A 53817-nucleotide genomic window follows, 5' to 3' on the forward strand; every position below is an offset into this window, starting at 1 on the left:
GGCGGCGATGAACTGGGTGCTTCAGCCCGTCGGCCGTCCGCGCGGGTGATGCGACGGGTCATCAATGTCTCCATCAAACCCGGTGCGGAACACTCGAAGCCGCTCACTACGTCGAAGTGAGCAAGGGAAAAGTCGGCCGCCAGGCCCGAACCTGGCTACACCTCACCCGCGCTGGACGCGATGCCTACGATCGGCACCTGCAAGCGCTACGGAGCATCGCCGCACTGTCTCCGCAGGTAGATCACTAAGCCGCCCGCTCAATATACTCAAGATCATCCCTAGCGTTACTCTTCGTTCCGATGTTCCTCAAGAGCCGGGCCTGATGCGACATACGCGCGACACGGGCGTGCCACCAGCAGGCACGGCACATTACGGTGTGCCCCATGAATCGATCTTGGGTGTTGTCGCCGCTGGCGGGCCTGGCCGTCCTGGCCGGCTGCTCCGGCGGTGAGCAGCCGCGTCCCATGGCGGTGGCGCCGTCCGCTTCGCAACCGGCGGCGGTGGCACCGGTCTACACCGGGATCCGTGGCGAGTGCCCTGAACTGAGCTCGCCGGAATCCGTCCGCTACACCGGTTCGCAGCCGCCCCGCTCGTATCCGCTGCCGCGGCTGCACGACTCCCGGATCTGGATTCACTGCGGCTGGCTTTCGCCGTCGTCGGGCAAGTTGCGGATGGAGGTGCGCATCCAGATCTTCCGGGACGGGTTCAAACCCGCCTTCACCGGCCACGGCAACGCGGCCGCCAGTCACCGCCTGATGGCGGACATGACCGCCTCCGAGGTGCGCGGCAAGCCGGCCGGCTCGCTTCGGGTGAGCACCGTGACGACGGCGTACGGCGAGGCTCTCGTCCGGGCCGACGGCACGCATCACACGCTGACGCAGACGACGCTCACCGGCAACGCGGTCCTCACCGTCATAGTGAAGGAGCCGGAGGACTCCGCCACGGACGTGGCCACGCGTACCGGGAAGATGCTCGGGAACCCGGCTGCCGCCGCCGACGCGATCACCGCCGAGGTCGCGAAGCAGCTACTGCGCCAGAGGTAGATGAGGGTCGGCCGGTACCACGTCGAGGTCAGGGACGGCGATCAGGGCCGACTGTTGCGGTCGGTGACGCGCTCGGAGACACGGACGGAGTTGTGGTGGCAGCCGAGTTGGTCGGCGCCGGCACAATGACGACCTTCACGACCACCATCGTCACACCTGCCCATTCCACTTCCAGAAACTGGACCGTTCCGCTTCCAAGGATCCGGACCGGCCGGGCGCCGGCCTTGCTGGCTCGATGTCCGTGGAGCAGGCGCTCAGGCTCTCTGTTCCGCAAGCGGTCGTTCCGCCATCGGCGACCGGGGCGAGTTCTGGTACGGCTTTCGTGCTCGGTCGCCGGCTCGTCGACAAACTCGGGCGATAGCTGCCCTGGACGGCGAGTCGGGACCGGAGCCCGTCAGCCCGCGATCAGCTCCACGCGCAGGTAGGCCTCCCGGTAGTAATCAGCGAAAAACCAACGGCGACGCTGGTCAGAGTCGGTCGCGCCGGGCGGTAGTGCCGCTAATGCCATCCCACGGTTGACCAGCGTTGCGTTGGTTTCAGGCCGAAAACTACCCGAAGGCCTGCCAGGGCAAGGGAAGGTGATCTTGATCACGCACAAGTACCGGTCGGACATGCAAAGGTTTCGCGGCTCATGACGTCTGGCTTGACGGAGGTGACCTGTGGAGCAGTCGCTGGAGGCGGAGTTCACCGCGTTCGTGGCGGGACGTGGGCAGGCTTTACTCCGCATCGCCTATGCCCTGAGCGGGGACAGGCGGACCGCGGAGGACCTGGTACAAGGTGCGCTGGCCAAGGCGTACACGAAGTGGCCGCGCATCCACAGTGACGCCGAGGCGTACGTGCGACGGATCATTTACAACGACCAAGCGTCGCGATGGCGGCGGCTCGGCCGTGGCCGCGAGGTGCCGGTCGCTGAGGTACCAGATCTGCCGCACACCGGCGGCTCGGGACTGGAGACTGCCGATCGTCTGGCGGTGCGGCAGGCATTGCTGTCGCTGCCGGCCCGGCAGCGCGCCGTGCTGGTCCTGCGCTATCTGGAGGATCGCACTGTGCAGGAGACCGCCGAAGTGTTGGGCTGCCGTCCTGGCACGGTGGCCAGCCAGGCGTCCCGGGCCCTGGCGACGCTGCGCGACCGGTTTGTTGACGTCGACGAGTGGACAGGAGTTGCCCGATGAGTCGCCTGGAGAACGCTGTGCGCACGGCCGTGGCGGATCTTGCAGCAGAAGCGCCGTACGTCACCGATCTGGCCACCGCGGCTCGGCGGCGCGGTCACCGTATCCAGCGCCGACGCCGCATGGTGCTCGGCGTCGCCGTCGCTGCGTTGGCGGGAACAATGCTCATTCCGTATACCGTTCTGGGCGGGAACGCCGGGCCGACGCCGGTACCGGCGGCATCAGCCCTGGCTTCGTCGGCCCCTACCGCTAGCAAGCTGCCGCCCGCGCCGGTGATCCGTAAGGACTGGTGGGAGTCCCCGGTCGGGCTACCCGGCGGCTTCGTTGTCACCGGCTTGAGCCCGCAACGTGATCCCGGGTCCGACCCGCAGTGCCCTGAGGGCACGACCGTTCGCGACGCCGGCGTGGTCTTGGATCGCTCAACCGGCCGGTACCGGATCTCGCGCGACAAGTCCTGTGCGCTTCTAGCGGCGCCGGTAGGGAAGTACGCGGCGCTCTTCGACGCAGATAGCCGCATCGGCATCATGGACGCCACCACCGGCCACGTGCGCCGGTACGACTACGGAACCAGGTCCGGCGGGAATGGTTTCGCTTCCGACGCGCAATGGTCCCCGGACGGTACAAAGCTGCTGCTGACTCGACCTACAGGCATCCGGATTCTCCATGCCGGCACGGGCGATCACCAGGACTGGGACATTCCTGAGCTCGTCAATCTGCGTTCCTTCACCTGGCTGCCCGGCGGCACCGAAATCGCCGTAGCGGCCCCTGATACGACGGGCACGCTGAAAATTAGTGTCTACTCGTTCAGCACCCGTGAGCTCCTTCGTACTCTTGCGGTCCAAGGCGCGCCGGTGAGCCAAAACGCGTGGTCACCCGACGGTCGCTACGTGTTGCTCCTGCCGGAGGACCGCGCCAAGCGGCTGGTGCAGGTCGCGGAGGTGGCGACGGGCCGGACCGTCGCCACCCTCCCGTCCGCCGGCTCTGCGTACTTCGTAAGCACCCACCAGATACTGGTCATATACAACGGCATCGCGAGCCTCTACGACCTCACCGGCAAGCTCCTGCAGAAAACCACGCTGCCGTCCGATTACGCGAGACGCCAGATCAGCGTTGGACGGCCCTGATCGGGGTGCCGGTATCTCCGGCCAGACACCCGACGCGACTGACTAACGCAGAAAGACTTTGAGGTCGGAGTCGGTGTGCCTCCGGGACTGGCCACGGTACCGGCCGAAGTAGGCAGCCACCGCTGCCGTCAGCAGCCGTGAGTCGCAGGAGACCGGGTGGGAGCGGCGCTGGCGATCCGCGCTCACCGCCTCCCCGGTCGTTTTCGGCCTGAAACCAACGCAACGCTGGTCAACCGTGGGATGGCACTTGCGGCACTACCGCCCGGCGCTACCGACTCTGACCAGCGGTGCCGTTGGTTTTTCGCTGATTACTACCGGGAGGCCAGGTAACTGTAAACCGTCTCGCGGCTGATGCCGTACTCCTTGGCCAGCGCGGACTTCTTCTCGCCGGCGGCGATGCGCTCGCGCAGCAGCTGCGCCTGCTCGGCGGTGAGGGCGGGCTTGCGGCCGGTGTAGACGCCGCGCTGCTTGGCGGCGGCGATGCCTTCGCGCTGGCGTTCCAGGATCAGGGCGCGCTCGAACTCGGCGAAGGCGCCCATCACCGACAGCAGCAGGTTGGCCATCGGCGAGTCCTCGCCGGTGAACGTGAGGCCCTCCTTGACGAACTCCACCCGCACGCCCTTGCCGGTCAGCGTCCGGACCAAGCGCCGGAGGTCGTCGAGGTTGCGGGCGAGCCGGTCCATGGAGTGCACGAGCACGGTGTCGCCGTCGCGGACGAACGCGATCATCTCGTCGAGCTTGGGGCGGGTGGTGTCCTTGCCGGAGGCCTTGTCGGTGAAGACGCGCTCCACGTCGATGCCGTCGAGCTGCCGGACGGTGTTCTGGTCGACGGTGCTGACCCTGACGTAGCCGACGCGCATCTTTCTCGCCTTCCTGACCGCCCTTTGTCAGGTTGGACTCTATGGAGCCATCAGACAGTCGTCTAGAAACGCCACACTGGACCCTATTCTGACGCTCTTTGGTGCTGGTGGTGAGTGTGGTGTTGGGGTGTACGTCAACTTGACGCGGGGGAGCGATCGGGCGGAGATGTCCGCGGACCCCAACAGGAGCCCCAGCGATCAGCGCGGCGCGGGACGGATGGCGCGCAGCGCGGCCGTAGCCGACTGTCGGCAACGCTGGTCCCAGTCGATCGGGTTGTCCCAGCCCCATTGCTCGATCCGGCGATCGCTTTCGAGGAAGGCGGTCAACGCCGGCACTGCGGCCGCTGCTGCCGGGCCGATCCGGGCGAGGTGGTCAACGACGGTGGTGTCAGCGGAGCCGAACGGATTCCACTCCCAGGACTCATCGAGGAGGGCAGTGAGGACAGGCACCGTGTCGGCGGTGTTGCCGGTGGTGCTCCACAGCGCGATCGCCGCCTCCACTCTGGTCCTCCAGTGATTGTCGGCGCTCAGCCGGGTGCGGATTACCGGCGCGTGTGCCGCAGCGACGGGGCCCAGGTCGGCGAGCAGGCGCAGGGGTTGGGATCCGGTGTCCGCCATCGTGGCGAGCCAGGCCAGCGCGGCGGCGGTGTCTTCGGCGCGTTCCCCGGTGATGCGCCAGCGTGCCCAGACCAGGCTGGCCAGCAGGCTGGGTTCGGCGTCGGCGGCCAGTCGGTCGAGAATGGGCACCGCGGCGGCGGCTGGCGGGCCGATCCGGGCGAGGCAGGATACGGCTGCGGGGCGGTCGGTATTCGGCGCGGACAGCAGCTCGGTCAGCAGTCCGACAGCGCCGGCTCCGTGTTCGCCCCAGTGGCTGATCCCCTGGAGGAGATCACACCGGAGGCGCTGCCAGCCGTTGCTCATGTCGGCCAGACGGGCGATGACGACCGGTGCGAGCCGCTCGGCGTACGGGCTCATCGCCGGTAACAGGTTGCCCGGATCGGGGTTGCCATCCGGATGCCAGCGGGGCTCGGGCCAGGGATAGGCCGGTCGGCTCAGTAGGTCCGCCAGTGGCTCGACCGCGCGGGCGTCGCCCAGACGAGCCAGCATCACGACCGTCCAGGCCCACACCTCGGGGTCCGGATCGTCGAGTGCGGAAGCGATCCGATCGCCGGTGGACGCGACGGCGGCTCCGGCCCGGACCAGGTGCCGGGCGGCGGTTCGCCGTACAGCCGGATCGGCGTCGTGCAGACGATCCGCCAGCAAGCCGATCATCGCGTCGGTCCGCGACCGCCACTCGCTGGCGAGAGCGTACGCCGCACGCTGGGCCGATGAGCGCAGAGCCGGATGGGGCGATACCGCCAGGCGTGCCACTAGATCCGTCTGGACATCTGGCATGTCGCCCAGAAAGGCGACGAGCCACGCGGCCAGCCCGCCACGGCGAAGGTTGTGGTTAGGCCACGGCACATCGTCCATCGCTTCAGCCAGGCGAGCGTCGAATACCTCGGTGAATAAGCCCAGCATTCGATCCGGCACCGGCTCGGTCGTCGCGCACAACCAGCTCAACGCGGCAGCGAACCGCACCTCAGGCGGGCTACCCGGATCGGCCCATAGCGCAGCCGTCCACGCCACCACGTCCGAGTTCCCGTGCTCCACCGCCAACTGCGCGAGAGCCAGCACCAGACTGATCCGTACGGCCGGGGACGTCTCGACCGCGAGGCGCGCCCGCAGCGCGGCCGTCACCTCGGGCGGTGGCATCAGCGCGCCCGCCAGGGCGTATGCCGCGTTCGCCCGGACCGGTGCAGTCGAATCGTCGAGCAGGCCGATAAGCAGCGGGGCGTCGGCTGTGACCGCTTCCCGCGCCGCCTGGCAAGTCCAAGCGACGGTGCGCCCGTACCCGTCGATCGTCTCGCGGTCCTGTTCATCGACCATCTGAAACAAGGACGCGCGCATGTCCGTACCGAAGTGTTCTCGGTGTCCCACCTCGGCGGCAAGGTTCAGCAGCTCGCCGCGCTGGGACGCCGCGGGGTCAGCGGCGATTCGCAGCAGGAACGGCACCGCCAGTGCCCCGGTGACGTCGCTGGTGCCTTCGTTGCGCACGATGGTCCACAGTTCGCTAAGGCTGCGGGAAGCGTGGTCGGGGTCGGACAGCGCTCGCAGCAGGCCGGGAACGACGTCGGGTGCCCAGCACTCGTCGGTGAAACGCGCCCAGGGAACGGCGTCCAACTCCGGCTCGCCGGCCCCGCGCAGTGCCGCCATCACCCACCGGACGTCCTGCTCTCCGCCGGGCTCACAGATCTCAATCACGCCGCGATCCTGCCGTACCGATACGACGTTTCTGAGAGCTCCTCAACGTTCGAACGCTCTGATCTTCACCCCGTGCAGAGGACCTCGGCCATCCGTGCACGGCACCTCAGAAATCGACAGCTGGCGCTGTTCGCCGAGATGGAGCGCACCTTCACCGCCGAGCGGGCCGCGCACGCCCGGGGAGATGGCCCCTGAGCCGTGGAAAGATCCCGTACGGTGGCGGCGCAAGGTCATCGCTGGGAGGGGCGCGAAATGGCCTGGTTGAGGCCGAAGTGAACCCGGGCGGACACGCCCGCGGCCGCCGCCTACCGTGCGGCCCTCGCCGCCGGGGGTGAGGAGCTGCCGTCGCGCCGACGCAAGCACTGGGAAGACGCGCCCGGCGCGGGGCAGCCGGCCCGGCCGGGCCGTCCAGAAGGTCCCGGCTCAACCGTCGCCGTCGCCGTCGCCGTGGGCGGGTGGCACGAGGGCGAAGGGCCCGGGGACGTGCCCGCCCCGCGTTCAGTCGTTCCCCGCCGGCGCACCGATCGCCAAGCTCGGCGACGGCTGGGGCCACCGCTACTGCGCCACCGAGGAGAAGCGGCGCCAGAAGATCCTGAGCGGGACGACGTTCCGGCCACCAGCCCTCGCGGTGGCGGCTGGGATCCGGGTCCGGTTCGGCACGCAACGCGTGAGCCCGCGCCGGGCAACCCGGCGGGTGCCGTTCCACTCCCTCGGAACCGGAACGTTCCAGCCCTGGGAAGTGGAACGGCCGTCGCCGTCAGGGGTTGCAGTCGATCATGGTTTCGGTGTTGGTGCAGGTGTCGGTGCCGGGTCCGCCGTTGGCGTTGTCGGTGCCGGGGCCGCCGTCGATGGTGTCGTTGCCGTTGCCGCCTTGGATGGTGTCGGTGCCGTGACCGGCGTGGATGGTGTCGGTGCCGTCGTCGCCGTTGATGTTGTCGTCGCCGGAGCCGCCGTAGACGCGGTCGTTGCCGGGGAGGCTGTTGATGGCGTCGTTGCCGCCGAGGCCGCAGATGACGTCGGGGCCGGCGGTGCCGAGGAGCAGGTTGTTGCCGCTGGTGCCGGTGATGGTGCATCCGTTGGCGTTGTTGATGAGGGTGGTTTCGGTGTCGGTGTTGTTGCCGGCGACCGGGTCGGCGGGGCTGGTGCTGGTGACCGCTGCGGTGGCGGTGACGGTGCCGGTGGCCTGTGGTTCGACGGTGATGGTGATGGTGGCGTCGGCGTTGGGGGTGAGGTTGCCGTGGGTGCAGGTGACGGTGGCCGCGGTGGTGGTGCAGGTGCCTTGGCTGGTGGCGGCGGTGAGGATGGTGCGGGCGCTGCCGGAGAGGGTGACGGTGGTGCTGACGCCGGTGGCGGCGTCGGGGCCGTTGTTGGTGACGGTGGTGGTGTAGGTGTAGGTGTTGCCGAGTGCGGCCGGGTCAGCGGAATCGGCGACGGTGACCTCGACGTCCGCGGCCGGGCCGTAGCCGGACTGCCCTCGCGGGGGCGGGTCGGCGCTGGCAGGGGCGGTGGGGGCGCCGAGAGTGAGCGCCAGGGCGCCTACCGTTGCGACCATGCCGTGAGTCTTCTTCACCGAAGATCCTTTCGTTGCGGAAGCTGAACAGCGCAGGAGCGCTGAACCGATTCCAGCACCGGCTTGTCGGATCAAACCGCCCTTTAGACGTAAAACATCCTTTTCAGTACGAAAGCCTTTCGTCGACCCGGGTCAGACGCCTTACCCAGGCTCCCTGGTGGGAGAGCGGCGCCTCCTGTTTGATCCCGCCGGAACGGCTCACCCCGGCCCGGATGCGGCGGGGGTTTCGGAATCTCCGCGCGACCGGCGCCTCACCAGCGCGTGCACCTGAACCCGGCCGCCCCGATCCCGGACGTCCGCCAGGTTCCCGCAACCGACAGGCCGCTGTCCGCCACGACGTGGGACTCATTCTGGTCACCGGCCAGGCCCACCAACGACCGGCCCACCACAAGAAAGGCACCAAGCCCCGCCGCACTGGTTGAACGACAAGGTGAGCCGGTACGCGTGGATCGTACGCATCAGTCGAGCTCCTTGACGAACACCAGACAGGGCTCGCTGACGTGGACGTGCTGGCCGTCGTCGGTGATGTCGAGGCGGAACGTGTCGATCGGCTCGGTACGCCAGGCGGTGAACCGTTCGCTCAGGTAGAGGCTGATCGCCACCTCGTTGTCCGGGTGCACGCCGAGAGCGACGCGCCGGTGGTTCCGAGCGCGCAGCCGCTGCTCGGCCTCGCGCAGCAGGCGGCGGGCGATCCCGGTGCGCTGGTACGACGTCATCACCCGCAGATGCTGCAGCAGCGGGACGTCGGGCAGGCCCTCGAGCAGTTCGGGTTCCTCGGGCGGGCCCAGACGCAGGAAGACGTGGCCGACGAGGGCCTCGCCGAGCAGCGCGAACAGGACGATGCCCCGGCCGGTGCGCAGATGCTCCAGGAGATGGTGCCGGTCGTGCCGGTCCTCGACGAGCTTCTGGACGTCCTCGTCTGAGGCGGTCCGTATCGACACGTCGTCGCCCACCGATGGCCTCCCGCTGGTCCGCCTTCGGTGATCGTGCCGCTGCGCGGCGCTGCTGTCGATGGGCGACAGCAGCGCGGACGTCCTGGGCGGTTCCCTCAGCGATGCAGGAGACCGATCACCACCACGGCGGCGAGCAGCGCCCCGGTGATGCAGTCGGCCACGATCGGGGACAGCCGGAGCGCGTCGATGAACAGCCGGACGATCTTGAAAGTGGCGAAGACGAAGAGCCAGGCGATGAGGAGTACGGGAACGAGCCCCGCCGCCGAGGTGATGGCCGCCGTCATCTCGTGCACATAGGCGCCGTCAGCGGACGAGGGGATTGCGTACGTGGACGTCGGGACTATGGTTCTCATGACGGGTGGACCTCCTGAGTCTGGAGTCAGCGCGGCCGCCCTGCATCAGATGCGCTTCCGGCCGGGGCAACGGCTGGAGGCGCTCTGGTTTTCGGGAGGGGCGCGGGACGCCCGCCCGCTCAGTCGATGCAGGTCCATCAATTACCTCCTCAGTCGACTTCAGTCTCTCGACTGTAAATTGCTGAAGTTCTAGGTCGCAATCCAGAAGCCGGTTCTCGACGGGATCCTCGTCGTCGGTCCATGCCGGGAGGTAAGAGCTGCTAGGGTGCTATGCGCCTGGAGTAAAGTAGAGTTTTCTGGAGGTGCGGGAGTGCCTGTCAGCGATGATCTTCCCGGGCCGGCCCTGGCCGTGCGACTGCGCGAACTGCGCACGTCGTGGTGGCCGGGCGTCCTCGTCACCCAGGAGGAGCTCGCCGAGGCCCTCAGCGAGCGGAAACCCGCCAGCGCCCAGCTCATCTCCTCCTGGGAGAGCACCACCAGGGTCACGCTCCCGCCGGTGAGCCGCCTCAACGCGATCGTCACCTTCTACAGCACCCGCCGGTCCATCGAGTCCCGGCCGTACCGTCTGGTCGGCGAGCACGAGCTCACCCCCGAGGAGGCCGCGACCCGGGCCCGGCTCAAGGAGGAGCTGCTGGGCCTGCGCACGGCGGCCCTGCCCGGCGCCGCGCCGGCGCTGCTCACCCCGGCACGGCTCAGCATCGTCGGCCGCGGCCCCTGGCACTACAAGGAGGGCCCGGTCCTCATCGTCTGTGCCGAGCCCGGCGGCGAGACCCCACCCGCGGTGCCCGACCCGGACGCGTCCCAACTGGCCCGGCTGGCCGACCTCGACTCACTGTTCGAGTTGCACGGCCACCTCCGCGCGGTCAACCCCGACCTGGACGTGCGCTACTGCAGCGCCCGCGACATGACGCAGGACGACTGGACCGCGCACCTGATCCTGCTCGGCGGCATCGACTGGAACGAGGCCACCCACGACGCCATGCGGCTGACACCCGTTCCGGTGATACAGCGCTCCGACGACGACGACCCGAGCCGCGGCGGCTTCGAGGTCGTTGACGACGGGGAGACCCTGTCCTTCTCACCCGAGTTCGACACCCGCGGAGGTACCCGGATCTTGGTCCAGGACGTCGGCCACTTCTTCCGGGCGCCGAACCCGCTCAACCCCGACCGCACGATCACCGTGTGCAACGGCATGTTCGGCAAGGGCGTGTACGGCGCGGTCCGTACCCTCACGCACGACGTCTTCCGCGAGAAGAACGCCGACTTCCTGGCACAGCAGTTCTCCGGTGACACGTTCAGCCTGCTCTTCCGGGTCCAGGTGCTCAACGGCGTCGCCGTCACCCCGGCCTGGTACGCGCCGGACACCATCCTGCACGCCTGGCCGGAGGACTGACCGATGCCGCCGCGTCCTCCCGCCGGCTCCCTCGCCTCCGCCGGCTCGCCGCTCCCGTCCGCCGGCTCATCGCTCGCCTCCGCCGGTGAACTGCACCACGGCTCCCACGCCGTCCTGCTGCAGGACGAGGACGTCCCCGACGACGCATCCGTCTCATCCCGGCTCGACGCCGTCATCGTGCCCACCGCCTGGCCCGCCGACGCGCTGCGGCACGTCATGCAGGTGGGCAAAGAGATCGACTGTACGGTCGTCGCGCTCTGTAGCCGCGCCGCCACCTCCTCCGACGCGCTCGCCATCGCCGACCACGAGGGCACCCGCGCTCTCGCCGTCGACGTCACCCCGGCGCTCGCCGACCGGCTGCCGTCGTTCGCCACCGACCGCCTGCTGCACGACAGCGGTTTCGGCGCCACCAGCGACCTGAGCCTGAAACGCAACCTCGGCCTGCTGCTGGCCCGCGGCTCCGGCTGGCGGCGCGTCCTGTTCCTCGACGACGACATCCTCATCGACGACCCCGCCCACCTGCACCGCGTCGCCGGCCTGGTCGACCGTTACCGCGCCGTCGGCCTTCGCAACCACGGCTACGAGGACAACTCGGTCATCTGCCACGCCTACCGTGCCGTCGGCGGCCGCCAGGACACTTTCATCGGCGGCGGCGCCATGATCGTCGACGCCCTCCGCAGCGAGTCGTTCTTCCCCAACATCTACAACGAGGACTGGTTCTACCTCCTCGGCGGCGGCGTCCCCTTCCGCGCCGCCCGGGCCGGCGCCATGAGCCAGCGCGACTACGATCCGTTCGCCAACCCGTCCCGCGCCCTGGCCGAGGAGCTGGGCGACACCTTGGCCGAGGGCCTGTTCTGGCTCCTCGACAGCGGCCCCACCCCGACCGCCGGCGCCACCCCCACCCTGAACGCGGTCAAGAACGAGGACTACTGGGGCGCGGCCCTGCACCGGCGCCGCGCTTTCATCGACCTGGTCATCACCTTGACGGACGATCCCCGTATCCGCCGTTCCCTGGAAGCCGCCCGCGGCCGCAGCGCCGACATCACCTACGGGCTGTGCCACCGCTTCGTCGACCTGTGGCAACACGACCTGCACCGCTGGCGTCACTACCTGACCAGGGTCCCCATCTGCCCCGGCCCGGAGAAGTTCCTCCACCAGGTCGCCATGTCCGGCTACGTCCACTACTCCGCGTCCTACTTGAACTCCCAGCGCTGAAACTTTTGGTAGCGTTGCCCGCCGTGGGACTCCGGTGGCGTGACGCGGCGCAGACGCTGGAGGGCATGCTCCGCCGGTCCGGCGTCGATCCCGGCCATGTGCACGACGTCGCGGCGGCATGGCAGGCGTTCACCGAGTTCCTGGCCCTCCCGGTCGACGGTCTGGAACCGTTGGAGAACGACGCCGACGGTTTCATGGTGCAGTGGGGCCGGTACAGCTGGAACGACCGACTGCCCAGTCTCGCCTTCACCCGGCAGTTCGCCGTCGACGTGCGGGACGCGTGGGACGCGCCCCACGACTGGTACCAGCCGGAGATCTGGCAGGTCGACCTGGAGATGGTCTTCGCCGACACGCCGGAACTGGCCGATCTCGGCCGCTCCGTCCCAGCGGACACCGGCCTGGACTTCAGCGCGCCCGGCCCGGAACGCGACCGGGCCATCCACGCCGTCGAGCAGCGGCTCGCGCAGCATCCGGCGCTGCGAGCGGCGTGGGCGAACAGGCCGGCACGCAGTAGCGTCACGCTCGACGACGCCGGCTGAACAGCCGAAGCCTTCGACCCGGCGTTGTGACGACCTCGGCCACAACGACGAGCTCACACCGGGACGACAGCCGTTCCGGAGTAGACCTTGGCAGTGGAGGAACAGGAACCGAGGTTCTTCCCGGTGATGTCGATGGACAGCCACCGCGTCCAGTAGTCGTTGTCGGTGAGATCGGGATCCCCGTCATGACCGGCGAAGGTTCCGGACGCGGCGGCTTCCCCGGAGACCACGGCGATCTCGATACTGGGGGACTTGCTGTGGTCGAGCCAGTAGAGCATCCAGTTGTCCGGCACCGTGTTCGAGCAGGCGTACGACCAGACGACCGTGTAATCCCGGCCAGGCGCCGGATAGGTGTAGGGATAGCCGAACGTCTCGCTCCCCAGATGAACGTAGGGCTCGATGCCGTCGTCGATGACCACCCCCTTGCCCGACACGCCGCCCAGCAGCCGCGGCCGCAGCGCCGTGACGGTGATCGTCTTGGACGCGGCCGCTGCCCGGTAGGCAGACGACCCGCGGTACGACACCTTCCACACCCCGGTGGTCTTGGCCGTTGACGCCCAGGTGAACCGGCCCGCGGCGTTGGTCTTCACCGTTGCCGCGGTGACGAACGCGGTCGTCCCCTTCCGCCGGAAGGAGATGGTCACCGCGGCGGCTTTCACACCCTTGGTCCCCGATTTCAGGAGACCACCGAAGGCAAGCTTGGCGCCTTGCCGGATGGTCGCCGCCGGGCTCGTCAAGCTGATGGCCGTCGACTTCGGGGCGGCTTGCGCGGGCACAACCGCTCCGGCGGCGAGAACCGCAGCCGCGCAAGCCGAGACGATGACCCGCAGAGTCCTCATGCCCACCGAGTCTGGCCAATCCCGCGACGGCCTGCGGTCGATTCCGCCGAGACGTTCTTCGTGGGACGAGAGTTGCCGCGAGTCATGTTCCCGGTGCTGTCATCGGGACGGAATGACACACTGCCGCGATGGAGAGCCTTCGGTGTGCGAAGTGCGGAAGCACGCTGAGTGCCGGGCCCGCGCATGGTGACGACCGATACACGGTTGCTTGGACGAACGTCCGCGCTTCTACCGCCGTCCGTGCACGCCGGCCGTCACAGGGCACGTCACGGGCTCGGTAGGTGGCCGGAGAAATCCGCCAGGTCTCAGCCGCCGGGCTCGATCTCGGGGGCGCCCTTCGGCCAGTCGTCATCTGTTTCAGTCGGACCATGCACGACGAGCAGGGACCATCGCTGAGCGCCATCGGGCTCGACGGTGACGGTTACGGTTCCGGCGGGCACCCCGGTCCGCCGCTGACCAGACGAAGTCACCGCCGCGACGGTCAGTCGCGCGCTACGTTGCAGCAGTGAGCCCGGGAAGTGTGGTTCTGTACGGCGATCTGGCCGCGCATCGGCACAGAGCGGGCGTGGCATCGATGATCCGCCACTCGACGAATATCTGCTCCAGGTTTGGCCGGCCCCCTACGAACCGCCGGCCTTTCCCCAGCTCACCAGCCGGGTGGCGCATGCCAAGCGAGGCATGTGGCAGCGGTAGCGATTCCGGTGCGGTGCCTGACGGCCATGGGGAGGTCAGGGGGTGGTGGGCGTACCGGGGAAGTGGTTCTGCAGGAAGTCGGACCAGTGTGGGCCGGGAGATCGGTGGGGGGTCAGGTGGGCGCCGCGCCGGAAGGCGCCGAAGGTGGCGCCGGGAAGGCGGATCGGGAGTACCGGGCGGTGGCTGCCGGCGGCGGTCAGGTAGGAGCGGAACACGTCGGGGGTGTGCAGGACCTCGGGGCCACCCAGGTCGGGGGCGCGGCCGGGGCGCGGGTCGTCGAGGAGATCGGCGATGCGGGCGGCCACGGTGGTGGTGGAGATCGGCTGGACGTCGACGTCGGGGGCGAGGGCGATCGGGAGGCGGGCGGCGAGGCGGGCGCCGCCGAGGACGAAGTCGTGGAACTGGGTGGCGCGCAGGATGCCGCCGCCGTAGGCCTCGATCAGGGCTTCGGCCCGCAGCTTCACCCTGTAGTACGGGTAGGGGATCCGGTCGACGCCGACGATGGAGATGAACAGGATGTACGGGTGGCCGGCGCGCCCGGCGGCGTCCAGCAGGTTGCGGGTGGCCTGGAGGTCGGTGCGTCCCATCCGGCGGGTGTCGCTCGCACAGTGGACCACCGCCTCCATGCCGGCGAGCGCCTGTTCCAGGCCCTCGCCGGTCGCCAGGTCACCGCGGAACGTCCTCGGCCCGGCCGCCGGAAGCGGGCCGTCAGCCGGGAGGGCCGGGCTGTCGGCAGGGGAGGAGTGGGAAGGGTGACGGCTCAGGCCGCGGACGTCGGCGCCGAGGCGGTGGAGGAGCGCGATCACCGGGCGGCCCAGGGTTCCGGTGGAGCCGGTCACGAGGATGCGGTTCATGCCGGTACGACGATGCGGGCCGCCGTTGTGTGACGGTTCTAGGATCGCCCCGTGGAGGCAACGGTTCTGGCGGGACTCGCGCACAATCCTTCGGTCCCCTGGGACGTGCTGACGGCCCTGTGGCGGGACCATCCGGACGAGACGGCCGCGGGACTTCAGGCGCGCGACGACACTCCGCAGGCCCTGCTGGAGGAGATGGCCGTCCACTCGTCCGCCCGGGTGCGGCGGGCTGTCGCCGGCAACGGGCGGCTCAGCCGGGAGTCGCGACTGCGGCTGCTCGACGACCCGGACTGGCGGGTGTGGTTCAGGGTGTGGAGCGGCCGGGGCCGGGACTTGTCCGATGAGGTGCTGTCGCGCCTGGTGACGACCATGCTCGATCCGCCGCCGGACTTCCCGTTCACCAGCATCGAGCTGTTCGGGGAGCTGTTCGAGGCGGATTGGAGCCGGCAGATCTTCGTCGCGCGCCATCCTGACCCTCGCGTGCGCCGGCAGGTGGCTTCCTCCACCCGCCGCGGCCACCTGGACTTCCTGCTCGACGACCCGGATCCGGAGGTGCGGGCGCTCGCCGCCGCCGCCGTCGCCGACCGGGAGCGGATTCTGCAGCCAGGTGACCTGCCGGTGCAGCACTGCCACGCCCTATGGTGGCTGCTGCTCAACTGGCGGCTCTCCCGGGAGCTGATCGAGCAGGTGCTCGGTGGCGGTGATGTCGAGCAGGTGCGCGCCATGGTGCGTAACGAGTGGATCCCGCCGGACATCGTCGACAGGCTCTCCCGGTGGCCGGACGTGGAGGTCCGGGAACGGGTGGCGAGCCACGCCGACCTGACACCGGAGCAGGTCGAACGGCTCGCCGGCGATCCGGCGCCGGGCGTCCGCGCCTCGATCGCCACCCGCCGTCACCTTCCCGCCGACCTGGTCGCGGCCCTCGCCGCCGACCCCGTCGAGGAGGTCCGCGAGGCGGTCGCGCTGCACGCGTACGTCTCCGACGAGGACCGGGCGATCCTGAGCGGGGACGCGGACCTGAGCCCCGGCGAGGTCGCGCGCTGGGCGCGCTCGGAGAATCCGCGGCTGCGCCGCCTGGCGGCCCGGCGCGCCGACGTCCCGCTCGCGCTGGTCCCGGCACTGGCCTCCGACCCCGATCCGAGGGTACGGGCGGAACTGGCCCGCCGCCATCCCGCCGCTCCGGGAGACCTGCTGCTCGACGAGTACCTGGAGTCGCCACGCAACGTGGCCCTGCTGTCGTCGCCGGCGTTCCCGCGGGAGGGCCTGGCACGGTTCGCCGGCCACGCCGACCCCCGCGCCCGGCTCCTGGCCGCCCGCGATCCGGACGCCGACCCAGCGGTCGTCGACCGGCTGACGGCCGATCCGGATCAGCAGGTGCGGGAGGCGATGGCGGGGTGTCCCCGTCTTCCCGCCGACCGGATCGTCGCCCTGCTCGACGACCCGGACCTGGCGTTCCACGCCGCGGCCAACCCGGCCTTGCCGTGGCGGTCGGTGCTGGGGAGGCGGTGACATGGAGTGGTCGGTGGAGGAGGCCGCGGGATGGGCGTCGCTACGGTCGTGGACCGAAGCCGACGGTGTCCACGTGTACCTCACCGACGGTCATGTCCTGCCGGAGTACCGGCGGCGCGGCATCGGCGGCCGACTGCTCGACGCGACCGAGGCGGCCGCGGCCCGGCTGGTCGCCGAACGCGGGCCGACCGGGCCGGTGATGCTCGGCGGCAACGCCACCGAGGGTGACGCGGGTCGGGAGGCGTTGTTGCGCAGCCGCGGCTACCGCAGGGCGTTCACCATGGTGTGGATGGTCCGGGAGCCGTCACCCATACCACGAAGGCTTCTGCCGGAAGGTCTCCGCATGCGGACCGTGACCGTGGCGGACGCCGTCGATCTGCGGCGGCTCGCCGAGCGGTCCTGGGCCGGTCGCCCGTTCGTCGCCCTGCCGTCGGGGGAGCGCTGGCGAGACTGGCTGCGACGTTCGGACCTGGCCGGTTTCCACGTGGCGACGGCGGGGGAGCGGATCGCCGGGTTCATCGCGGTGACCGGCGACGAGATCGACGACCTGCAGGTGGACCCGGACTTCCAGCGGCGCGGCGTCGCCTCCGCCCTGCTGGCGCGGGGCCTGGCGGGCATCGATGGCCCGGCCCGGCTGCGCACCGAGGCCCACGATCCGTCCGGCGCCCGCACTCTTTACGAACGGTTCGGTTTCCGGGTCACGGAGAGTCTGCACCGTTACCGGAAACCGCTGCGTCGAGATCAGTGACGAGGGGCAGGATCATCGGCGGTGGCGCGCGTGCTCGATCGCCCACTCGCCGAGGGCGACGATCAGCGGCAGCAGGGACTGACCGGAATCGGTCAGGGCGTATTCCATCCGGTCCGCGGCCGGTGTGCGGCTGATCAGGCCGTCGCTCTCCAGACCCCGCAGCGTACGGGTGAGGATGCGCCGGCTGAGTCCCTCCACCGTCCGGTCGAGTTCGTTGAACCCCATCGGGCCCTCGCCCAGGATCACCAGGATCAGCACGCTCCATTTCTCCCCGACGCGCCGCAGCACGTACGTCGCCTCGCAGCTCTCACGGTCCGCCGAGGTGACCGGCAGCGGCAGGAGTGACATGGATGTGCCTTCTTTCCGACCCGGTCCGGTGCAGCCGACGATGCCAGTATGCGCACTGTGGTGATCGCGGGCGGTACCCGCGGAATCGGTGAGGCCCTCGCCTCCTCCCTGACCGGCTGGAACGTCATCGCCCTCGGCAGCGCCGACGCCGACCTGACGTCGATGGCCGAGACCCGCAAGCTGATCGCCCGGCTGCCGGACCGGATCGACGCCCTGGTGCTGTCCGCCGGGCAGTTCTCCAGCCGGCGGATCGTCACCGCCGAGGGCCTGGAACGCAGCTTCGCCATCGTGGTAGCCGCCCGTTACCTGCTCACCGAGGGGCTGCGGCCGGCGCTGGAACGCGCGCCGAACCCGGTCATCGTCAACCTGTGCGGGGTCGGCGGGATCAAGGCCGGCCGCATCCACTGGGACGATCTCCAGCTGGCCACGGGATATTCGCTGTTCACCGCGACGATGCAGGGGGCGCGGGCGCTGGATCTGCTCGGCGCCGGGTTCGCCGCCCGCTTCCCGGACAGCCCGATCCGGTACGTGTTGTACAACCCGCTGTTCGTCGACAGTGGCATGCACCGCAACTTCGGCCGGCCGATGCGCTCGATCGTCGGTGCCGCGGCCCGCCTGTTCGGCGCCCGGCCGGCCGCTGCCGCCGTACCCCTGCGTGGTCTTCTGGAAAGCCCGCCCGCAGCCGCGCTGACCACCTTGCGCCGGGGTGATCCGGTGTCGCTGACCGCGGATCCGCGGGACGCCGCACGCCTCTACGCCCGGCTGGCGGAACTCACGAGCTGAGCCCGCCGGCTCCGCGGCGCCGGACTCCGGTCAGAGCCGGGCCAGCAGTTCGGCGAGCTCGGCCGGCCGGGTCAGCATCGGCCAGTGTCCGGAGTCGATGTCGACGAGCTCGACGTGCTTGGCCTTCGCGACGTCGCCGGCGTCGCCGCCCGCGATCCACTCGCGGGCCTGGGCCGGGCTGAACTCGGGGCAGACCACCACGACCGGCACGTCGAACCGGCGCTCGTCGGTCAGCCGGACGATCCCCTTCGCCACGCCCTCCGGCACCGGGATCGCGTTCGCCGCGAACGCCGCCCGGGTCGCCTCGTCGATGTCGGCCGCGTCCGGGCCCTCGAACGGCTCCCAGCCGGGGAACGGCATGACCCCGTCCTCGATCGGGAAGAACGAGGCGAACTCGTCGCCGTCGCCGACCGCGAAGCCGCCGACCAGCACCACTTTCCCGACCTTCTCCGGCCGGGCGTCGGCGGCCAGCCAGGCCAGCGTGCACGCCGCCGAATGCCCGACCACGATCGGCCTGCCGGGTGCGGCGTCCACGGCCGCGAGCACCGCCGCGACCTGGTCGTCGAGCGTCGCCGACCGCTCGGCCGGCAGGCTCACCGCCACCGCGTCATCCGATCTCGCCACGACGCCGTCCCACACCGACGCGTCCGTCCACAGTCCACCGACGAGAATCAATCGTTGCGCAGTCACCGGGCCAACCTAGACCCTATTCCGGACGATTCACGTCCGGTTCGTGCCACCAGAACCGCATCAGGTACTCCTCTTTGATCGTGAGCTCGGCCAGCTCCTTGTCGTAGGCCGGCGTCAGCGCGTGATCGTGCCGCTGGAGCACGCCGTGGTGGTCGTGACGGCGTTGATCAAGCGGCTCACCAGCTTCCTCTCAGAAGTCGTACACCGTGGTCGGGATGTCCCGATCGCAGAGAGCGGCAACGATCATAGGCTCGATCCGCTCCCAGCGTCCGCCCGCGAGACCGCAACCGATACGCGGCATGTGTACCGACGCGTGCAGTGCGAGGGCGTGACCGGCGAGCGCGTGCAGGCACTTCTCGATCGCCTCGTACCGGACCGGTGCGGCGTTGTTGCGGGACCGGGCGGTCCGGATGCCCCGCTGGCCGATCATGTTGACCACCCAGATGTCCGCCTGCACCTGCACGATCTGTGTCGCGCCGAGACCGAAGTCGTTGCCGGCCCGCTCCCGGTGCCACCGGCGGAACGCCCGTTCCGGTTCGGGCCAGCGCCGCGACACCGCCTCCACGAAACCCTTGCCCCAGGCCCCGATGTCATTGCAGACATGGGCGATCACTTTCGGTCCCTTGGCCTGAGGGCTGGTCGCGTCACCCTTGATGATCTTCAAATCCGACATCAGGCGATCCTGCCGTACGGGATCCGCAACCGTCGACCGATCGTCGCGGCGCGGAGCCGGCGTCCGCGGCCGTGCAGGAACACCCGGGTCCGGCCGGGGGGAGCGCCTCCGGCACCAGACCGACGAAGGAGGCCGGGACCACCGGAACCGCCGCCACGGCGAACCCGCCGAGCATCACGCCGCATCTTCACGGGTCGATGCCTTGGCCGTAGCCTCGGATGATGATCACGCTGACGCCGGTGCTGGACCTCTGGTCGATCGAGTGCCCCTTCTGGCCGGTCGGCGAATCACGCCCGATCGTCCGGCGACCGACGGCGGAGCAGGTGGGGACGGCGATATGGGCGCTGATCGGGCGCAGCGTCACCTCCATCGACCTCCACGTCACCGCGGGGAGCCCGGCCGACGCGATCGAGGCGTACCTGATCCTGCACCGGGACGGCGACGACGACGATCATGCGCCGGGTGGGCTGCGGCTCACCCGTGGCGGTGTCGTCATCGAACCGGGTTGTTGCGCCGGTCTCGACGAGTGGCGTGACTGGCTCCGTGTGCCCGGCGGGGCGATCATCGACCTCGGTCATGATCCGGACGTGCTGATCGAGCACCGCGGCCCGGTGGTGCGAGTGTGGCAGGACCGGGACCGGCTGCTGCCCGGCGACGAGCCGGGGCCGGGTGAGCCGTACGCCGACGTCCCGCGCACTGCTCTGCCGGGCCTGCTGCACGGCGTACAGCAGGATCTGATCGGATTTCTGGACGCGGTCCGGCCGTGGGCGCGCCGCATCGCCCCGGACCTGGCCGGTCCGCTAGCCGAAGCCGTGGACCGGCGCCTGCGCATCACCGCGCCTCTGGAGATCGCGCCAGGGCTTCCCTGATCAGCCGGCCCGCAGAGCGGCAACGGTACCCGCCGATCCCGGGTGCTGAGGCACTGTGGACAATTCGTGGTCCGTCTATTTAGGGTAGCCTTACTTCATCCACGTACAAACCTGGAGCAACCGTGACTTTCCCCCGCTTTGCCGGTCCGGTATGGTCCCTTTTCCGCATCGTCCTCGGGCTGCTCTTCGCCTGCCACGGACTCGCGACCCTGTTCGGCCTCTTCGGTGGCAGCCCCAGCACCGGCGGAGCCGTCCCGGTCGGCACCTGGCCCGGCTGGTACGCCGGCGTGATCCAGCTCGTCTGCGGCGGCCTCGTCCTGCTCGGCCTGTTCGCCCGCCCGGCAGCGATCCTCGCCTCCGGCTCGATGGCGTACGCATACTTCGTCGTCCACCAGAAGTCCGGTCTTCTGCCGATCGAGAACGGCGGCGTCAGCTCCGCGCTGTACGCCTGGTCGTTCCTGGCCGTCGCCGCTCTCGGCGCCGGTCCCTGGTCGCTGGACGCGCTGCTGTCGCGCCGTAAGAAGGATGCCGCCCCGGCCGCCTCGCAGCCGGCCACCGTCTAAGGGTTTCCCCTGAGTGTCACAGTGAGGGGCCGAGCCACTGGATCGGAGTTCACTGTGTCGCAGAAGAGTGCAACGCGCGGGCCATTCCTGCCGCCCCGCTGGGTCATCCGCACCGCCTGGGCGGTGCACCGCGCGATCTACAAGGTCAGCGGGGGCCGGTCCGGGCTGCGCCGCCAGGACCCCACCCAGTGGGGCATGATGCGCCTGACCGCGCGGGGCCGCCGCAGCGGCCGGCCCCGCAGCGTGATCCTGGCCTACGTCGAGGACGGCCCGAACCTGTTCACCCTCGCCATGAACGGCTGGGGCGAGGCTGAACCGGCCTGGTGGCTCAACCTCCAGGCCGATCCGGACGCCGAGGTGGTCCTGCCGGGCGGCACACGCCAGGTCCGGGCCCGGGCCGCCGAGGGCGCCGAACGCGAACGGCTCTGGCAGAAGTACCGCGGCTTCCAGGATCACCTGGACGAGTACGCGGCCCGGCGCCCCACCCCGACCGCGGTGGTCGTGCTGGAGCCCCGGGCCGCCGCCTGATCAGCGCCGCTTCAGGGCGAACACACCCCAGCCCAGGTACGTCCGCTGATAACGGACGTACCGCAGCGGGGCGGTGTCCAGCTCGGCGCGGAACTCGGCGGCCATCTCGTCGCCGGGATTCGCGTCGAGCCACTCGCGGACGGTGAACCACTGGGCCGCGACGTAACGATCCCAGCCGCCCTCGTCGGCGAGCACCATCTCCACCAGATCCCAGCCGAGCCGCCCGAACGACTCCACCAGGCCCGGCAGGTCGGTGAATTCGTCACGGGAACCGGCGCCGCTGCCCTCGACCGCCTCCTGATCGGGTGGGTCCTGCCGCCAGAACGGCTCCCCGACCAGGGCGAGACCGCCCGGCCGCAGGCTGCGTTCCAGCAGCGCGAGAGTGCCCGGGACACCGCCGCCGATCCAGGTGGCACCGACACACGCGGCGACGTCCACCGGCGTCTCGGCGACGAATCCGGAGGCGTCGCCGTGCACGAACGACACCGACCCGTCGACGCCGAGCTCCGCGGCACGGGCGCGCGCCGCGGCCAGGAACACGGTGCTGATGTCGACGCCGGTGCCGGTGACGCCGTGATCACGGCTCCACGTGCACAGCATCTCCCCGCTGCCGCAGGCCAGATCCAGCACTGATCGGCCCGGACGAAGCCGGATGGCCTCACCCAGGGTGACCAGCTGCCGCGGGGTGAACGGGTCGTGGATGCGGTGATCCCGTTCCCGGATGGCGAAACTACGAGGCAGATCCACTTCTACTGTTCCTCACGCCGGACGTACGGATGGACAGGACGGCACCGGCGTGGACAGGCATAATAGTCAACTCCTCAGGCGGGAACGAGGCCCGCAATCTAACGGCGGCGAGACGATCGTGCGATCGATTTTCGTCGGCGGAGGGCCCTATGATCGGCGCCGTGGCGAGTTGGCAGATGGGTGTGGTGGCGGCCTTCGTCCGGCTGGTCTACCGGCGGCGGTTCCTCAGCGAGGCGGCCGGCCTGCGGACGCTGCGGCGTTCCAAGGGCGCTTCCGCGCCACCGAAGAGCCTGACCCGGGCGTACGCGGTGAGCACCACCCGGGAGCACGGATTCGACCTGCACCGGGTCCGCCCGAGTGGGGCCGGCACCGGCGTCACCGTGCTCTACCTGCACGGCGGGGCGTACACGAGCGAGATCGTCCGGCAGCACTGGTCGCTGATCGGGTGGCTCGCCGGGCGGACCGGGCATGAGGTCGTCGTGCCCATCTACGGCCTCGCGCCCGCCCACCAGGGCCTTCAGGCCCTCGACTTCGTCACCGCGGTGATCGCCGCCGAGACCGCCCGCGGCCGCCGGGTCTACCTGGCCGGCGACTCGGCGGGCGGCGGCCTCGCCCTGCTGGCCGCCCAGGCCGTCGGTGGTCCGGCCGGCGGAGTCGCCGGGGTGACCGCGATCGCGCCCTGGCTGGACCTGTCGATCAGCAACCCCGAGGTGGACCTGATCGAGCCGCACGACCCGTGGCTGAAACGGCCGGGGCTGCGGCCGATCGCCGCCGCCTGGGCCGGTGACGTGCCGTTGCGGGATCCCCGGCTCAGCCCGCTCTTCGGCGACCTGAGCGCGCTGCCACCGCTGCAGATCCTGGTCGGCACCTGCGACATCACCCTGGCCGACTGCCGCCTGCTGCGCGACCGGCTGCCGGCGGGCGTGCCCCTGACCTACCACGAGGAGCCGGGCGCGATCCACGACTATCCCCTGCTGCCGGTCCCGGAGGCCCGTGCCGGCCGGTCGGCCATCGCCGACCACATCCGCCGCACCACTCAGCCCGCGGTCTGAGCCACCGCCAACAGGCGCGCCAGCTTCCGGTGCGGGAACTTCTTCGGCCCCTGCCGGCGGGTGTAGAGGTCTTTGTCGTTGTGGCCGGTCTGCACCGCCCAGCGGCGCCCGGCGTCGTCGGTGTGCCACGTGACGTTCTGTCCGCGCAGGTCGTTCCGGGCCAGCCAGTCCGCGGCGGTCGGCCAGTAACCGGTCCACCCCGCCGGCCGCAGTGACTCGTGAGCGGCGTCGACCTGCGCGGCGGCCGCCTCCACATCGTCGTCGTCGAAGACCGCGGCGAACCGGCACAGCAGCGCCAGCGCCGGCCCCGGATGCCGTTCCCCGTCGACGGCCCGGCAGATCGTCTCCAGCTCGGACCAGCGGAACACGTGCGGATGCCAGTGGGCGATGTCGTCCCAGCCCAGCGAGGCGGTCTCGGGTTCACCGGGGACGAGGACACCGAGTTCGTGCAAATCCAGTTCCAGGCAGACGTCGAGCACCAGGCGGTAGCCCTCGCCGACATCGAAGAACACCTCGACGCCTTCGACGTCCTCGTCGTCCTCGCCCAGGTCGAGAGGCTCGATGGAATCGGCCAGGTCACCGAGCCGCTCGAATCCGGGCCCCTCGTCGTAGGCGAAGGTGTACCGGGCCCAGAAGGCCGGGTCGTGCAGGGGGAGGTCCATCCAACGATCATGCCCTTACGGGTTCCGGGCCCCGCGTACCTCCGCAGAGGGATGCGTGAATACCCCTGTGGAAGGTTCCGGAAGAGCGGCGCCGGTTTCTACGGTTTCGGGCATGAGTCGATACCGCAGAATCACTGCTCTGGCCGCCACCGTCGCCCTCGCCGTCGTCGGGCTCGGCGCCACCGCCGGATCCGCATCGGCCGGTTCCGGACGGGACCGGGACCTCGCCGCGCTGCGGGATCTGCGGCAACGGCAGGACGCGGCCTGGGCGGCAGCCGACGCGAAGGCGTATGCCGCGGTCTACACCACCGACGCCGATCTGGTCACCTTCAACGGCGACCACATGAGCGGCCGGGCCGAGATCGAGGAGGGGATGGGCTACTACTTCGAGAACTACATGCGGGGTACGCGTCTTCTGCAGCAGGACGAGCGGATCCGGTTCCCGGAGCCCGACCTGGCGTTCATCGTCCGCACCGGATGTGTTCTGTGGCCGGGCGAGACGGCGTGCACCGACGAGGCTCTCTCCGTCAACACCAACGTCGCCGTGAAACGGGACGGCCGCTGGCTCTACACGTCCTTCCAGAACACCCGGATCCGGCCGCTGCGCCCCTGAGGCGTCGTCACTGACGCTCGATCCGGTGGCGCAGCTCCGCCACCCCGTCGCCGGACAGGTCGGCCACGGCGACCCGGCGGCCGGTCAGCGCCAGCATCACCGCCTCCGCGCCCCCGCTGACCAGCGGGCCGCTGCCGGCGGACCAGCCCAGGTCGGTCGCCTCGAAACGCAGGCCGAGCGGCCGCCGCCTCGGCACGAAACCCACCGCGCGGCCACCGACCAGGAAGTCCAGCGTGACCCGCAGCCGCTCCGGTTCGAGCCGGTGCGGCAGACCCAGCGGCCGGCGGATGTCCTGGCCGTGCACCTGAAGATCGGTGAGCTGCCCGGGATAGCCGACGATCGGCGGCTGGAGAGGATTGTCAGCATGCTCGCGCAGGAGCCCGGCCAGTTCGCCGGCGGGTCGTCCGGCCATCTGCCCGGCGAGCCGGGCGTTGGCCTTGTGGATGTTGAAACCGCTGCGGACCAGCAGTTTCAGCAGCGCCGAGTTCGGTGCGGCGATCGCGGCGACCAGGTGCCCGATCACCTCCTTGACGGTCCACGCGTCACAGAGGCTGCGGGTCGCCAGCTGCTCGGCGTCGAGGGTGTCGACCAGATCGGCCATCCGGCGCCGCTCGTCACTGATCATCGTGAGAACGTCCACATCGGAACGCTATCGCACCCCGTCAGCGCCGGGCACCACGATCCGGACCGGCACCCGCGCTCGAACCGCCGGGGACATCGATCTCATCGTCACATCACTCTGCTGTGCCGGGGTCCGTGCCGACCATCGACCCATCGGTGATCATCTAGGCTTCGTGGGTGGAATACTCGGGATCCATCGTGGTGGCGCGGGCCCACCGTCCGCTCAGCATGCAGGACGGTGTGGAGGGTGTCGGACCGCAGCACCGCTACCTGAGGGAACTCGGTGACGGCTGGCAGATGCTGGAGAGCGTCTCGCTCACGCCGTCGCCTGACCTGGCCGGGGTGTCGGCGGCGGTCGCGGCGTCCACAGGATGGCCCGTGCTGTCATTCGACGTCATCGACGGGGACTGCGCGGCGATGTGCGCGGCGACGCCCGGACGGACCGGGGCGTTGACCCATCTGTGGGACGTCCGCGAGCCGTGCCCGTCCTATCACCACCAGCCCGCCGGCGAACCGCCGCCGCGCCTCCGCGAACCTGACGAGGTGGTGGCGGAGCTGGTCGCGTGGGCGGCGACGGCAGGGCTCCGGCCGGACCCGGAACGGCTGCTGGAGATCATCTCCCTGCCGGGCGGAGGTGCCGACCGTGACCGGCTCTTCGCCCTGGTCACCGCGGTCGGCGCGGAACGGGTCGGACCGACCCGGCCGTGGTCGGTGCCGTTGGGGGCGTGGCCGTTCAGCCAGGTGGTCTACGGCCCGGTGAGCCTGAGCGCCGTGGCACGCTCCTATGCACGCCATCGCGTGGCGGATCCGGCGGGCTGGGCCACCGAGCCTGAGGCTTCGTGGGAGGCGCCGGCCATCGCGCTCGAGGCCGAGGTGTGGGCGTCCCTGTTCCGCGACGGCGTGGACGTGATCGCTCTCGCGCGCCGGGCCTTCGCCGTGCATCAGGACTATGTGGTCCATACCTTCCCGGGGAAGGACCTCACCATGTATCAGGAGTGGCTCGACGAGTTCGAGGCCACGATCGCCGCCGGTGGCGCCCGGGCCGCGATGATGTTCGACCCGGAGTATTAGCCGTCGGCTGCGGCCGGCCGACGGCGTACCGGTGGAGTCACCTTCCCGCCCTTCCACCCCCGGCGCGACAGGGCCGTGCCGGGCGCCTTCTTCTCATCTGACCGGTATCGGGAGCGTAGAAGGAGAACCCCGACGCTGAACCGGTCCGTGTAGCCGCCATCCGTCGAGACGGAGGCGTGTGTGCCCACAACGGTTCGGATACCACCCTCATTGCGGTCGGACTCGAGTCCGCGCCCCGGAGCCTCGATGCCGGCCCGGCGGGCCGGGCCGGCATCGAGAGGGTCACGTCCTGGTGCAGGCCGGCATCGAGAGGGTCACGCCCTGGTGCAGGCCGCGCCGTTGAGGGTGAAGGCGGACGGGCTCGCGAAGCTGCCGCTGTAGGAGCCCTGGAACCCGAACGACGTGCTGCCGCCCGCCGGGATGCTCGTGTTGTGCCCGGCGTTGCGGGCGACGATCGCGCCCGAGGCGCCGGTCAGCGCGGCGTTCCAGGAGTTCGCGACGCTCTGGCCGGCGGGCAGCGTGAAACCGAGCGCCCATCCGTTGATCGCGCTGCCGCCGGTGTTCGCGATGGTCACGGTCGCGGTGTAGCCGGTGTTCCAGACGTTGGTGGCGTAACCGACCCGGCAGGCCGCGGTGCCCGGCGGGGGATCGGACGGCGGGGTGGACGACCCGCCACCGTTGACCGCCGCCGAGAAGTTCGTGACGGCCAGGCCGGCGCCACCGATCCACGGTTCGAAACCGGCCTGGATGCTGGTCAGGTACCAGGAGTTGGTGATCAGGCCGCGGTCGCGCGTGTCGTTGATGAAGTCCAGGACGCTGAAGCTCCACCCGGTGATCGGGGACGGCGCGACGTAGGAGATGACCGCGTTGGAGCCGTTGCTGCCCTGCCACACCTCCCAGGTGCGGCCGCCGACGGTGGTGGTGCCGACCCGCGAGCCGATGGGCTGGATGGACCCCTGCCGGTTGAACCAGATCATGATCTCCTGGGCGTTGACCCCGTTGGTGCGCGGTGTGGGATCGAGCCAGATGTCGAACGAGGCGTTGTAGGTCGCCCCGGACACGTAGTTGTAGCTGACGCTGCTGGTCGCACTGGAGATCGAGCCGACCTGGATCGGCAGGTTGGTGCCGGGGGAGCAGTTGGTGTAGTGGCAGCCGTAGTAGACGGCCGGGTAGGAGACCGGCGCGCCGCTGGTGTTGCCGACACCCTGCTGGCTGGTGATGCTGAAGCCGGTGCTGGTCACGTTGATGCACTGTTCGGCGGTGGTGCCCCAGCGGTTGTTCATCACCACGTAGCGGCCGCCGATGGTGGTGGAGCCGTACTGATCGCAGATCCGGGTGTCGGCCTGGGCCGGCCCGGCGACCGTCAGGCCGGTGAGCCCGGCGGCGGCGAGGACGATCGCCGCCGCGAGGGCGCGTAGGGGATGTCTCATGGAAGCTCCTTGTCCGAAGGCCCGAGGGGGATGCCTGGGAGCGCTCCCGGCGGACGTTACAACACATCGACGAGCATGAGAAGTTTCGTCCGGCAGGCGACGGCGGCCTATTCCCTCTCTTGATCGACGGTCGCATCGACTGCGGCCCGCGCGGCGGCGTGCCGGGCCCAACGGCATCCGGGTGAGCCACAGCGAAACGCGCTCCTGTGGACCGACGGCGCCGGCTACCGGCTTCACGAGCCGTAAGACGCCTGGAACCCCGAAACCCGAGCCCAGCGGGTCTCGATGTGACCGCGGGTTCAGTCGCTGTTCTAGTCTTGCTTTTTAACCTTCAGGTGGCTGGGCTGCCGTTTCGGCATTCCGCCAAGCCATGCGGTCCCGTGGCGATACGGGGTACGGGACGGCGCGATCGATCGGCACCTGGTCGAGGTGCACCGGCTGGGCGGTCTGTGCGTGGCGGCTCACCCGCACGCTCCGTACCCGTCCGGTCAGTTCATGTACCCGTACGACGGCATCGATGTCGTCGAGGTGGGGAACGGGCCTTGGACGTCCGACCGGCCATGGCAGGCGGACAACGAGGTCGCGTTGGCCGAGTGGGGCGGGCGCTGGGCGCCGACATCCACAGCGGGCGGTGGCGGCCGGCGATGGGAACAGTGACACGCACCAGGAAGGCCGGCTCGGCATGCCGCACACGGTGGTGTTCGCCGAGTCGCTGACGGCCGGGGCGGTCCTGGCCGGGATCCGGGCCGGGCGGAGCTGGATCGCCGCGTCGACGTACGTGACACTGACGGTCACCGCCTCAACCGGCGGGCGGGTGGCCGGCATCGGCGAGCGGCTGCCCGTCCCGCCCGCCACGCCCGTCCTGGTGCGTGTCGAGGTGCGCGGCGTGCCGTCCGGCACCGTCAGCCTGCATACCGAGCGGGGACGGGTACACCAGGAGACACCGGCGTTCGACCCGGCCGCGCAGTGGAGTGGTCGACGACCCCGGCGGACTCCGGCTTCGTCCGCATCGAGGTCCGCCGCGATGACGGTTCCATGGCAGCGCTCAGCAACCCCATCGTGCTGGGCTGATCCGGACGGCGCTGTTCGGTTCACCCCCGGCCGGTCCTCACTGCTGTCCCCACCCGCGTCGAGCCAGCCATCCATGTCCTTGCGACGCCCGTGCCGTGCGAAAGTCGGCCGCTGGGCGCGGTTGACATAACGCTTTCGATCAAGGCGTGAGCTGCGGTGATGGCCGACTTTCGAGTCAGCAGTGAGGACCAGCCGGGGTCTGCTTCGTGTCCCGGGGGCGACGGTCAGGCTGCCGGCGCACGCATGGCATGTCGAGCACCAGGAGAGGCTGATGCGCCACTCGTGGCTGCCGTCCTGGGGTGGGTGGCGACGGTGGGGGTGGTGGCCGATCCGTCCGGGGCAGGCGGGCGAAGCGCCCCGTCGGCGGCGTCGGGCACCCTTGTTCAGCGCCCCTGCTGCCGCGGAGTGGCGGCGAAGAGCCGGTCGAAGACGAGCTGGTCGACGGGGGAGACGCGGGGGCGGTCGGCGTAGGTGAGCCAGACGAGCTCGGCGATCTCGTTGCACGGGCGGAGGACACCGGTGTACGGGGCGGTGTAGCAGGTCATCCGGACCAGCGTGCCGTCCGGATGACCGTGGGCCGGGGCCTCGAACACGCCGAACAGGGTGGCGTCCGCGGCGGCCACGGCGACGTCGAGCTCCTCGCCGATCTCGCGGGCCAGGGTGTCCAGGTCGGATTCGCCGGGTTCGCGTTTGCCGCCGGGCAGGTAGTAGACGTCCTTGCCGTGGCTGCGGGTGCTCAGGACGGCGCCGTCCCTCAGGTGGATCCAGGCGATCTTGTCGATCAGGGGGCGGCGGAGGTCCATGACGAGAGGATAGACAGGGGCATGGCGGCGATGCGGCAGGTGCTGTTCGTTCAGGGCGGCGGGGCGGGGACGTACGACGAGTGGGACGGCAGGCTGGTCGACAGTCTGCGGCGGGAGCTCGGGGACGGCTGGGAGGTCCGGTACCCGCGGATGCCCGGCGAGGACGATCCGGACCCGGCGGCCTGGAGCGCGGCGATCCGGGGCGAGATGACGCTCATGGACGACGGGGTGGTCGTGGTCGGGCACTCGGTGGGCGGCACGATCCTCGCCGGGATGATCGGTGACGGGACGATGGGCGGAAGCGGGCCGATCGGTGACGCGACGATGGGCGGAAGCGGGCCGATCGGTGACGCGACGATGGGCGGAAGCCGGCCGGTCGGTGATGGCGGGACCGTCGGTGTGGGGGTGCCGGAGCGGCGGCTGGGCGGGATCGTGCTGATCGCCGCGCCGTTCGTCGAGGGGCCGGAGTTGCCGCCGGACGTGCCGGTGCACGTGTTCCACGGGCTGGCGGACGAGACGATCCCGCCGGGACATGCGGAGGCGTACGGCAAGGCGATCCCGCACGCCGGGGTGTCGCTGCTACCCGACCGCGACCACCAGCTCGGTGACGACCTGTCGGAGGTGGCCCGGGTGATCAGTGGATGGTGAGGTACAGGACGCGGGCGCCCTCGGCCCAGGCGCGGTGCAGGTCCTCGGGGCGCGGGTTGCCGGACTCGTCGAAACCGATCTCGTTGAAGCCGGCGAAGTTCTTGTTGTGGCGGGCGATCACGTCGTAGGCGGCTGTCACCGTCGGCTCGTCGGTCGCGACCCGGACGTCCGCCGAACGGGGGCGCCCCAGGTAACGAACCTGGATCACGTCGCCGGTGCGGAGATTGCGGGCCCAGGCGAACGGCGTACCGATGAGAAGCTCGTCATCCTGGTGGGTGTAGGCCAGGGGCAGGACGTAACGTCTGCCGGTCTTGCGGCCCACCACGTACAGCGTGATCAATTGGCGCCCGATGACGCGGGACAGGCCCGGGACCCACAGCAGCACCCGGACGATCCGGTTCACCAGGCCCTGCATCTTCAGCTTCTCGGCCATGACGTCAACGTATAACACCCGACAGAGGCATCCCCGGGGCGCGGGCGGGCGGCGCACACTGGCCGGCATGGGCATCGACCTGGGAAGTGTCGAGTTCTATGCCGGACCGCCGGTGCTCGGCGGGCCCGACGATCTCGACGGTGTGATCCGTGACTTCATCGCCGGGGCGGCCGAGACGCTGCTGGTCGCCGTGCAGGAGCTCGACTCCCGTACCATCGCTGAATCCATCGTGGCGGCCCGGGGCCGCAAGCTGCGGGTGCAGACGATCCTGGAAGGTGATTATCTGCGGGAGAGTCCCGCCCTCGCCGACCCGTGGGCCACCACCGGCGAGAACGAGACGAACCGGATCATCCATGCCGCGCTGCTGCGGGCCGGGATCGACCTGGTCACCGACCTGAACCCGAAGATCTTCCACCAGAAGTTCATCGTCCGCGATCCGGGCCGGGACACCGCCGCGGTGCTCACCGGTTCGACGAACTTCACCCGCACCGACACCGGGGTCAACCCGCCGGACAATCCGGAGCAGGTCGGCAACAACCTCAATCACCTGGTGATCCTTCGCGGACAGACGGCGGCGAACCTGTACCTGGCCGAGTTCCAGCGGATGCGCAGCGGCACGTTCGGCGCCCTCAACGAGCGGGTCACGTCCCGGCCGGCCGAGTTCCGGCTCGGGAGGATCCGGGTCAAGCCGATCTTCGCGCCCTATCACGGGCCGGAGATGGAGATCATGAAGCAGATGCTGAAGGCGCGCGAACGCGTCGACTTCGCGATGTTCACGTTCGCCCGGTCGTCGGGCATCGACGACACGATGGCGTGGCTGCTCAAGGCCGGGATCCCGATCCGGGGCGTGCTCGACCGGGGTCAGGGCTCGCAGGAGTGGGCGGCGACCAAGCAGCTGTTGCAGGCGGGGGCGCAACTGTACGAGAACACGTTCGGCAACGGGGTCCGCAAGGTCCACCACAAGCTGATGATCATCGACCGGCGGCTGGTGGTCGCGGGCAGTTTCAACTTCACCGCCCCGGCCAACACGCTCAACGACGAGAACATCGTCGTGCTCGGCGACCTGGAGGAGACCGATCCGGCGGCCGAGACCGCCCAGCGCAAACTCGCCGCCTACGCGCTGACCGAGATCGACCGGATCGTCGCCGAACTCTCCCACCCGATCACCTGACATTCGTTCAAGACGAGAGGGCGGCGATCCGGAATGGTCATCGGCATGCATGTCGTTCACGACGGTCCGGCGGGAGCGCCGCCGCTACTGCTCGTTCACGGGACCGGTGCCACCGGCGGCACCTGGGCACCCCTCGTCGCCGGGCTCGCCACCGGCCATCACGTCATCCGGGTCGACCTGCCGGGCTGCGGGCGGTCGCCGGCCGCGGTGACCTACGACGTTCCCGCGCAGGCGGGGCGGGTCGCGGCCGTACTCGATGAACTCGGGCTGCGGGACGTCGCCGTGGCCGGCCACTCCAGCGGCGGGTATGTCGCCACCGCCCTCGCCGAACATCGGCCGGATCTGGTCGCGTCGCTGACGCTGATCAGCACCGGTCCGGCGCTCGACGCGCTGTTCCCGCAGCCGGTGGTGTTGCGGGTCCTGCTGAGACCGCCGTTCGGGCCGCTGTTGTGGCGGTGGCGCACCGACACCGTCACCCGGCGGGCGCTCGCGGCCACCGCCGCCGGTCCGGTGGACCTGCCGGACGAGGTGGTCGCCGATCTGCGCGGGCAGGACTACCGCACGTTCCGGGCGATCGAGGCCGGCTACACCGCGTACCTCGCCGAACGGAGCATCCCGGAACGGCTCGGCGCGCTCGGCGTACCCCTGCTGGTGTTGTTCGGCGACGCCGACCCGCGGTGGGACCCGGCGTCGGCGCAGCGCTACCGGACCGTGCCCGGCGCCCGGATCGAGATGCTGGCCGGTGTGGGGCATCTGCCGATGTTCGAGGCGCCCGGGAAGCTGCTCGCCGGCCTGTGCGCGGCATGACGTGGTGACCATGGGCGGCTGGGCGTGGTCCGAGGTGGACGTCGTGGTGCCGCGTTCACCGTGCCGGTTGCCGGGCGTCAGCATGGCCGGACTCCGGCGCGGTGCGGGCCGTCGCGTCCTGGGAGGAGCGGTTCGCCGTCATGACCGCCCTGCTCGGACGGCGGTGGGAGGCCCGGCGGCCGCGAGCGGCTACGCCGACCAGCCGCACCTGCACCGCGAGATCGGAGCCTTCACCGGTTCGACCCCGGCCGCCGTCGCCGGCGCCCCCTGGCTCGCGATCGACGAGACCGCCTGGCCCGCTTCCTCAGGCGCGGCCGCCGGCGGACGGGTTCAGTAGAGCTGGGTCACGTTGACGATCAGGTTGGTGGTGACGGTGACGGCGAAGACGGCCCAGCCGATCAGGTTGCGGGAACCGACGCGGAGGTGGGCGACGAGCGCGCCGGTGAAGTACAGGACCAGGCCGATCGCGGCGGCGGTGCCGAGGGCGGGTACGGCGAGACCGGTCAGCAGCCCGGTGGTGCCGGCCGCCAGCAGACCGCCGAGCACGGGGACGTACCGGCGGGGGATGCGTTTCATGTCGGCCTGGGATTTCGGGTATTCGTGGCCGATCAGGTAGAAGACGGCGGCGCTGCCGGTGAAGAAGGCGGTGACGAGTGTGACGGTGACGTACGCGGCTGACATGGGTCCTCCCCTGTGGATGTTCACCAGGGGGACGACGGAGCCGGCCGGATCGTGACGGCTACCCGCTGATCAGTGTGTGGACCACCGGGCGGCCGGCGTCGGCGACCCGCCGGGCCAGGATCGTGCCGAAGGCGTCGTGCCGGGTGCCGTCGGGCCGGCTCACCAGCAGCGGGGCCACCCGCATCACCGCCTGGCCGGAGGGGCGCAGCAGGTAGGCGGAGTTCTGCCCGGCCTCCCGGAGGACGTGGATCTCCAGCCGTTCCATCTCCATCCACAGCGCGGCCCGGGCCCGGCCGTTGCGCACGTGCACCAGGCCGCGTTCGTAGGCGTAGGCGGAGTGGCTGCCGCGCAGCGCGATGAACACCGTCCAGCCGACCAGGGCCAGGCTGAGCAGCAGCGCCACCCCGGCCAGCCAGATCGTCGCGGGCAGCACGGTCCGGGCGAGGTGGAACAGGCCGGCGGAGGCGGCCAGGCAGACGAGGGTGCAGGCGAGCGCGTACAGCACGGCCCGCAGCACGCCGTCGTCGCCGCGGCGCCCGACCAGGTCGCCGAGATCGTGTGCGGTGGCGAGCGCGGCCACGTTCGCCGGTACGGGCGCCGTCTCGTCGTCCTCGAATGCCATGTCCGCCCCCGTCACATCGGAATCGACGGGCATCGTCGATCACCCGTTCTCGCAGAGAATCTGGCAACAGTTCGGCGATTTCGACATCGGCTGATGAGTCAGATTCCGCTGTCATGCCGCGCGCTGCGGGAATGGCGATTCAACAACTTGTTAACAGCTCGCCGCGTGGCCGATCAGCATGTGGATCGTTGCTGTCTGTGGGCGCATCGTTGCTGGTGGCGGGCTTGCATGCACAGCATGCTCTGACGGCGCGTTAACTTGATGAACCCCTGGACTTCACCGTAGGTTCACCCATCGTGTTGATCATTTAACACCCATTGAACAGGGTCCACCAGGAGGCGGCATGCCGCGGCGAGTGTTCGTGCACATCGGGGCACCCAAGACCGGAAGCACTTTCGTGCAGAACATGCTGTTCGACAACGCCGGCCGGCTGGAGCGGATCGGGATCCACCTGCCGGTCTCGTTCGCGGCGCAGGACCAGGCGATGACCGACCTGCGCGAGGTCCCCTGGCGTGACCCGCAGCTCTACTGGACCTGGGAGCGGATGCTCGAGAAGGTCCGCCGGTGCCCCGGCGACGTGATCCTCACCAGCGAGGGCTTCGGCGGCGCCACCACCGAGCAGGCCCGGCGCGCCGTGGAGAGCCTGCTTCCCGCCGAGGTGCACGTCGTGGTGGCGGCCCGGGACCTGTGGCGGACCCTCCCGTCGATGTGGCAGCAGAGCATCCGGGCCCGCAGCACCTGGAGTTTCGAGGAGTTCCTGGGGCGGGTCGAGACCGGCAGGTACGAGGGGTTCTGGGAGCACTACACCGCCAATCGGATGTTCTTCCGCTGGGGTGATCTGGTGCCGGCCGCCCAGCGGCACCTGATCACGGTCCCGCCGCCGGGCGCACCGCACGACCTGCTGTGGCGGCGGTTCGCCGGGGTGGTCGGCATCCCGGACGGCGTCTGCGAGGAGACCGCGCCGGTCGCCAACCCGTCGCTGGGCGCGCCCGAGATCGAGGTGCTGCGCCGGGTCAACGGGGCACTCGGCGAGCTCTATCCGCACCGGATGCCGTACCAGCGGGTCGTGCAGCACCACCTGATCAAGGCGGTGCTGCAGAAGCGGGACAACCACGTGCGCTTCGGCGTCGGCCTGAACCGTGCCGAGTGGGTCACCGAGCTCGCCGAACAGCAGATCAAGGAGTTGCGGGACTACCCCTGTCACATCGTCGGGGAGCTCGATGAGCTGCGGCCGACGGCGATGACGGACTCCCGCAGCCCGGACGAGCTCCCCGAGCGGGAGATCCTCGGCGCGGCGATCGAGACCATCGTCGGGATGATCCGCCACGCGGACCACCTCCAGCAGCAGTTGCCGGAGGAGGTCCCGGGGGTGCTGACCAAGCTGCAGAACCGGGCCGGCCGGGTCAAGCGCGGCCTCAAGCGCAGGGTCATGGGCTGACGAGACCTTCTGGCGTGTGGACCCCGGCCGCTCCGCGCGCCCGAGATCCACACGCTCAGTTGCGCAGCCGGCGGTAGGCGCGGGCCGACAGCGGCACGAAGACCGCGGTGAGCAGCAGCGGCCAGCCCACCGCCAGCCAGACGGCGTGCTCGGCGAGGACCCCGCCGGTGATCCCGGTCGGGTTGCCGAACAGCTCACGGGCCGCGGTCGCGGTCGCCGACAGCGGATTCCCGGCGGCGAGCGTGCCGAGCCAGGCCGGCATGGTCTCCGCCGACACGATCGCGGTCGACAGGAACCCGATCGGCCACACCAGCACCTGCACGGCCGTGGTCGCGCCGTCGCCGCGGAAGGTCAGGCCCACGAAGATCCCGATCCACAACACCGAGAACCTCAGGAGCAGCAGCAGGAGTACGGCCAACGCCGCCGCCGCCGGGTCCGAGGTGATCCGCCAGCCGATCGCGAGCCCGCCGGCGATCAGCACGAGCAGCTCGGCCGCCGAGTTCGCCAGATCCGCGCCGACCCGCCCGAACGCCACCGACGTGCTGCCGATCGGCATCGACCGGAACCGGTCGGTGATGCCCCTGCGCGCGTCGTTCGCCATCGCCAGGGCGGTCGACTCGACGCCGAACATCATGGTGAGCGCGAGCATCCCGGGCAGCAGATAGTCCAGGTAGGCGCCGCCGCCCGGCACGGTGATCGCCCCGCCGAACAGGAACCCGAAGACCAGCAGCAGCATCACCGCGAACAGCAGGCCGAAGACCGGCCCCCACGGCTGGCGGACCCAGTGCGCCAGCTCCCGCCGGGTGAGGATCCAGGCGTTCATCGCACGCTCTCCTTCGCGGTCAGGTGCAGGAAGACCTCGTCCAGGGTGGGCCGCCGCAACCGCAGGTCGGTGGGGCGGGCGCCCAGGCCGTCCAGGGTGCGGACGACGTCGATCAGGTCGGTGGTCACCTCGACGGTGATCCGGGAGTCCTCGTCGGTCTCGGCGCCGAGCCGCCGGGCGATCTCCGCCGCGTTCTCCCGCACGGTGAACGTGACCCGGTCCCCGCCGACCCGCCGTTTCAGCTCGTCGGGCGAGCCCTCGGCGATCACCTTCCCGTGGTCCACCACCGAGATCCGGGCGGCGAGCTGGTCGGCCTCGTCCAGGTACTGCGTGGTGAGCAGGACGGTGGTGCCGCGGGCGGCGATCTCCCGGACGCCGGTCCACACCTCGTTGCGGCCGCGCGGGTCGAGCCCGGTGGTCGGCTCGTCGAGGAACAGCACGGCCGGGGTGAGGATCAGGCCGGCGGCGATGTCCAGGCGGCGGCGCATGCCGCCGCTGTAGGTCGACACCGCACGGTCCGCGGCGCCGGCCAGGCCGAAAGTGGCCAGGAGGTCATCGGCGCGGGCGCGGGCGTCGGCTTTGCCCAGCCCGTACAGCCGGCCGAACATCACCAGGTTCTGCCGGCCGCCGAGGATCTCGTCGACCGCCGCGTTCTGCCCGATCAGGCCGATGCTCCGGCGGACCTGACGGGCCTGGGTGCGCACGTCGAAACCGGCGACCCGGGCCGTGCCGCCGTCGAGGTCGATCAGGGTGGCCAGGGCTTTCACGGCGGTGGTCTTGCCGGCGCCGTTGGGGCCGAGCAGCCCGTGGATGACGCCGGGGCCGACGTGCAGGTCGAATCCGTCCAGGGCGTGCAGGTCGCCGTACCGCTTGCGCAGTCCTTGCGCGATCAGGGTGTGCACTGGCGCTGCTCCTTAAACTCCGTATGGCGTACGGAAAAACGTGGCGCGGAATACCGTACACCGCACGTTGTAGATTTGCCAGATGGAGAAAGCGGACCTGGACCGGACGATGAACCTGCTGTGGCGCCGCACCCTCGGCACGCCCCAGGGCAGCCGCGGGCCCCGGCAGCGGGTCAGCGTCGACGAGGTGATCCGGGCCGGGATCGCGGTTGCCGACGCCGAGGGACTCCCGGCGTTCTCCATGCGCAAGGTCGCCGACCGGCTCGGCCTCAAGCTGATGTCGATCTACACGTACGTCCCCGGCCGCTCCGAGTTGATCGGCCTGATGGTCGACGAGGTCGTCGGCGAGGTTCCGCACCCCGCGCTGACGGGCTCGCTGCGTGAGCGGCTGACCGTGGCGGCCGGGCACCTGTGGGACGAGTTCCACCGCCACCCGTGGCTGCTGCAGGTCGAGGCCAGCCGGCCGTGGATCGGCCCCAACGGCTCCGCGCGGTACGAGTGGCAGCTCTCCGCCGTCGAGGCGGTCGGCCTGACCGACCTGGAGATGGACCAGGTCACCACCGTGATCAACGATTTCACGGCGGGCGCGGCGCGCAGTTCGATCCTGGCCCGCCGGGCCGCCGAGGAGTCCGGGATCTCCGACGCCGAGTGGTGGGAGGCCACCGCCCCGGTCCTGGAACGAGTGATGACCCCCGGCGCCTATCCGCTGTCCGGCCGGGTCGGCACGGCCGCCGGCCAGGAGTACAACGCCGTCGGCGACCCGGCCCGCTCCTTCCGTTTCGGGCTGGAGCGCCTGCTCGACGGGGTGGAGGCGCTCCTGCGGGACCGGCCGTCAGCCGCCGAGGGGCACGTGTGAGCCCGTCTCGGCATCCCAGATCAGATAGTTGGCGGCCTCACGGCTCAACGCCCAGCGCATGACCTCCTCCTCGGTGCCCTCCGTGTCGGCGTAGGCGCCGCGGTCACCGTCGCCGCCCTGCCAGATCGCCTTGTAGGTGCCGTCCCGGTAACCGGTGACGAAAACCGTCCCGGTGCCTTTCGCTGGAGGCCGGTTGCCGCTCACTGTCGCCTTCCTAGGGTGTCGAGGGTGACGCTGGTGCCGTGGTAACGATCGAAGGGCGTGATCGGGAACGGACTACGACGAGATCCACCGGAACGAGACCGCGCCGGGGGAGATCGGCGGCCCGCAACCGGCGCTCGCCGCGGTGATCGACAGCGGCGCGGCACACGGCCCGGCCGTGCTCGACCTCGGGTGCGGCGCCGGGGAACGGGCCCTGACCCTCGCGCGGCGCGGTTTCCAGGTTACCGGGATGGACCTTTCGGCGGTGGCGATCGCGCGGGCCTGACCGTCGGCTTCTTGATGCGCACGTTTCGCGCAGGTTACCGAGACGTGTCAGGGGTGGCCGCGTCCGCGTGAGTGCAACGTGACGGCCGGAGCGGTGCTTCGCAACACATCGGAAACCGTCGATTAGCAGACTATCGTTACCGGTCCGTGAGGAACAGGAGCGACCCGTGTCGTACGTGCAGCCGAGAGAGCTGGCCATCAAGATGATCGACGCCGGCGAGGCGAAGATCTTCATGTCCACCAGGGATACCCTGATCCGCGCCTACATGGCCGGGGCGATCCTCTCCCTGGCCGCCGCGTTCGCCGTCACGGTGAGCGTGAAGACCGGCCAGCCGATCATCGGCGCGATCCTGTTCCCGGTCGGCTTCTGCATGCTCTACCTGCTCGGATTCGACCTGCTCACCGGCGTCTTCACGCTCACTCCGCTCGCGCTGATCGACAAACGGCCCGGGGTGCGGTTCCGCGGCGTCCTGCGCAACTGGAGTCTGGTCTTCGTCGGCAACTTCCTCGGCGCGATCACCGTGGCCGTCATGATGGCGATCATCTTCACCTACGGGTTCACCGTCGAACCCGACAGCGTCGGCCAGGCCATCGGCACCATCGGCGAGGGCCGCACCGTCGGGTACGCCGAACACGGCGCCGCCGGCATGCTCACCCTGTTCATCCGCGGCGTGCTCTGCAACTGGATGGTCTCCACCGGCGTCGTCGGCGCGCTCATGTCCAACAGCGTCTCCGGCAAGGTCATCGCCATGTGGATGCCGATCATGGTCTTCTTCTACATGGGCTTCGAACACTCGATCGTCAACATGTACCTGTTCCCGTCCGGCCTGATGCTCGGCGGCGACTTCTCCATCGCCGACTACCTGATCTGGAACGAGATCCCCACCGTCATCGGCAACCTGGTCGGCGGCCTCACGTTCGTCGGCCTCACCGTCTACGCCACCCACGTCCGCACCGGCGCGAAACGCAACGCCCAGGTCTCCCCGGCCCCGCTCTCCCGCGAAAAGATCAACGTCTGATTCCGGTACGCCGTGACCACGCGGCTGCCGTCGGGCCCGGTCCCGATGGCAGCCGTCCCCGCCCGTCCCACCTCCCGATAGGGTGGGCCGCTTCAACCTCGCCGACTCCCTCCGCGCCGCCTCGATCGGCCTGCTCCTGGACCGCCTTCCGCTGCCGCTGTGCTTCGCCCTCACCGCCGCCCCCGCGATCGCGGTCGTGGTCCTGGTTCAACCGGTCGCGAGCGCCTCCTCGACCGAGACTCGTACGAACGCCGCAGGTCCGCCAGGGCCTGCCGGTCGAGGCCGTCGGGCAGTTCCCGGCCCTCCAGGGCTCCGGACTCGGCGAGCCGCTGCCAGAGCTCCCGGGGCAGATCGACCGGCGGCGGATCGGATCGGACCGTCTGCGCGACGAACACCTCCCGTACCCCGATCGGGATCTGCTCCTGCCGGCTGTCCAGCGGCAGCAGCGACTCGATGTCCAGATGCCCGTACCGCTCCCGGAGCCGGGTCAGGTACGCCTCGACCGTCCCGTCCGCGTCGTCACGGGGCGCCCGGCCCGGGTAGGCCCGTTCCCAGGTCAGCAGCCATATGTCCCGGTCGGTGTCGGTGGGCAGGAGCTTGCCGGGATCGGTTCGGCCGGCGTAACCGAGGCAGGCGTCGACGAACGCGGCGACCGTCTCCCACTTCAGCGTGCCGGTCGCGGTGGGCGAGACCACCCCGATCAAGGTGGACTTGCCGGCCCGGTGGCCGTACCCGAGAAGAGGGGTTGATCGGGAAGAGGTCAGACGCGGCGCAGGACCGAGACGACCTTGCCGAGGATGACGGCGTCGTCGCCGGGGATCGGGTCGTAGGCGGGGTTGCGGGGCTCCAGGAGGACGTGGCCGGAGCGGCGGTGGAACACCTTCACCGTCGCCTCGTCGTCGATCATGGCGGCGACGATGTCGCCGTTCCAGGCCTCGGACTGCTGGCGGACCACGACGATGTCACCGTCACAGATCGCCGCGTCGATCATCGAGTCGCCCTGGACCCGCAGGCTGAACAGGGTGCCGCGGCCGACCAGGTCGCGGGGCAGGTTCAGGGTCTCCTCGGTGGCCTCCTCGGCGAGGATCGGCGTGCCCGCCGCGATCGTACCGACCAGCGGGACGCCGACGGTGTCCGCGGCCTCCCGGGTCTCGCCGGCCGGTTCCAAGAACATCCGGATGTCGACCGGGCGGGCCACCCCGCGGCCGCGGCGCAGGAAACCGTGCTCCTCGAGGGTGCGCAGGTGGCGGCTGACCGAGGACGTGGACATGCCGAGGGCGTCGGCGATCTCGCGGGTGGAGGGGGCGTAGCCGTACTTCACCGCCGCGTCCCGGATCACCGTGAGGATGCGCCGCAGGCGCTCGGGCAGGACGGACGTGTCGAATTCCTCGGCTGGCACCCTCGGATCCTGCCCTATCCGCACGGTGAACGGGCGACGGCGCGCCGGACGTCACAGGTGGCGCCGCCGGACATCCCGGGTCATGCCGCCGGACGTCACAGGTCGCGCCGCCGGACGTCACAGGTCGCGCCGCTGGAAGGACAGGGCGGCCAGGCCCAGTACCAGGGCGGTCCAGATCGCCGCCCACGCCAGGTAGGCGCCGGTCAGCGGCGCCATGCTCAGGAACGGTGACTCCTCCGCGCCGGATCCGACCTGGGCGAGCAGGGCCGGGTCCTGGAAGGAGTTCATGGCGCCGCGCCACAGCCCGTCGGTGGGCAGCAGCATCCGGGACACCGTGCCGACCATGGCGACGCTCGGGTTGCCCAGGGCGTCGCCGACCGAGCCGACGACGCCGGCGATCCAGGTCGCCCCGAACAGGCCGACCGCCACGATCCCGGACGCCATCGGCGAGATCACCGTGGAGAACAGCAGGCCCAGGGTGAGCAGCGCCGCGGTCTGCCCGGCGAGCAGGGCCAGGCCGGTGACCGGGTGCGGTGGCCAGTAGCCGACGGTCAGGCGCACGATCACGAACTGGGCGGAGCCGGCGGCGGTGACGAAACCGGCGCCGAACGCGACCAGGCCCAGCCACTTGCCGGCGAGCACCGACGACCGCCGGATCGGCCTGGTCATCATGGCCAGGGCGATCCCCGACTCGACCTCCCCGGACAGCGTCGGCCCGGCCAGGAACGCGGTGCCGAGCGCGGCGATCAGGCTGAACCCGAACATCACCAGGTTCAGTACCGTCGACCCGGCGATCTTGGCTTCGCCGCTGGTCAGGCCCCCGAACTCGGCGTCCAGGCGGGCGAACCCCCACGCGCTCAGCGCCAGCAGCACGCACGTCAGCACCGCGAGGGAGCGCAGCACCCGCCGGCGGGACGCCTCCTGGAGGGTGAGAGCGGCGATGGTCACGACGGTGTTCACTGTTGCTCCCCGGGATGCGTACGCAGGATGTCGAGCAGCCGTTCCTCGAGGCTGACCCGCGCGGGTTCGACGGCGTGCACGTGGACGCCGAGTTTGACCAGGTCGGCGACGAGCGCGGGCACGTCGTCGGGCATCGCGACGGTGTACCGGTCGCCGTCGGTCTCGGTCGGCTGCAGCCGGTCCAGCACCGACGACGTGACCTCGGTCAGCCGCAGCCGCAGGGTCCGGCGGCCGAGCAGTTCGGGCAGGGTTCCGGCGGCGGCGACCCGGCCCCGGTCGAGGATCACCACCCGGTCGCAGACCCGCTCCACCTCGCCGATCAGGTGCGAGTTCAGCAGCACCGCGACACCCCGCTGCCGCAGCGACAACAGCAGGTCCCGCACGTCGGCGCGGCCGAGCGGATCGAGCGCGCTGGTCGGTTCGTCGAGCACCACCAGCTCGGGCCGGGCCACCAGGGCGACGGCCAGCCCGAGCCGCTGCTGCATGCCCTTGGAGAACCCGCCCACCCGGTCCCGCGACCGGTCGGCGAGACCGACGAGGGCGAGGTTCTCCCGCCGCTCACGGTCGGAGACCTTCAGACCCGTCAGCCGTACGTGCAGAGCGAGCACCTCGTCGGCGGTGAGCCACGGCTGGTAGCGGAACAGCTCCGGCAGGTACCCGACCCGCTGCCGTGACCGCGGGTCGGTGTTCGGCTGCCCGAGCAGCATCACCTCTCCGGCGTCCGGTCGGACCAGGCCCAGCATCATCTTGATCACGCTGGTCTTGCCGGCGCCGTTGGGCCCGAGCAACCCGACCACCTCGCCCCGGCCGACGGTGAACGAGACACCGTCGACCGCGGTCCGCTTCCGGTACCTCTTACGCAGGTGGGACACCCACACCGCCGGCGACTGCGTCACTGGGTCCACTGCGTCTCCGCCGCCACCCGCAGCACCTCGGCGGCGCTCAGCGAGCCGCCGACCCCGTTGATGAACCCGCCGTCGACCCACACCACCGCGGAGATCGCCCCGCCTTCGGTGGTCAGGACCGTCGCCGGTTTACCGTCGACCTTCGTGGTGAAGCTGGTCTCGCTGTCCTCCTTCACGATCAGCGGCAGCGTCCCGCCGTCCTTGGTGAACGCCTTCAACTGCCCGGCCACCGACGCCGGCAGCCCCGGCAGCGACAGCAGATAGTCGCGGGCCGTCTCGAACGGCACCCCGGTCGAGAACGCCTTCGGCGCCACCACCCGGCCGATCACCAGCGCGGGCGCCCCGCTCGACCCCGGCCACACGGCCGCCAGCCCGGGCCCCGCCGTCATCCGGAACCGGCTCGTCTCCATCCCCGCCGGCGGCTGCGGAATCCGCTGACCGAGCGCCTGCTCCGTCCGCGCCCGGTCGAACGCGAACGTCCCGGTGAGCTTGTCGCCGACCAGGAACCGGGGCTGGCCGGCCACCCCGTCCGGAAGGTTGTTGATCCGCGGGCTGGCCAGGCCGGTGATCTCCCGGGCGTCCCGGGCGTCGTCGACGGTCCGCACGTTCGGCCGTGCGTCCCGCGTCATCGTGCCGAACTCCTGCAGCTCCGGCAGCTGCACCAGATCCGCCTGCGGAACCGTGATCGGCGCGACCTTCTCGGTCTTGAAGATCGGGAACCAATCGCCGGCGGCGGCCGCGGACGCGCCGCCGAGCAGCGCCACCACACCCACCACGGCGACCACCGGGCTGCGCAGGCCGAACTTCCGGCCGGCAGCCGGCTTCCGGGCGCCGGCCAGGCTCCCGCTCAGCCGCCGCCAGCCCTCGTCCACGTCCACGTCCGGGACGTCGAAGGTCAGCGCCGACCCGGCCAGCAGCGCGTCGTCGGCGGCCGCGGACATCCGCGACCGGCATTCGGGGCATTCGTCGACGTGGTCGCGGTCGACGTCGGCGACACCGTCCGGCTCGTCCAGCAGCCGGCGCAGCGTGCCGTCACCGGGATGACGCATGACGGTTCAACTCCTCACGAAGAGCGGACTCGGCGCGCCGCACGGTGGTGCCGACGCTGCCGGGGGAGAGGTCGAGGGCGGCCGCCACCTCGGCGTAGCTCAGGCCGCTGTGCCGCAGCACCAGGGCCACGGCCTGCTTGCGGGGGAGGCGGGACAGCGCCGCTCGTACCCGCCGATGCTCGTCTCTGGCGACCACCGCATCCGCGACGTCCGGGGAGACCGCGACCCGCGGATCCCTCGCCGCCTCCTCCCGGGAGGCCCGCCGCCGCCCGGAACGCAGATGGTTGAGCGCGGTGTGCGCGGCCGCCACACAGAGCCAGCCGATCGCCTCACCAGCGGGGACATCGGTACGGCTGAACGACAGGAAGGTCTCCTGCGCCACGTCCTCGGCCTCGTCCCGGGAGCCGAGAACCCGGGCGGCCACCCCGACCACTCTCGGGTAGGCCGCCCGGAATATGTGTTCCAGGTCGGATCGCACGGAGGCCGGCACGGCGTCCTCCCGCTCGGTTACCAGTAGCTTCACACCAGGGAAGCACCGCCGCCACGCCGAATGTGACATCTTCCAGCCCTCGGCGTTCCGCTCGCCGAGCCGTCGCCGTCCGCGGTCTCAGTCCGCCCAGGACAGGCCCTGCTCGGCGAGGGCTTCGGTGAGGAGGCGGACGGCTTTCGGCCCGATGCCGTGCATGGTGAGCAGGTCACGCCGCCGATGGGTGGCGACCTGGGCGAGGGTGGTGATCCCCGCCTGGAGGAGCGCGCCGTTGGCGGGCCGGCCGATCGGAGGGAGGTCGCCGATGCGGGCGGGCACGTCGCGGGTGGTCATCCGGTCACGATAGGGCCGGTGTGCCCCCGGAGCGGCAGCCGTTCATCGCGGAGGATCGGCGGCGACCTGCGACAGCCAGTGGCCGACCAGGGTGAGGTCGGCGTCGGTGAGCCCGGTGAACGGGTCGACACGGTGCAGCAGAGCACGCCCCGGGTGGTGGCCGTCGACCCAGCGCCGGTCAGCGCCGGTGATCTCGTCGTCGAGCCAGACGAACGGACGGCCACCGGCCGAGCGTGTCAGGGTCATGGTCTTCCAGTGCAGCCCGCCGCCGCGGATCCGGTCGTCGCCGTCGTCGTCGGGGAACGGCACGACCGGCAGGTCCGGCAGGCCGAGCCGAGGCGCGACGAGCTCGTTCGCGGTATCCATCCAGGTCGTCGCCCACACCAGCCGGGCGTCCAGGGCCAGCAGCCGGCGACCGTCCTCGGGGTCGAGCCGATGGATCAGCGGATGCCCCGAGGGATCCGGCGCGGGCGGGCCCGGTGGTGCGCCCGGCCGCTCCCGGAACGGGATCAGCGGCCCGTCGACATCCAGAAAGATCAACGGCTCCCGGCTCACCCGCACACCCTAGCGCCCACGAACTGTCTGACTCAGGTCAGATGTTCTCCGAGAGTGGAGGCTGACGTGATCGACCGGGTCCGCATCGAGTCCTGCGGCCCTTCGCCGTACAACCAGATCTGCTTCGAGAAGCACCTGGTCACCGCGGCTGGATCTGACCGGTCAGGTCACTGATGCGGCCCAGATGGTCGAAGGTGACACGCACCTGCGAGCCGTCCGCATGCCGTCCCAGCACACCCGCCGGGCCGTCGTCCACCCGCCAGCCCTGCTGCTGCAGGAACGACACCACCACGGTCCGGTGATCCACCGCGAAGGCCTGCAACACCTGGCCGAGCACGGTGAAGACCTTCTCCGGCGGGACGGCGCCCTGCACCCGCGACGGCAGGTTCTCCAGGTGGAAGAAGATCGCCCCGCCGTTGTAGGAACCCCGGTAATACGGGCGTCCGGTCAGCCCCGACGAGACGAGCGCCAGCCGGTGGCCGTCGACCCGGTCCAGCCGCAACGACGGCTCGGAGAGCTCGCGGACCCCTTCGAGGCGGCCGTGTTCGCGCAGCCAGCCGGCCAGTTGCAGCAGCGACGGGTCGATGTTGCTGCCGGTGTTCGCCCACGCCCACAGCCAGGTGCCATCGCCGTGACTCTCCGTGCCCAGCAGCTGGATCGGGTAACGGAGGTCGTTGCCGAACGTCACCGTGCCCGTGTTCAGGTCCAGCTGCCAGCCACGGTCGCCGAGCAGGTCGGCCAGCGCCAGCTGACGGGCCATGCCGGTGGCGACATGGTGGGCGAACAGGTCATCGAACGAGGACACGGACCGGCCTTTCGATCAAGGGAGCCGGTGCAGTGTTACATGGCGCTGCGTCGGTCGGCACGGTCGGATCCTGGACAACCTGTTACAACACCCGGAGTGACCGGCCGACGGCACACCTAGAGACAGCGCGTAACCTCGGCGCATCCCCTACGGTCCGCGCCTTGGGAACACCTTCCTCTCGTACGGTCACCGTTCTCGGGGGTGCGGTTCTGCGGCATCTCGCCGATCTCGGCTCCCGAGCACAGGATCTTGCCGGCGATGTACGGGAACCGCTCGCCCTGCCCGGCGACCGGAGCCGTGTCGAAGCCGCCCACGCCTGGCCGCGGATCACCGGCGAGGCCGCTCAGCCGGCCGTGGTCAGTCCCACCACATGCGCCAGACCGGGGCGTCCAGGAGGCCGGCGGCCAGGTCGGTGAGGGTCTCCGCGCGGTACAGGTCGTACTCGCCGTCGTTGTAGAGGTGGTACTCCCAGGCGAGGGCGATGGCGGCGGCCCGGGTGGCGGGTGGGCGGGCGACCGCGTACTCGATGGTCGTTCCGGTCCAGGCGACCGGCTCGGCGCCGTAGCGGTCGTTCCAGTGGCGGATGATCGCGGCGTGCTCGCCCGGCGACGGATACTTGTTCCAGCCGCCGTAGTGCAGGGTCACCGGGATCAGCCAGGGCGCGGAGACCGGTACGAGAGCGACGGTCACCTCCTCCGGCCGGCCGTCCCAGCCGTAGGGGAGACCGAAACCGGGCTGTTCCGGCTGCGCGGGCCACTGTCCCCGGCCGGCCAGGTCGGCGTGCAGCTCGGCGGCGTACTCCGGGGAGCACCCGGCCAGCTTCCGTTCGCCGTCCTCGGCCAGGAGCGCCGCGCCGTCGAGGGCCCGGGCGTCGGCCAGGGATTCGGCGACGGTGGCGTAGGTGTAGGTGTCCGCCAGGTACTCGGGCGTGTCGGACTCCATCAGCAGCGGCCACAGGCCGGTCTCGGGATAGGCCTGCCGGAGCCGCCGCCACCAGCGCAGAGCCTCGTCACCCGCGGCCTGGAACCCGGTGACCTCGGCCCCGGACGGCGTGAAGAACCACGGTGATGTCGGCGGCATGTCGTACATCCGGCAATGTTGATCTGCTCGTGCCGCCCGGTCAAGATTCACAGTGCGATCAGCCTGTATCCGCACGGCTCCGGGACCTCGCAAGCCGTCAAGGGCGTCCGGTCCCGCCGGCCGAGATATCAACCCATCTTCCTAGGACGCTTTAGGTGCGGTGACAGGGGAGAGCCCGGCGACCGGGCAGGTTCGACGCCTCCCACCAGGGTGCGAGCGGTGCTGGTCAAACGGCGGCTGCGCCGTCGTCGACGTCATCGACAGTGTCGAAGCCACCGGGCGCCTCAGCCCGGCGGCCGCGTTGCGGCCGTGAGTGGGCAGCCACCTCGCGTGGACGGTCACGGGACCGTGGTCGGCCCGTACCGGATCAAGGTTGGTAGGCCTCGCGGCTGAGCCGCACCAGATCGCCCAGCCGCACCGGGGGATCGTCGCGCCACCAGGCGAGCCGGACCGGGATGCGCGGCGCGTGGCGCAGCGTGCGGTAGGCGACGCCGGGCCGTGGGTTCTGGTTGGCGGTGGCTTCGGAGGTGACGCCGACGGCCTGGTTCGCGGCGATCAGGGTCAGCCACTCGTCGACGCCGTGGGTGGAGCGGATCGCGGCCGGTGGCGGGCCGGGATGCCACAGGTCGAGGGTGGTGGTGCCGGTGCGGGCGTCGATCGCGACGGGGTAGCGGGTGAGGTCGCGCAGGTGCAGGGTGCGGCGCCGGGCGAGGGGGTTGTCGGTGGCGACGGCGGCGCACCGGGCCTCGGTGCCGATCAGCGCCGTGTCGAAACGCGGGTCGTCGAGGGCACGGCGGATCACGGCGACGTCGGCGGTGCCGTCGCTGAGACCGGCGCTCGGGGTGTTGGTGTGCACGAAGACCAGGGCGGTGCCGGGATGATCGGCCGCCCAGGCGCGCTGGAGGCGGCGGGTGTGCTTGCCGAGGGCCGCCCAGGCGTAGCCGACGCGCAGTTCGCTGCGCTGGCGTTCGGTGAGTCGGTGCAGGTGGGTGACCTCGTCGAGGATCCGGCGGGCGCCGGCGAGGACCTGGCGTCCGGTCGCGGTCAGCGCGACGTGACGGGTGGTGCGTTGCAGCACGCGTACGCCGAGCGCGCTCTCCAGCGCCGCGATGGACCGGGACACCGCCGCCTGCGAGACGCCGAGTTCGGTGGCGGCGTCGGTGAACGTGCCCGCCTCGACCACGGCGACCAGCGCCCGGAGGTGACGCAGCTGCGGATCCATGCGCACAGCGTATAGATGCCGCGGTGCGCGTATTTCTCCGTGCGGCCCGCCGCGGACCAGACTGCCGAGCATGACGGTGGTGACGACCAGGACGGCGCCGGTCGGCGGACTCGCGATCATGGTGGGGGCCGCGGCCAGCAATCAGACGGGCGCGGCGGTCGGGGCGCACGCGTTCGACGCGATCGGGCCGTCCGGTGTGGTGGCGGTGCGGCAGTTCGTGGCGGCGGCGGTGCTGCTGCCGGTGGCCCGGCCGGATCCGCGCAGGTTCACGTGGGCGCAGTGGTGGCCGACGATCCTGCTCGGCGTCGTGTTCGTGACCATGAATCTGGGGCTGTACACGGCGATCGACCGGATCGGGCTGGGCCTGGCGGTGACGCTGGAGTTCCTCGGGCCGCTCGCGGTGGCGCTCGCCGGTTCCCGCAGCCGCCTCGATCTGCTCTGCGCGGCCGGCGCCGGCGCGGGGGTGTACGTGCTGGTCCTGCCGTCGGGCAGCAGTGACTGGACCGGGATCGGCTGCGGGGTGCTGGCGGCGTGCTGCTGGGCGTCGTACATCCTGCTGAACCGGCTCCTCGGTCGGCGCCTGCCCGGGTTGCAGGCGCCCGCGGCGGCGACCAGCGTCGCGGCGGTGCTGACCCTGCCGGTCGTGGTGACGCTGATCGTGCAGGGGCGGATGACCGGCGCGGCGCTGCTGTACGCGGTGGCGGCCGGGATCTTGGCGTCGGTGATCCCGTACGCGGCCGACCTGGTCGCGTTGCGGCGGGTGCCGGCCCGCTACTTCGGGGTGGTGATGAGCGTCCACCCGGTCTTCGCGGCGCTCGCGGGGTTGATCCTTCTCGGACAGGTGCTGGCTCTGCACGAGTGGTTGGGGATCCTCGTGGTGGTCGCGGTGAACGTGGCCGCGGTCCGGGACAATGCGGGACGGGAGTGAGCTTCTGGCGCACTCGACGGCCGATGAGGTCACCGGATGGGCGGGCGATCGCCGGCGGCGGATTGGCCGGCCCGGGACTAGGCTGCGTGACTACACCCTCGCCCAGCCGGTGCCGGACGATCTGGACTGGGATCATCCGGTGGCGCGGAAGGCGTCGCCGGCCGTGCCGCGCGCCTCCTCTTTCACCACGACGTCTGGCTGATGAATCTGGTCGGTCCGGTCAGCGGATGGTTCTGCTCGATGGGGCATACGCGGGACCGAGCGTGGTGGGGGAGGACGCGGCGGATCTGGCGTTCGACATGTTCTGGGACGGTTTCGCCGAAGTGTCGTTGTTGCCGGCCGTCCTCGAGGCGGTGATCGCCGATCATGCGCGGAAATGTCGGCCGTGAGTCCGCGGCGGAGATCCGCCGGGCGATCATGGTGACCGGCGCGGCGAAATACTTCTGGCCGGCCCCGCATGCTGGTGGCGGCGTCGTCCGGCACGCGCGGCAAGGGTTACGACACCCGCGCCCACGTGTCGATGCACCCCGGTGCCGGCGGTGGTCACCGCCGGGGCGGAAAGGGTCGCTGATCCGACTGTCCGGCGGCATGATCCCCGACGGACCGAAGTGGACTCACGTTCCAGGATGGACCCTTCGGCTTAGGGGAGGGGACCATCGTGGTGGAGTTCGACCGGGGGCGGGCCGAGCGGAGCGCGCAGCGGATGCGCGACTGCCGGCGCCAGATCCAGCCGTCCGTCGAGGTGACCCGGGGGTGGGCGCCCGCGCATCGGGAGATGGAAGCCGCGCTGCGGGACCCGCCGGAGGACATCGCCGGGGTGGTCGCCCGTCTCAAGCTGCTGCAGACGATCCTCGACTCGCTGCCGCCGACACCGGGCAACAACCGGATCGCGGCGTTCAACGCGCTGTACCTGACGATCACCGAGCAGGTCGAGGCGCATCTGCAGAGCCCGGCCGTGACCGACCCGAAGTGGCTGGAGGTGCTCGACGTCGAGTTCGCCCGGCTGTACTTCACCGCCCTGGCCGCCTGGGGTGGTGTCGACACGGACACCCCGGACGCGTGGGAGGTGCTGTTCCGCCGCGCCCACGACGGTGACGTCAGCCCTCTGGAAGCGTCGATCCTCGGGGTCAACGCGCACATCAACCATGATCTGTCGCTGGCGCTGATCGCGACGTGGAAGCGGCTCGGCCATCCCGGCGACGGGCCGCAGCACCCCGATTACCTCGTGGTGAACAAGATCTTCTACCAGCAGATCCCGCCGCTGCGCCGCCGGTTCGCCACGGCGTGGCAGATGCAGATCGACAGGTGCGTCGGCGGCCTCGACGACTGGAGCCAGAGCATCCTGGTCTACACCACCCGGGCGCTGGCGTGGGAGCGCGCCGAGCGGCTGTGGGAGTTGCAGCACGACGAGGACGATTACGCGCGGGCGTGCACGGTGATGGACCGGGCCGCCGCGATCGCCGGGGAGACGGTGCTGACCGGCGGTGGCCTGCTGCGGATGCTGTGGCTGACCGCCACCGGCTGGGTGCGGGGCGTGGTGCGGCGGATCCGCCCTCGGGCGCTCGCTAGCTGAACCGGGTGATGCCGGTGGTTCCGCCGAGGATGGCGACGGGGAAGTTGCTGCCCTTCGGCGGGACCTGCGCCCACCACTGGGCGATCACGTGGATGGTGTTCCGGCCCCGTACCGCGCCTTTGCTGATCTTGCGGTATTGCGGTTTCACGTAAGGCATCAGGCCCGGGTAGGTGCCGACGATCTCGGTGACGGTGGTGTACGCGATCACGGCGCCGCCCTCGGCGGTGCGCAGCGCCCGGACCGGGTACGGCGCGACCTCGGTGCGGTAGGTGAGCCGGGTCGCCGCGACCGGCTGCTTCGTGCTCTGGAACAGGGTCGTGTACAGGTAGGAGATCGGGTTCAGCACCTGTTTGGTGGTGGTGTCGCCGCCGAACAGCGGGTCGGCGGGCGCCTCGAACGCGATCGTCTTCGCGTGGGCGGCGGCGACCTTCTCCGGTGCGGCCACCAGCGTGCCGCCCGCGTCGGCCGCGTCGACGATCTCGACGTTGCCGGTCAGGTCCGTGCGGGTCTGCGGCAGGGCCGCGTTGACCTCGGCGTAGTGCGCCAGCTTCCACCGGGACCCGTCCCGCACCATGATCAACGGGAAGTTCGTGCTGCTCAGCGATGTCATCGTCTCCACCACGAACCAGTCGGCGCCACTGGTCCTCCCCGGCACCCGCGAGCCGACACGCTGGTAGCTGAACGGCTTCGGGACGTCGCCCGCGGCCCGGGAGCTCAACGCGGCCTCGTCCATCTCCCGGGCCGCCTCGGACTCGAACTCCGTCACCGCGCCCGCGTTCACCGCGAGGTTGGTCCGGTTGTTCCAGGCGGTGAAGTCACGGATCAGATTGTCGACGTCGGCCTCGCTCACCAGCGGGCTGCCCGTGACCGCTCCCGGGCCGGTCTCGGTCACCGTCGGCGCGGGCGCCGGGTCCTCCGTCTTCCGGTCGGGGACGCACGCGGCCGTGGCGAGCGCCATCAGCGCGCCGGCCAGGATCCGGCTGGTGTGTCGTGGCACGAGTGACCTCCGTAGTGATCTCACCCCGGCGGCAGACGATACCCACCACCGTTGATGGACGGACAGCGGGACGACCCGTGGGGTAGCGTGGCGCCCGTGACTGCCGGGTCGGCCTCGTGCCATTACCGAGTGGGGCACCCGGCTAGCGCGTGACCGCCGGGCGACCGCACCGGTCGCCTGCCGCCCGTGGCCCACCTCCCGACCGTGTGTCCTCATCCCCTTGTCCGGATGCTGTCCCCACACGACCGAAAGTGATTCATGTCCAACGATTTCAACACGCCTGTCATCGAGGAGTTCCGTGCCAACCACGGCCGCGTCTCCGGAATGTTCGACGGCGCCCGCCTGATCCTGCTCACCACCACCGGCGCCCGCTCCGGCCGCCGGCACACCGTGCCGCTCGGCTATCTGCGCGACCGCGACGACCGGGTGCTGGTCATCGCCTCCGCCGGCGGCTCGCCCCGTCATCCCGCCTGGTTCCACAACCTGCGGGCCGACCCGGTCGTCACCGTCGAGGACGGCGCCTTCATCTACGAGGCGACGGCCGAGGTGCTGACCGGCGCCGCCCGCGACGACGCCTGGGCCCGCGCCACCGAGACCTCCGACGGCTGGGACGGTTACCAGCGCCGCTCCGGCCGGACCCTGCCGATCGTGGCGCTCACCCCGATCCCCGGGCCGCCGCGTTTCAACGGCACCTCCCCGGGCGACATGCTGCGGGTCGTGCACGACGCGTTCCGCCGGGAGCTGGCGCTGATCCGCGCCGAGGTCGCCGCCTCCGGCACGGCCCTCGGCGCCCAGCTGCGGATCAACTGCCTGAGCCTGTGCTCCGGCCTGCACGGCCACCACGTCCGCGAGGACCAGGGCATGTTCCCCGCCCTGGAACACGCCGACCCGGGCCTCGCGCCGACCATCGCCCGGCTCCGCGCCGAACACCAGACCGTCGCCGAGCTGGTCGAACGTCTGCGTGCCGCGCTCGCCGACCCGGATCTGACCCGTGCGGCCCTGATCGCCGAGGTCGACGCCCTCACCGGGGACCTGGAGAGACACCTCGCTTACGAGGAGGAGGCCCTCATCCCGGTCCTCGACGGCGCGTGAGGCCGGATGCCGGCGACCTGCCCACCACGCCGGACGCCGGCATCCGCTGCTCACCCGAGCCGGCCGAGGACGATCGACGCCGCGAGGAACAGCACGACCGTCGCGACGGTGCGCGCCGACGGCCGGGCCGCCTCGCGCAGGAACGTGACCCCGAGCGGAACGAGCGCCACGGCCAGACCGGTGACCTGGACGGCCGACGCCCAGGTGCTGCCCTTGAGGACGCCGATCATCAGGCCGGACATCAGCGCCAGGGCCAGCGCCGGCAGCAGGCGCAGGGTGCCCGACAGATAGCACCCGACGGCGAGGACGATCCAGCCGAGCATCACCGCGAGACTGAGACTGGCGGCGACCCACTCCGGGTACGCGTAGTAGGCGCTCACGGCCCCGGTGGCGAACGCCGGGCCGCTGCTCTCGGACAGCGCGAAGGCGAACGTGTCGACGCCGTGGTGGAAGGTGCGGGCGAACAGGCCGAACACCACCAGGCTGCCGCCCCACACCGCCCAGCCGGGATGGGTGACGCCGACCCGGGCGGCGACGGCGACGATCCCCGGCCACAGGGTGACGGCGCCGGCCAGGAAGAGCGCGTACGCCGTACCGATCAGGGTGGGATCCCGCTGGTAGGCGGTGAGCTGGTCGGGGAAGAAGAACGGGATGCCCAGCCGCAGGAGCGTGCCGGACAGCATCAGCAGAGGCCCGGCGACGAGGGAGACGCCGGCCGGCCACGGGCCGGGGAAGGTGAGGGCTGGGGCGACGCTGCGGGAGGGGCCGGTCGTGGTCGTGGTGGTCATGGCGAGAACTGTGCCGCCGCCGCGACCGCCGGCGCATCCGACCACGGTAGGCGTTTCGCCGGCGGCCG

General features: G+C 70.6%; 63 protein-coding genes and 2 pseudogenes. 29 read left to right on the forward strand and 36 right to left on the reverse strand.

Annotated elements, in window-relative coordinates:
• Positions 1-95: 95 nt before the first annotated feature.
• Positions 96-248 (forward strand): annotated as a pseudogene (locus Aut01nite_RS44990) (transcriptional regulator); the annotation flags it as partial.
• Between the two features lie 135 nt (positions 249-383).
• Positions 384-1043, forward strand: a complete 660-nt coding sequence (locus Aut01nite_RS36955) for a hypothetical protein (protein WP_152628810.1) — start codon at positions 384-386, stop codon at positions 1041-1043.
• A 394-nt stretch (positions 1044-1437) separates the two neighbouring features.
• Here the strand turns inward: Aut01nite_RS36955 and Aut01nite_RS36960 are convergent, their stop codons facing one another.
• Complete coding sequence (locus Aut01nite_RS36960; RefSeq protein WP_152628809.1) at positions 1438-1635, reverse strand: hypothetical protein; 198 nt, start codon at positions 1633-1635, stop codon at positions 1438-1440.
• A gap of 67 nt (positions 1636-1702) precedes the next feature.
• Between Aut01nite_RS36960 and Aut01nite_RS36965 the strand changes: the two genes are divergently transcribed.
• A complete protein-coding gene (locus Aut01nite_RS36965) occupies positions 1703-2215 on the forward strand; it encodes a SigE family RNA polymerase sigma factor (protein WP_043526933.1) in 513 nt (170 codons plus the stop codon).
• Positions 2212-3336 carry a WD40 repeat domain-containing protein gene (locus Aut01nite_RS36970; RefSeq protein ID WP_152628808.1) on the forward strand — a complete coding sequence of 375 codons (1125 nt, stop codon included), beginning with the start codon at positions 2212-2214 and terminating at the stop codon, positions 3334-3336. The genes Aut01nite_RS36965 and Aut01nite_RS36970 overlap by 4 nt, the downstream gene beginning before the upstream one ends.
• 311 nt (positions 3337-3647) lie before the next feature.
• Here Aut01nite_RS36970 and Aut01nite_RS36975 read toward each other — a convergent pair whose 3' ends face one another.
• The 3 genes from Aut01nite_RS36975 to Aut01nite_RS36985 form a co-directional block, all read right to left on the reverse strand.
• Positions 3648-4196 carry a recombinase family protein gene (locus Aut01nite_RS36975; protein ID WP_043526930.1) on the reverse strand — a complete coding sequence of 183 codons (549 nt, stop codon included), beginning with the start codon at positions 4194-4196 and terminating at the stop codon, positions 3648-3650.
• A gap of 198 nt (positions 4197-4394) precedes the next feature.
• Complete coding sequence (locus Aut01nite_RS36980) at positions 4395-6500, reverse strand: HEAT repeat domain-containing protein (protein ID WP_052163935.1); 2106 nt, start codon at positions 6498-6500, stop codon at positions 4395-4397.
• A gap of 757 nt (positions 6501-7257) precedes the next feature.
• Positions 7258-8070 (reverse strand): calcium-binding protein, encoded by an 813-nt coding sequence (locus Aut01nite_RS36985; protein WP_152628807.1) that lies wholly within the window; start codon positions 8068-8070, stop codon positions 7258-7260.
• Between the two features lie 188 nt (positions 8071-8258).
• Between Aut01nite_RS36985 and Aut01nite_RS44660 the strand changes: the two are divergent.
• Positions 8259-8492: pseudogene (locus Aut01nite_RS44660) on the forward strand (NF041680 family putative transposase); the annotation flags it as partial.
• Positions 8493-8528: 36 nt separating this feature from the next.
• Here the strand turns inward: Aut01nite_RS44660 and Aut01nite_RS36990 are convergent.
• Both Aut01nite_RS36990 and Aut01nite_RS36995 read right to left on the reverse strand, forming a co-directional pair.
• Positions 8529-9023: a GNAT family N-acetyltransferase gene (locus Aut01nite_RS36990; protein WP_043526929.1), complete on the reverse strand. Its 495-nt coding sequence runs from the start codon at positions 9021-9023 to the stop codon at positions 8529-8531.
• 95 nt (positions 9024-9118) lie between these two features.
• Positions 9119-9376, reverse strand: a complete 258-nt coding sequence (locus Aut01nite_RS36995) for a hypothetical protein (protein WP_161790666.1) — start codon at positions 9374-9376, stop codon at positions 9119-9121.
• 310 nt (positions 9377-9686) lie between these two features.
• Here Aut01nite_RS36995 and Aut01nite_RS37000 point away from each other — a divergent pair, with 310 nt between their 5' ends.
• From Aut01nite_RS37000 to Aut01nite_RS37010, 3 genes are read left to right on the forward strand one after another with little or no spacing between them, the layout of a single operon-like run.
• The gene (locus Aut01nite_RS37000) at positions 9687-10769 is read left to right on the forward strand and encodes a hypothetical protein (RefSeq protein WP_043526925.1); all 1083 of its coding nucleotides are present in this window, start codon (positions 9687-9689) and stop codon (positions 10767-10769) included.
• 3 nt (positions 10770-10772) lie between these two features.
• A complete protein-coding gene (locus tag Aut01nite_RS37005) occupies positions 10773-11984 on the forward strand; it encodes a hypothetical protein (RefSeq protein WP_052163932.1) in 1212 nt (403 codons plus the stop codon).
• A gap of 23 nt (positions 11985-12007) precedes the next feature.
• The gene (locus Aut01nite_RS37010; RefSeq protein ID WP_043526924.1) at positions 12008-12523 is read left to right on the forward strand and encodes a hypothetical protein; all 516 of its coding nucleotides are present in this window, start codon (positions 12008-12010) and stop codon (positions 12521-12523) included.
• A 53-nt stretch (positions 12524-12576) separates the two neighbouring features.
• On the opposite strand, the gene Aut01nite_RS37015 is transcribed toward Aut01nite_RS37010, so the two are convergent.
• Both Aut01nite_RS37015 and Aut01nite_RS37020 read right to left on the reverse strand, forming a co-directional pair.
• The gene (locus Aut01nite_RS37015) at positions 12577-13362 is read right to left on the reverse strand and encodes a hypothetical protein (RefSeq protein WP_152628806.1); all 786 of its coding nucleotides are present in this window, start codon (positions 13360-13362) and stop codon (positions 12577-12579) included.
• 728 nt (positions 13363-14090) lie between these two features.
• Positions 14091-14909, reverse strand: coding sequence for an SDR family oxidoreductase (locus tag Aut01nite_RS37020; RefSeq protein WP_043526920.1), 819 nt, complete (start codon positions 14907-14909; stop codon positions 14091-14093).
• Positions 14910-14960: 51 nt separating this feature from the next.
• Here Aut01nite_RS37020 and Aut01nite_RS37025 point away from each other — a divergent pair, with 51 nt between their 5' ends.
• Positions 14961-16418: a hypothetical protein gene (locus Aut01nite_RS37025; RefSeq protein ID WP_161790665.1), complete on the forward strand. Its 1458-nt coding sequence runs from the start codon at positions 14961-14963 to the stop codon at positions 16416-16418.
• 1 nt (position 16419) lies between these two features.
• The gene (locus Aut01nite_RS37030; protein ID WP_043526918.1) at positions 16420-17166 is read left to right on the forward strand and encodes a GNAT family N-acetyltransferase; all 747 of its coding nucleotides are present in this window, start codon (positions 16420-16422) and stop codon (positions 17164-17166) included.
• A 12-nt stretch (positions 17167-17178) separates the two neighbouring features.
• On the opposite strand, the gene Aut01nite_RS37035 is transcribed toward Aut01nite_RS37030, so the two are convergent.
• Positions 17179-17514, reverse strand: coding sequence for a winged helix-turn-helix transcriptional regulator (locus Aut01nite_RS37035; protein ID WP_043526916.1), 336 nt, complete (start codon positions 17512-17514; stop codon positions 17179-17181).
• Between the two features lie 48 nt (positions 17515-17562).
• Here Aut01nite_RS37035 and Aut01nite_RS37040 point away from each other — a divergent pair, with 48 nt between their 5' ends.
• The gene (locus Aut01nite_RS37040) at positions 17563-18297 is read left to right on the forward strand and encodes a Rossmann-fold NAD(P)-binding domain-containing protein (RefSeq protein WP_043526914.1); all 735 of its coding nucleotides are present in this window, start codon (positions 17563-17565) and stop codon (positions 18295-18297) included.
• A gap of 30 nt (positions 18298-18327) precedes the next feature.
• Here the strand turns inward: Aut01nite_RS37040 and Aut01nite_RS37045 are convergent, their stop codons facing one another.
• The 3 genes from Aut01nite_RS37045 to Aut01nite_RS37050 are packed head-to-tail and all read right to left on the reverse strand — an operon-like array spanning position 18328 to position 19660.
• Positions 18328-18987: an alpha/beta fold hydrolase gene (locus Aut01nite_RS37045; RefSeq protein ID WP_043526912.1), complete on the reverse strand. Its 660-nt coding sequence runs from the start codon at positions 18985-18987 to the stop codon at positions 18328-18330.
• A gap of 16 nt (positions 18988-19003) precedes the next feature.
• A complete protein-coding gene (locus Aut01nite_RS44530; RefSeq protein WP_268871713.1) occupies positions 19004-19129 on the reverse strand; it encodes a hypothetical protein in 126 nt (41 codons plus the stop codon).
• A gap of 48 nt (positions 19130-19177) precedes the next feature.
• Entirely contained in the window at positions 19178-19660 is a 483-nt protein-coding gene (locus Aut01nite_RS37050) for a macro domain-containing protein (RefSeq protein ID WP_043526910.1), read from the reverse strand.
• A gap of 221 nt (positions 19661-19881) precedes the next feature.
• Between Aut01nite_RS37050 and Aut01nite_RS37055 the strand changes: the two genes are divergently transcribed.
• From Aut01nite_RS37055 to Aut01nite_RS37065, 3 genes are all read left to right on the forward strand, one after another.
• Positions 19882-20529 (forward strand): hypothetical protein, encoded by a 648-nt coding sequence (locus tag Aut01nite_RS37055; protein ID WP_152628803.1) that lies wholly within the window; start codon positions 19882-19884, stop codon positions 20527-20529.
• Between the two features lie 122 nt (positions 20530-20651).
• A complete protein-coding gene (locus Aut01nite_RS37060) occupies positions 20652-21092 on the forward strand; it encodes a DoxX family protein (protein ID WP_043526907.1) in 441 nt (146 codons plus the stop codon).
• A 54-nt stretch (positions 21093-21146) separates the two neighbouring features.
• On the forward strand, positions 21147-21620 hold the full coding sequence (locus Aut01nite_RS37065) for a nitroreductase/quinone reductase family protein (protein WP_043526904.1): 474 nt from the start codon (positions 21147-21149) through the stop codon (positions 21618-21620).
• Here Aut01nite_RS37065 and Aut01nite_RS37070 read toward each other — a convergent pair whose 3' ends face one another.
• A complete protein-coding gene (locus tag Aut01nite_RS37070) occupies positions 21621-22367 on the reverse strand; it encodes an SAM-dependent methyltransferase (protein WP_043526902.1) in 747 nt (248 codons plus the stop codon).
• Positions 22368-22528: 161 nt separating this feature from the next.
• Here Aut01nite_RS37070 and Aut01nite_RS37075 point away from each other — a divergent pair, with 161 nt between their 5' ends.
• Complete coding sequence (locus Aut01nite_RS37075; RefSeq protein ID WP_043526979.1) at positions 22529-23419, forward strand: alpha/beta hydrolase; 891 nt, start codon at positions 22529-22531, stop codon at positions 23417-23419.
• On the opposite strand, the gene Aut01nite_RS37080 is transcribed toward Aut01nite_RS37075, so the two are convergent.
• Positions 23404-24081: a hypothetical protein gene (locus Aut01nite_RS37080; RefSeq protein WP_043526900.1), complete on the reverse strand. Its 678-nt coding sequence runs from the start codon at positions 24079-24081 to the stop codon at positions 23404-23406. The two genes, Aut01nite_RS37075 and Aut01nite_RS37080, sit on opposite strands and share 16 nt — an antisense overlap.
• 112 nt (positions 24082-24193) lie before the next feature.
• On the opposite strand from Aut01nite_RS37080, the gene Aut01nite_RS37085 reads away from it, so the two are divergent.
• On the forward strand, positions 24194-24694 hold the full coding sequence (locus tag Aut01nite_RS37085) for an SgcJ/EcaC family oxidoreductase (RefSeq protein WP_052163929.1): 501 nt from the start codon (positions 24194-24196) through the stop codon (positions 24692-24694).
• A gap of 7 nt (positions 24695-24701) precedes the next feature.
• On the opposite strand, the gene Aut01nite_RS37090 is transcribed toward Aut01nite_RS37085, so the two are convergent.
• A complete protein-coding gene (locus tag Aut01nite_RS37090; RefSeq protein WP_052163928.1) occupies positions 24702-25334 on the reverse strand; it encodes a maleylpyruvate isomerase family mycothiol-dependent enzyme in 633 nt (210 codons plus the stop codon).
• 158 nt (positions 25335-25492) lie between these two features.
• Here Aut01nite_RS37090 and Aut01nite_RS37095 point away from each other — a divergent pair, with 158 nt between their 5' ends.
• A complete protein-coding gene (locus Aut01nite_RS37095) occupies positions 25493-26386 on the forward strand; it encodes a hypothetical protein (RefSeq protein WP_043526898.1) in 894 nt (297 codons plus the stop codon).
• Positions 26387-26700: 314 nt separating this feature from the next.
• Here Aut01nite_RS37095 and Aut01nite_RS37100 read toward each other — a convergent pair whose 3' ends face one another.
• Both Aut01nite_RS37100 and Aut01nite_RS37105 read right to left on the reverse strand, forming a co-directional pair.
• Positions 26701-27816, reverse strand: coding sequence for a glycoside hydrolase family 12 protein (locus tag Aut01nite_RS37100; RefSeq protein ID WP_043526896.1), 1116 nt, complete (start codon positions 27814-27816; stop codon positions 26701-26703).
• 1454 nt (positions 27817-29270) lie between these two features.
• On the reverse strand, positions 29271-29690 hold the full coding sequence (locus Aut01nite_RS37105; protein ID WP_043526893.1) for an NUDIX hydrolase: 420 nt from the start codon (positions 29688-29690) through the stop codon (positions 29271-29273).
• 21 nt (positions 29691-29711) lie between these two features.
• Here Aut01nite_RS37105 and Aut01nite_RS37110 point away from each other — a divergent pair, with 21 nt between their 5' ends.
• Positions 29712-30338 carry a BODYGUARD family hydrolase gene (locus tag Aut01nite_RS37110; protein ID WP_043526891.1) on the forward strand — a complete coding sequence of 209 codons (627 nt, stop codon included), beginning with the start codon at positions 29712-29714 and terminating at the stop codon, positions 30336-30338.
• Here Aut01nite_RS37110 and Aut01nite_RS37115 read toward each other — a convergent pair.
• On the reverse strand, positions 30325-30771 hold the full coding sequence (locus Aut01nite_RS37115) for a PNPOx family protein (RefSeq protein WP_043526889.1): 447 nt from the start codon (positions 30769-30771) through the stop codon (positions 30325-30327). The genes Aut01nite_RS37110 and Aut01nite_RS37115 overlap by 14 nt on opposite strands.
• A 67-nt stretch (positions 30772-30838) precedes the next feature.
• Here Aut01nite_RS37115 and Aut01nite_RS37120 point away from each other — a divergent pair, with 67 nt between their 5' ends.
• The 3 genes from Aut01nite_RS37120 (at position 30839) to Aut01nite_RS37130 (ending at position 33086) form a co-directional block, all read left to right on the forward strand.
• On the forward strand, positions 30839-31942 hold the full coding sequence (locus tag Aut01nite_RS37120; RefSeq protein WP_043526886.1) for a phospholipase D-like domain-containing protein: 1104 nt from the start codon (positions 30839-30841) through the stop codon (positions 31940-31942).
• A 45-nt stretch (positions 31943-31987) separates the two neighbouring features.
• The gene (locus Aut01nite_RS37125) at positions 31988-32749 is read left to right on the forward strand and encodes an alpha/beta fold hydrolase (RefSeq protein WP_043526975.1); all 762 of its coding nucleotides are present in this window, start codon (positions 31988-31990) and stop codon (positions 32747-32749) included.
• A gap of 163 nt (positions 32750-32912) precedes the next feature.
• A complete protein-coding gene (locus tag Aut01nite_RS37130) occupies positions 32913-33086 on the forward strand; it encodes a hypothetical protein (RefSeq protein ID WP_201775544.1) in 174 nt (57 codons plus the stop codon).
• Here the strand turns inward: Aut01nite_RS37130 and Aut01nite_RS37135 are convergent.
• Both Aut01nite_RS37135 and Aut01nite_RS37140 read right to left on the reverse strand, forming a co-directional pair.
• Entirely contained in the window at positions 33080-33430 is a 351-nt protein-coding gene (locus Aut01nite_RS37135; RefSeq protein WP_043526884.1) for a DoxX family protein, read from the reverse strand. The genes Aut01nite_RS37130 and Aut01nite_RS37135 overlap by 7 nt on opposite strands.
• A gap of 58 nt (positions 33431-33488) precedes the next feature.
• Positions 33489-34052 carry a hypothetical protein gene (locus Aut01nite_RS37140; RefSeq protein ID WP_043526882.1) on the reverse strand — a complete coding sequence of 188 codons (564 nt, stop codon included), beginning with the start codon at positions 34050-34052 and terminating at the stop codon, positions 33489-33491.
• Between the two features lie 343 nt (positions 34053-34395).
• Here Aut01nite_RS37140 and Aut01nite_RS37145 point away from each other — a divergent pair, with 343 nt between their 5' ends.
• Complete coding sequence (locus Aut01nite_RS37145) at positions 34396-35490, forward strand: hypothetical protein (RefSeq protein WP_043526880.1); 1095 nt, start codon at positions 34396-34398, stop codon at positions 35488-35490.
• 55 nt (positions 35491-35545) lie between these two features.
• Here Aut01nite_RS37145 and Aut01nite_RS37150 read toward each other — a convergent pair whose 3' ends face one another.
• On the reverse strand, positions 35546-36313 hold the full coding sequence (locus Aut01nite_RS37150) for an ABC transporter permease (RefSeq protein ID WP_043526878.1): 768 nt from the start codon (positions 36311-36313) through the stop codon (positions 35546-35548).
• Positions 36310-37215, reverse strand: a complete 906-nt coding sequence (locus Aut01nite_RS37155; RefSeq protein WP_043526876.1) for a daunorubicin resistance protein DrrA family ABC transporter ATP-binding protein — start codon at positions 37213-37215, stop codon at positions 36310-36312. Before Aut01nite_RS37155 ends, Aut01nite_RS37150 begins: the two co-directional genes overlap by 4 nt.
• Positions 37216-37297: 82 nt before the next feature.
• On the opposite strand from Aut01nite_RS37155, the gene Aut01nite_RS37160 reads away from it, so the two are divergent.
• Entirely contained in the window at positions 37298-38071 is a 774-nt protein-coding gene (locus Aut01nite_RS37160; protein WP_043526874.1) for a TetR/AcrR family transcriptional regulator, read from the forward strand.
• Here Aut01nite_RS37160 and Aut01nite_RS37165 read toward each other — a convergent pair.
• Positions 38048-38275: a hypothetical protein gene (locus tag Aut01nite_RS37165; protein WP_043526872.1), complete on the reverse strand. Its 228-nt coding sequence runs from the start codon at positions 38273-38275 to the stop codon at positions 38048-38050. The genes Aut01nite_RS37160 and Aut01nite_RS37165 overlap by 24 nt on opposite strands.
• A 142-nt stretch (positions 38276-38417) precedes the next feature.
• On the opposite strand from Aut01nite_RS37165, the gene Aut01nite_RS37170 reads away from it, so the two are divergent.
• The gene (locus tag Aut01nite_RS37170; protein WP_236642787.1) at positions 38418-38558 is read left to right on the forward strand and encodes a class I SAM-dependent methyltransferase; all 141 of its coding nucleotides are present in this window, start codon (positions 38418-38420) and stop codon (positions 38556-38558) included.
• 166 nt (positions 38559-38724) lie between these two features.
• On the forward strand, positions 38725-39576 hold the full coding sequence (locus Aut01nite_RS37175) for a formate/nitrite transporter family protein (RefSeq protein WP_043526871.1): 852 nt from the start codon (positions 38725-38727) through the stop codon (positions 39574-39576).
• Between the two features lie 170 nt (positions 39577-39746).
• On the opposite strand, the gene Aut01nite_RS37180 is transcribed toward Aut01nite_RS37175, so the two are convergent.
• The 11 genes from Aut01nite_RS37180 to Aut01nite_RS37230 all read right to left on the reverse strand — a co-directional run bounded on the left by Aut01nite_RS37180 (position 39747) and on the right by Aut01nite_RS37230 (position 48371).
• Positions 39747-40271, reverse strand: coding sequence for a hypothetical protein (locus Aut01nite_RS37180; protein ID WP_043526869.1), 525 nt, complete (start codon positions 40269-40271; stop codon positions 39747-39749).
• A gap of 65 nt (positions 40272-40336) precedes the next feature.
• On the reverse strand, positions 40337-40975 hold the full coding sequence (gene lexA / locus Aut01nite_RS37185) for a transcriptional repressor LexA (RefSeq protein WP_043526868.1): 639 nt from the start codon (positions 40973-40975) through the stop codon (positions 40337-40339).
• Between the two features lie 117 nt (positions 40976-41092).
• Positions 41093-41935, reverse strand: a complete 843-nt coding sequence (locus Aut01nite_RS37190; protein WP_043526866.1) for an ABC transporter permease — start codon at positions 41933-41935, stop codon at positions 41093-41095.
• Positions 41932-42840, reverse strand: coding sequence for an ABC transporter ATP-binding protein (locus tag Aut01nite_RS37195; RefSeq protein WP_043526864.1), 909 nt, complete (start codon positions 42838-42840; stop codon positions 41932-41934). Before Aut01nite_RS37195 ends, Aut01nite_RS37190 begins: the two co-directional genes overlap by 4 nt.
• Positions 42828-43889, reverse strand: a complete 1062-nt coding sequence (locus Aut01nite_RS37200; RefSeq protein ID WP_043526862.1) for a hypothetical protein — start codon at positions 43887-43889, stop codon at positions 42828-42830. The genes Aut01nite_RS37195 and Aut01nite_RS37200 overlap by 13 nt, the downstream gene beginning before the upstream one ends.
• Positions 43873-44412: a sigma-70 family RNA polymerase sigma factor gene (locus tag Aut01nite_RS37205; RefSeq protein WP_052163926.1), complete on the reverse strand. Its 540-nt coding sequence runs from the start codon at positions 44410-44412 to the stop codon at positions 43873-43875. Before Aut01nite_RS37205 ends, Aut01nite_RS37200 begins: the two co-directional genes overlap by 17 nt.
• An 84-nt stretch (positions 44413-44496) precedes the next feature.
• Positions 44497-44709 (reverse strand): helix-hairpin-helix domain-containing protein, encoded by a 213-nt coding sequence (locus tag Aut01nite_RS37210; RefSeq protein ID WP_043526860.1) that lies wholly within the window; start codon positions 44707-44709, stop codon positions 44497-44499.
• Between the two features lie 42 nt (positions 44710-44751).
• Positions 44752-45264: an HAD domain-containing protein gene (locus Aut01nite_RS37215; RefSeq protein ID WP_152628802.1), complete on the reverse strand. Its 513-nt coding sequence runs from the start codon at positions 45262-45264 to the stop codon at positions 44752-44754.
• 139 nt (positions 45265-45403) lie between these two features.
• Positions 45404-46069: a DUF6882 domain-containing protein gene (locus Aut01nite_RS37220; protein ID WP_043526856.1), complete on the reverse strand. Its 666-nt coding sequence runs from the start codon at positions 46067-46069 to the stop codon at positions 45404-45406.
• 357 nt (positions 46070-46426) lie between these two features.
• Positions 46427-47158 carry a DUF4253 domain-containing protein gene (locus Aut01nite_RS37225; protein WP_052163925.1) on the reverse strand — a complete coding sequence of 244 codons (732 nt, stop codon included), beginning with the start codon at positions 47156-47158 and terminating at the stop codon, positions 46427-46429.
• Positions 47159-47516: 358 nt separating this feature from the next.
• Positions 47517-48371 (reverse strand): LysR family transcriptional regulator, encoded by an 855-nt coding sequence (locus Aut01nite_RS37230; RefSeq protein WP_043526968.1) that lies wholly within the window; start codon positions 48369-48371, stop codon positions 47517-47519.
• A 70-nt stretch (positions 48372-48441) separates the two neighbouring features.
• Between Aut01nite_RS37230 and Aut01nite_RS37235 the strand changes: the two genes are divergently transcribed.
• The 3 genes from Aut01nite_RS37235 to Aut01nite_RS37245 all read left to right on the forward strand — a co-directional run bounded on the left by Aut01nite_RS37235 (position 48442) and on the right by Aut01nite_RS37245 (position 50872).
• Positions 48442-49299 carry an EamA family transporter gene (locus tag Aut01nite_RS37235; protein WP_052163924.1) on the forward strand — a complete coding sequence of 286 codons (858 nt, stop codon included), beginning with the start codon at positions 48442-48444 and terminating at the stop codon, positions 49297-49299.
• Between the two features lie 227 nt (positions 49300-49526).
• Entirely contained in the window at positions 49527-49688 is a 162-nt protein-coding gene (locus Aut01nite_RS37240) for a hypothetical protein (protein ID WP_161790664.1), read from the forward strand.
• 269 nt (positions 49689-49957) lie between these two features.
• Positions 49958-50872, forward strand: a complete 915-nt coding sequence (locus tag Aut01nite_RS37245; RefSeq protein WP_239124633.1) for a DUF5995 family protein — start codon at positions 49958-49960, stop codon at positions 50870-50872.
• Here Aut01nite_RS37245 and Aut01nite_RS37250 read toward each other — a convergent pair.
• Positions 50865-51869, reverse strand: a complete 1005-nt coding sequence (locus Aut01nite_RS37250) for a DUF8094 domain-containing protein (RefSeq protein ID WP_043526852.1) — start codon at positions 51867-51869, stop codon at positions 50865-50867. The two genes, Aut01nite_RS37245 and Aut01nite_RS37250, sit on opposite strands and share 8 nt — an antisense overlap.
• A 258-nt stretch (positions 51870-52127) precedes the next feature.
• Here Aut01nite_RS37250 and Aut01nite_RS37255 point away from each other — a divergent pair, with 258 nt between their 5' ends.
• Entirely contained in the window at positions 52128-52961 is an 834-nt protein-coding gene (locus Aut01nite_RS37255; protein ID WP_043526850.1) for a nitroreductase/quinone reductase family protein, read from the forward strand.
• 50 nt (positions 52962-53011) lie between these two features.
• On the opposite strand, the gene Aut01nite_RS37260 is transcribed toward Aut01nite_RS37255, so the two are convergent.
• A complete protein-coding gene (locus Aut01nite_RS37260; protein WP_043526848.1) occupies positions 53012-53749 on the reverse strand; it encodes a hypothetical protein in 738 nt (245 codons plus the stop codon).
• Positions 53750-53817: the final 68 nt, after the last annotated feature.

It is taken from the genome of Actinoplanes utahensis (genome assembly GCF_016862455.1).
Taxonomy (GTDB): Bacteria; Actinomycetota; Actinomycetes; order Mycobacteriales; family Micromonosporaceae; genus Actinoplanes; species Actinoplanes utahensis.

Excerpts from the sequence above, each read along its gene's own strand:
- Aut01nite_RS37085 (WP_052163929.1), top strand. The coding sequence starts at position 24,194 with ATGAGTCGATACCGCAGAATCACTGCTCTGGCCGCCACCGTCGCCCTC.
- Aut01nite_RS37120 (WP_043526886.1), top strand. The coding sequence starts at position 30,839 with ATGGGCATCGACCTGGGAAGTGTCGAGTTCTATGCCGGACCGCCGGTG.
- Aut01nite_RS37140 (WP_043526882.1), bottom strand. The coding sequence starts at position 34,052 with ATGGCATTCGAGGACGACGAGACGGCGCCCGTACCGGCGAACGTGGCC.
- Aut01nite_RS37020 (WP_043526920.1), bottom strand. The coding sequence starts at position 14,909 with ATGAACCGCATCCTCGTGACCGGCTCCACCGGAACCCTGGGCCGCCCG.
- Aut01nite_RS37260 (WP_043526848.1), bottom strand. The coding sequence starts at position 53,749 with ATGACCACCACGACCACGACCGGCCCCTCCCGCAGCGTCGCCCCAGCC.
- Aut01nite_RS37040 (WP_043526914.1), top strand. The coding sequence starts at position 17,563 with ATGCGCACTGTGGTGATCGCGGGCGGTACCCGCGGAATCGGTGAGGCC.
- Aut01nite_RS37135 (WP_043526884.1), bottom strand. The coding sequence starts at position 33,430 with ATGTCAGCCGCGTACGTCACCGTCACACTCGTCACCGCCTTCTTCACC.
- Aut01nite_RS37125 (WP_043526975.1), top strand. The coding sequence starts at position 31,988 with ATGCATGTCGTTCACGACGGTCCGGCGGGAGCGCCGCCGCTACTGCTC.
- Aut01nite_RS36995 (WP_161790666.1), bottom strand. The coding sequence starts at position 9,376 with ATGAGAACCATAGTCCCGACGTCCACGTACGCAATCCCCTCGTCCGCT.
- Aut01nite_RS37015 (WP_152628806.1), bottom strand. The coding sequence starts at position 13,362 with ATGAGGACTCTGCGGGTCATCGTCTCGGCTTGCGCGGCTGCGGTTCTC.
- Aut01nite_RS37110 (WP_043526891.1), top strand. The coding sequence starts at position 29,712 with ATGGCGGCGATGCGGCAGGTGCTGTTCGTTCAGGGCGGCGGGGCGGGG.
- Aut01nite_RS37050 (WP_043526910.1), bottom strand. The coding sequence starts at position 19,660 with ATGTCGGATTTGAAGATCATCAAGGGTGACGCGACCAGCCCTCAGGCC.
- Aut01nite_RS36970 (WP_152628808.1), top strand. The coding sequence starts at position 2,212 with ATGAGTCGCCTGGAGAACGCTGTGCGCACGGCCGTGGCGGATCTTGCA.
- Aut01nite_RS37030 (WP_043526918.1), top strand. The coding sequence starts at position 16,420 with ATGGAGTGGTCGGTGGAGGAGGCCGCGGGATGGGCGTCGCTACGGTCG.
- Aut01nite_RS37240 (WP_161790664.1), top strand. The coding sequence starts at position 49,527 with ATGGTTCTGCTCGATGGGGCATACGCGGGACCGAGCGTGGTGGGGGAG.
- Aut01nite_RS37200 (WP_043526862.1), bottom strand. The coding sequence starts at position 43,889 with ATGCGTCATCCCGGTGACGGCACGCTGCGCCGGCTGCTGGACGAGCCG.
- Aut01nite_RS37145 (WP_043526880.1), top strand. The coding sequence starts at position 34,396 with ATGCCGCGGCGAGTGTTCGTGCACATCGGGGCACCCAAGACCGGAAGC.
- Aut01nite_RS37225 (WP_052163925.1), bottom strand. The coding sequence starts at position 47,158 with ATGTACGACATGCCGCCGACATCACCGTGGTTCTTCACGCCGTCCGGG.
- Aut01nite_RS37230 (WP_043526968.1), bottom strand. The coding sequence starts at position 48,371 with ATGGATCCGCAGCTGCGTCACCTCCGGGCGCTGGTCGCCGTGGTCGAG.
- Aut01nite_RS37150 (WP_043526878.1), bottom strand. The coding sequence starts at position 36,313 with ATGAACGCCTGGATCCTCACCCGGCGGGAGCTGGCGCACTGGGTCCGC.
- Aut01nite_RS37160 (WP_043526874.1), top strand. The coding sequence starts at position 37,298 with ATGGAGAAAGCGGACCTGGACCGGACGATGAACCTGCTGTGGCGCCGC.
- Aut01nite_RS37235 (WP_052163924.1), top strand. The coding sequence starts at position 48,442 with ATGACGGTGGTGACGACCAGGACGGCGCCGGTCGGCGGACTCGCGATC.
- Aut01nite_RS37035 (WP_043526916.1), bottom strand. The coding sequence starts at position 17,514 with ATGTCACTCCTGCCGCTGCCGGTCACCTCGGCGGACCGTGAGAGCTGC.
- Aut01nite_RS37115 (WP_043526889.1), bottom strand. The coding sequence starts at position 30,771 with ATGGCCGAGAAGCTGAAGATGCAGGGCCTGGTGAACCGGATCGTCCGG.
- Aut01nite_RS37080 (WP_043526900.1), bottom strand. The coding sequence starts at position 24,081 with ATGGACCTCCCCCTGCACGACCCGGCCTTCTGGGCCCGGTACACCTTC.
- Aut01nite_RS37105 (WP_043526893.1), bottom strand. The coding sequence starts at position 29,690 with ATGGACCTCCGCCGCCCCCTGATCGACAAGATCGCCTGGATCCACCTG.
- Aut01nite_RS37055 (WP_152628803.1), top strand. The coding sequence starts at position 19,882 with ATGATCACGCTGACGCCGGTGCTGGACCTCTGGTCGATCGAGTGCCCC.
- Aut01nite_RS37100 (WP_043526896.1), bottom strand. The coding sequence starts at position 27,816 with ATGAGACATCCCCTACGCGCCCTCGCGGCGGCGATCGTCCTCGCCGCC.
- Aut01nite_RS36955 (WP_152628810.1), top strand. The coding sequence starts at position 384 with ATGAATCGATCTTGGGTGTTGTCGCCGCTGGCGGGCCTGGCCGTCCTG.
- Aut01nite_RS36975 (WP_043526930.1), bottom strand. The coding sequence starts at position 4,196 with ATGCGCGTCGGCTACGTCAGGGTCAGCACCGTCGACCAGAACACCGTC.
- Aut01nite_RS37255 (WP_043526850.1), top strand. The coding sequence starts at position 52,128 with ATGTCCAACGATTTCAACACGCCTGTCATCGAGGAGTTCCGTGCCAAC.
- Aut01nite_RS37005 (WP_052163932.1), top strand. The coding sequence starts at position 10,773 with ATGCCGCCGCGTCCTCCCGCCGGCTCCCTCGCCTCCGCCGGCTCGCCG.
- Aut01nite_RS37210 (WP_043526860.1), bottom strand. The coding sequence starts at position 44,709 with ATGACCACCCGCGACGTGCCCGCCCGCATCGGCGACCTCCCTCCGATC.